General features: G+C 36.8%; 59 protein-coding genes and 2 tRNA genes (2 of these 61 running past the window's edge). 29 read left to right on the forward strand and 32 right to left on the reverse strand.

Features of this window, described 5'->3' with window-relative positions:
• On the reverse strand, positions 1-2,011 hold the 5' portion of the coding sequence (locus AC2S94_RS00685) for a methylmalonyl-CoA mutase family protein (protein WP_484629598.1). The gene continues 1,445 nt to the left of window position 1, outside the view; 2,011 of the gene's 3,456 nt are visible here — the first part of the coding sequence; it begins with the start codon at positions 2,009-2,011; its stop codon lies beyond the left edge, outside the window.
• A 200-nt stretch (positions 2,012-2,211) separates the two neighbouring features.
• On the opposite strand from AC2S94_RS00685, the gene AC2S94_RS00690 reads away from it, so the two are divergent.
• Together AC2S94_RS00690 and AC2S94_RS00695 are read left to right on the forward strand one after the other, a co-directional pair.
• Positions 2,212-2,916: a DUF4197 domain-containing protein gene (locus AC2S94_RS00690; protein WP_484629599.1), complete on the forward strand. Its 705-nt coding sequence runs from the start codon at positions 2,212-2,214 to the stop codon at positions 2,914-2,916.
• Between the two features lie 158 nt (positions 2,917-3,074).
• Complete coding sequence (locus AC2S94_RS00695) at positions 3,075-3,272, forward strand: Lacal_2735 family protein (RefSeq protein WP_484629600.1); 198 nt, start codon at positions 3,075-3,077, stop codon at positions 3,270-3,272.
• Here AC2S94_RS00695 and AC2S94_RS00700 read toward each other — a convergent pair.
• The 7 genes from AC2S94_RS00700 to AC2S94_RS00730 all read right to left on the reverse strand — a co-directional run bounded on the left by AC2S94_RS00700 (position 3,253) and on the right by AC2S94_RS00730 (position 11,057).
• Positions 3,253-4,026: an ABC transporter substrate-binding protein gene (locus AC2S94_RS00700; RefSeq protein WP_484629601.1), complete on the reverse strand. Its 774-nt coding sequence runs from the start codon at positions 4,024-4,026 to the stop codon at positions 3,253-3,255. The genes AC2S94_RS00695 and AC2S94_RS00700 overlap by 20 nt on opposite strands.
• Before the next feature lie 9 nt (positions 4,027-4,035).
• Positions 4,036-4,854, reverse strand: a complete 819-nt coding sequence (gene pyrF / locus AC2S94_RS00705) for an orotidine-5'-phosphate decarboxylase (protein WP_484629602.1) — start codon at positions 4,852-4,854, stop codon at positions 4,036-4,038.
• A gap of 21 nt (positions 4,855-4,875) precedes the next feature.
• Positions 4,876-5,952, reverse strand: a complete 1,077-nt coding sequence (gene prfA / locus AC2S94_RS00710) for a peptide chain release factor 1 (RefSeq protein WP_484629603.1) — start codon at positions 5,950-5,952, stop codon at positions 4,876-4,878.
• Between the two features lie 63 nt (positions 5,953-6,015).
• Complete coding sequence (locus AC2S94_RS00715) at positions 6,016-6,714, reverse strand: lysoplasmalogenase family protein (RefSeq protein ID WP_484629604.1); 699 nt, start codon at positions 6,712-6,714, stop codon at positions 6,016-6,018.
• Positions 6,715-6,793: 79 nt separating this feature from the next.
• Positions 6,794-7,480: a hypothetical protein gene (locus AC2S94_RS00720; protein WP_484629605.1), complete on the reverse strand. Its 687-nt coding sequence runs from the start codon at positions 7,478-7,480 to the stop codon at positions 6,794-6,796.
• A gap of 88 nt (positions 7,481-7,568) precedes the next feature.
• On the reverse strand, positions 7,569-8,750 hold the full coding sequence (locus tag AC2S94_RS00725; RefSeq protein ID WP_484629606.1) for an AIR synthase related protein: 1,182 nt from the start codon (positions 8,748-8,750) through the stop codon (positions 7,569-7,571).
• Between the two features lie 120 nt (positions 8,751-8,870).
• On the reverse strand, positions 8,871-11,057 hold the full coding sequence (locus AC2S94_RS00730; protein WP_484629607.1) for a glutamine synthetase III family protein: 2,187 nt from the start codon (positions 11,055-11,057) through the stop codon (positions 8,871-8,873).
• A gap of 285 nt (positions 11,058-11,342) precedes the next feature.
• On the opposite strand from AC2S94_RS00730, the gene AC2S94_RS00735 reads away from it, so the two are divergent.
• Entirely contained in the window at positions 11,343-12,368 is a 1,026-nt protein-coding gene (locus AC2S94_RS00735) for a glutamine synthetase beta-grasp domain-containing protein (protein WP_484629608.1), read from the forward strand.
• 51 nt (positions 12,369-12,419) lie between these two features.
• On the opposite strand, the gene AC2S94_RS00740 is transcribed toward AC2S94_RS00735, so the two are convergent.
• Positions 12,420-13,364 (reverse strand): calcium/sodium antiporter, encoded by a 945-nt coding sequence (locus AC2S94_RS00740; RefSeq protein WP_484629609.1) that lies wholly within the window; start codon positions 13,362-13,364, stop codon positions 12,420-12,422.
• A gap of 130 nt (positions 13,365-13,494) precedes the next feature.
• On the opposite strand from AC2S94_RS00740, the gene AC2S94_RS00745 reads away from it, so the two are divergent.
• Together AC2S94_RS00745 and AC2S94_RS00750 are read left to right on the forward strand one after the other, a co-directional pair.
• On the forward strand, positions 13,495-13,857 hold the full coding sequence (locus AC2S94_RS00745; protein WP_484629610.1) for a BlaI/MecI/CopY family transcriptional regulator: 363 nt from the start codon (positions 13,495-13,497) through the stop codon (positions 13,855-13,857).
• Complete coding sequence (locus AC2S94_RS00750; RefSeq protein ID WP_484629611.1) at positions 13,857-16,076, forward strand: M56 family metallopeptidase; 2,220 nt, start codon at positions 13,857-13,859, stop codon at positions 16,074-16,076. Before AC2S94_RS00745 ends, AC2S94_RS00750 begins: the two co-directional genes overlap by 1 nt.
• A gap of 253 nt (positions 16,077-16,329) precedes the next feature.
• On the opposite strand, the gene AC2S94_RS00755 is transcribed toward AC2S94_RS00750, so the two are convergent.
• Complete coding sequence (locus tag AC2S94_RS00755) at positions 16,330-16,845, reverse strand: adenine phosphoribosyltransferase (protein WP_484629612.1); 516 nt, start codon at positions 16,843-16,845, stop codon at positions 16,330-16,332.
• A 9-nt stretch (positions 16,846-16,854) separates the two neighbouring features.
• Positions 16,855-17,508, reverse strand: a complete 654-nt coding sequence (locus AC2S94_RS00760) for a DUF2461 domain-containing protein (protein ID WP_484629613.1) — start codon at positions 17,506-17,508, stop codon at positions 16,855-16,857.
• A 178-nt stretch (positions 17,509-17,686) separates the two neighbouring features.
• Here AC2S94_RS00760 and AC2S94_RS00765 point away from each other — a divergent pair, with 178 nt between their 5' ends.
• From AC2S94_RS00765 to AC2S94_RS00790, 6 genes are all read left to right on the forward strand, one after another.
• Positions 17,687-18,034 (forward strand): hypothetical protein, encoded by a 348-nt coding sequence (locus tag AC2S94_RS00765; RefSeq protein WP_484629614.1) that lies wholly within the window; start codon positions 17,687-17,689, stop codon positions 18,032-18,034.
• A 405-nt stretch (positions 18,035-18,439) separates the two neighbouring features.
• A complete protein-coding gene (locus AC2S94_RS00770; protein WP_484629615.1) occupies positions 18,440-18,997 on the forward strand; it encodes a DinB family protein in 558 nt (185 codons plus the stop codon).
• 298 nt (positions 18,998-19,295) lie between these two features.
• Positions 19,296-20,558: a sensor histidine kinase gene (locus tag AC2S94_RS00775; RefSeq protein ID WP_484629616.1), complete on the forward strand. Its 1,263-nt coding sequence runs from the start codon at positions 19,296-19,298 to the stop codon at positions 20,556-20,558.
• Entirely contained in the window at positions 20,548-21,252 is a 705-nt protein-coding gene (locus AC2S94_RS00780; protein WP_484629617.1) for a response regulator transcription factor, read from the forward strand. Before AC2S94_RS00775 ends, AC2S94_RS00780 begins: the two co-directional genes overlap by 11 nt.
• A 68-nt stretch (positions 21,253-21,320) precedes the next feature.
• Positions 21,321-22,253, forward strand: coding sequence for a glycosyltransferase family 2 protein (locus tag AC2S94_RS00785; protein ID WP_484629618.1), 933 nt, complete (start codon positions 21,321-21,323; stop codon positions 22,251-22,253).
• Positions 22,254-22,413: 160 nt separating this feature from the next.
• Entirely contained in the window at positions 22,414-22,629 is a 216-nt protein-coding gene (locus tag AC2S94_RS00790; protein ID WP_484630880.1) for a helix-turn-helix domain-containing protein, read from the forward strand.
• 843 nt (positions 22,630-23,472) lie between these two features.
• Here AC2S94_RS00790 and AC2S94_RS00795 read toward each other — a convergent pair.
• The 6 genes from AC2S94_RS00795 to AC2S94_RS00820 form a co-directional block, all read right to left on the reverse strand.
• Positions 23,473-23,546 (reverse strand) — tRNA-Arg (locus tag AC2S94_RS00795).
• Positions 23,547-23,632: 86 nt separating this feature from the next.
• Complete coding sequence (locus AC2S94_RS00800; protein WP_484630881.1) at positions 23,633-23,908, reverse strand: ATP-dependent Clp protease adaptor ClpS; 276 nt, start codon at positions 23,906-23,908, stop codon at positions 23,633-23,635.
• A 59-nt stretch (positions 23,909-23,967) separates the two neighbouring features.
• The gene (prmA, locus tag AC2S94_RS00805) at positions 23,968-24,801 is read right to left on the reverse strand and encodes a 50S ribosomal protein L11 methyltransferase (RefSeq protein WP_484629619.1); all 834 of its coding nucleotides are present in this window, start codon (positions 24,799-24,801) and stop codon (positions 23,968-23,970) included.
• Positions 24,802-24,803: 2 nt separating this feature from the next.
• Positions 24,804-25,556, reverse strand: a complete 753-nt coding sequence (gene tpiA / locus AC2S94_RS00810; protein ID WP_484629620.1) for a triose-phosphate isomerase — start codon at positions 25,554-25,556, stop codon at positions 24,804-24,806.
• A 151-nt stretch (positions 25,557-25,707) separates the two neighbouring features.
• The gene (locus tag AC2S94_RS00815; protein ID WP_484629621.1) at positions 25,708-26,802 is read right to left on the reverse strand and encodes a BT_3928 family protein; all 1,095 of its coding nucleotides are present in this window, start codon (positions 26,800-26,802) and stop codon (positions 25,708-25,710) included.
• A gap of 4 nt (positions 26,803-26,806) precedes the next feature.
• Positions 26,807-27,367: a DUF1599 domain-containing protein gene (locus AC2S94_RS00820; protein WP_484630882.1), complete on the reverse strand. Its 561-nt coding sequence runs from the start codon at positions 27,365-27,367 to the stop codon at positions 26,807-26,809.
• Between the two features lie 85 nt (positions 27,368-27,452).
• Here AC2S94_RS00820 and folP point away from each other — a divergent pair, with 85 nt between their 5' ends.
• From folP to AC2S94_RS00835, 3 genes are read left to right on the forward strand one after another with little or no spacing between them, the layout of a single operon-like run.
• On the forward strand, positions 27,453-28,277 hold the full coding sequence (folP, locus tag AC2S94_RS00825) for a dihydropteroate synthase (protein WP_484629622.1): 825 nt from the start codon (positions 27,453-27,455) through the stop codon (positions 28,275-28,277).
• Between the two features lie 37 nt (positions 28,278-28,314).
• The gene (cdaA, locus tag AC2S94_RS00830) at positions 28,315-29,088 is read left to right on the forward strand and encodes a diadenylate cyclase CdaA (RefSeq protein ID WP_484629623.1); all 774 of its coding nucleotides are present in this window, start codon (positions 28,315-28,317) and stop codon (positions 29,086-29,088) included.
• A gap of 11 nt (positions 29,089-29,099) precedes the next feature.
• Complete coding sequence (locus AC2S94_RS00835) at positions 29,100-29,870, forward strand: DUF3667 domain-containing protein (protein ID WP_484629624.1); 771 nt, start codon at positions 29,100-29,102, stop codon at positions 29,868-29,870.
• Here the strand turns inward: AC2S94_RS00835 and AC2S94_RS00840 are convergent.
• Both AC2S94_RS00840 and truA read right to left on the reverse strand, forming a co-directional pair.
• Positions 29,867-31,633 (reverse strand): ABC transporter ATP-binding protein, encoded by a 1,767-nt coding sequence (locus AC2S94_RS00840; RefSeq protein WP_484629625.1) that lies wholly within the window; start codon positions 31,631-31,633, stop codon positions 29,867-29,869. The two genes, AC2S94_RS00835 and AC2S94_RS00840, sit on opposite strands and share 4 nt — an antisense overlap.
• Complete coding sequence (gene truA / locus AC2S94_RS00845) at positions 31,634-32,380, reverse strand: tRNA pseudouridine(38-40) synthase TruA (RefSeq protein ID WP_484629626.1); 747 nt, start codon at positions 32,378-32,380, stop codon at positions 31,634-31,636.
• A gap of 106 nt (positions 32,381-32,486) precedes the next feature.
• Between truA and AC2S94_RS00850 the strand changes: the two genes are divergently transcribed.
• The gene (locus AC2S94_RS00850) at positions 32,487-32,975 is read left to right on the forward strand and encodes a metallophosphoesterase family protein (RefSeq protein ID WP_484629627.1); all 489 of its coding nucleotides are present in this window, start codon (positions 32,487-32,489) and stop codon (positions 32,973-32,975) included.
• Positions 32,976-33,037: 62 nt separating this feature from the next.
• On the opposite strand, the gene AC2S94_RS00855 is transcribed toward AC2S94_RS00850, so the two are convergent.
• Positions 33,038-33,448, reverse strand: a complete 411-nt coding sequence (locus AC2S94_RS00855) for a DUF4293 domain-containing protein (RefSeq protein ID WP_484629628.1) — start codon at positions 33,446-33,448, stop codon at positions 33,038-33,040.
• Positions 33,449-33,640: 192 nt separating this feature from the next.
• On the opposite strand from AC2S94_RS00855, the gene rho reads away from it, so the two are divergent.
• Positions 33,641-35,272: a transcription termination factor Rho gene (gene rho / locus AC2S94_RS00860; RefSeq protein WP_484629629.1), complete on the forward strand. Its 1,632-nt coding sequence runs from the start codon at positions 33,641-33,643 to the stop codon at positions 35,270-35,272.
• A 120-nt stretch (positions 35,273-35,392) separates the two neighbouring features.
• Here the strand turns inward: rho and AC2S94_RS00865 are convergent.
• Positions 35,393-35,465: transfer RNA gene (locus AC2S94_RS00865), tRNA-Gly, on the reverse strand.
• A gap of 47 nt (positions 35,466-35,512) precedes the next feature.
• Positions 35,513-35,965, reverse strand: coding sequence for a GNAT family N-acetyltransferase (locus tag AC2S94_RS00870; RefSeq protein ID WP_484629630.1), 453 nt, complete (start codon positions 35,963-35,965; stop codon positions 35,513-35,515).
• Positions 35,966-36,012: 47 nt separating this feature from the next.
• On the opposite strand from AC2S94_RS00870, the gene AC2S94_RS00875 reads away from it, so the two are divergent.
• From AC2S94_RS00875 to AC2S94_RS00885, 3 genes are read left to right on the forward strand one after another with little or no spacing between them, the layout of a single operon-like run.
• Complete coding sequence (locus AC2S94_RS00875) at positions 36,013-36,564, forward strand: ClpP family protease (protein ID WP_484629631.1); 552 nt, start codon at positions 36,013-36,015, stop codon at positions 36,562-36,564.
• A gap of 3 nt (positions 36,565-36,567) precedes the next feature.
• A complete protein-coding gene (locus tag AC2S94_RS00880; protein WP_484629632.1) occupies positions 36,568-36,849 on the forward strand; it encodes a GNAT family N-acetyltransferase in 282 nt (93 codons plus the stop codon).
• A 30-nt stretch (positions 36,850-36,879) separates the two neighbouring features.
• A complete protein-coding gene (locus AC2S94_RS00885) occupies positions 36,880-38,511 on the forward strand; it encodes a L,D-transpeptidase family protein (RefSeq protein WP_484629633.1) in 1,632 nt (543 codons plus the stop codon).
• Between the two features lies 1 nt (position 38,512).
• On the opposite strand, the gene AC2S94_RS00890 is transcribed toward AC2S94_RS00885, so the two are convergent.
• Positions 38,513-39,250: a murein L,D-transpeptidase catalytic domain family protein gene (locus AC2S94_RS00890; protein WP_484629634.1), complete on the reverse strand. Its 738-nt coding sequence runs from the start codon at positions 39,248-39,250 to the stop codon at positions 38,513-38,515.
• 431 nt (positions 39,251-39,681) lie between these two features.
• Between AC2S94_RS00890 and gpmI the strand changes: the two genes are divergently transcribed.
• Genes gpmI through AC2S94_RS00920 form a run of 6 tightly spaced genes read left to right on the forward strand, consistent with a single transcriptional unit; the run spans position 39,682 to position 44,367 of the window.
• A complete protein-coding gene (gpmI, locus tag AC2S94_RS00895) occupies positions 39,682-41,199 on the forward strand; it encodes a 2,3-bisphosphoglycerate-independent phosphoglycerate mutase (RefSeq protein WP_484629635.1) in 1,518 nt (505 codons plus the stop codon).
• A gap of 5 nt (positions 41,200-41,204) precedes the next feature.
• Positions 41,205-41,762, forward strand: coding sequence for a thioredoxin family protein (locus tag AC2S94_RS00900; protein WP_484629636.1), 558 nt, complete (start codon positions 41,205-41,207; stop codon positions 41,760-41,762).
• Between the two features lie 52 nt (positions 41,763-41,814).
• Positions 41,815-42,219: a BT0820 family HAD-type phosphatase gene (locus AC2S94_RS00905; RefSeq protein WP_484629637.1), complete on the forward strand. Its 405-nt coding sequence runs from the start codon at positions 41,815-41,817 to the stop codon at positions 42,217-42,219.
• An 8-nt stretch (positions 42,220-42,227) separates the two neighbouring features.
• A complete protein-coding gene (map, locus tag AC2S94_RS00910; protein ID WP_484629638.1) occupies positions 42,228-43,043 on the forward strand; it encodes a type I methionyl aminopeptidase in 816 nt (271 codons plus the stop codon).
• On the forward strand, positions 43,036-43,599 hold the full coding sequence (locus AC2S94_RS00915; protein ID WP_484629639.1) for an HNH endonuclease: 564 nt from the start codon (positions 43,036-43,038) through the stop codon (positions 43,597-43,599). The genes map and AC2S94_RS00915 overlap by 8 nt, the downstream gene beginning before the upstream one ends.
• A 3-nt stretch (positions 43,600-43,602) precedes the next feature.
• On the forward strand, positions 43,603-44,367 hold the full coding sequence (locus AC2S94_RS00920) for a class I SAM-dependent methyltransferase (RefSeq protein WP_484629640.1): 765 nt from the start codon (positions 43,603-43,605) through the stop codon (positions 44,365-44,367).
• On the opposite strand, the gene AC2S94_RS00925 is transcribed toward AC2S94_RS00920, so the two are convergent.
• The 8 genes from AC2S94_RS00925 to AC2S94_RS00960 form a co-directional block, all read right to left on the reverse strand.
• Positions 44,368-45,384: an FAD:protein FMN transferase gene (locus AC2S94_RS00925; protein WP_484629641.1), complete on the reverse strand. Its 1,017-nt coding sequence runs from the start codon at positions 45,382-45,384 to the stop codon at positions 44,368-44,370.
• A gap of 3 nt (positions 45,385-45,387) precedes the next feature.
• A complete protein-coding gene (locus AC2S94_RS00930) occupies positions 45,388-45,744 on the reverse strand; it encodes a Na(+)-translocating NADH-quinone reductase subunit F (RefSeq protein WP_484629642.1) in 357 nt (118 codons plus the stop codon).
• 174 nt (positions 45,745-45,918) lie between these two features.
• Positions 45,919-47,205 (reverse strand): NADH:ubiquinone reductase (Na(+)-transporting) subunit F, encoded by a 1,287-nt coding sequence (gene nqrF / locus AC2S94_RS00935; RefSeq protein ID WP_484629643.1) that lies wholly within the window; start codon positions 47,203-47,205, stop codon positions 45,919-45,921.
• Between the two features lie 15 nt (positions 47,206-47,220).
• Positions 47,221-47,835, reverse strand: coding sequence for an NADH:ubiquinone reductase (Na(+)-transporting) subunit E (gene nqrE / locus AC2S94_RS00940; RefSeq protein ID WP_026914367.1), 615 nt, complete (start codon positions 47,833-47,835; stop codon positions 47,221-47,223).
• Positions 47,836-47,862: 27 nt separating this feature from the next.
• On the reverse strand, positions 47,863-48,609 hold the full coding sequence (locus tag AC2S94_RS00945; protein ID WP_484629644.1) for an NADH:ubiquinone reductase (Na(+)-transporting) subunit D: 747 nt from the start codon (positions 48,607-48,609) through the stop codon (positions 47,863-47,865).
• Positions 48,610-48,611: 2 nt separating this feature from the next.
• Complete coding sequence (locus AC2S94_RS00950; protein ID WP_484629645.1) at positions 48,612-49,355, reverse strand: Na(+)-translocating NADH-quinone reductase subunit C; 744 nt, start codon at positions 49,353-49,355, stop codon at positions 48,612-48,614.
• A gap of 2 nt (positions 49,356-49,357) precedes the next feature.
• The gene (locus AC2S94_RS00955; RefSeq protein ID WP_484629646.1) at positions 49,358-50,545 is read right to left on the reverse strand and encodes an NADH:ubiquinone reductase (Na(+)-transporting) subunit B; all 1,188 of its coding nucleotides are present in this window, start codon (positions 50,543-50,545) and stop codon (positions 49,358-49,360) included.
• 14 nt (positions 50,546-50,559) lie between these two features.
• A complete protein-coding gene (locus tag AC2S94_RS00960; RefSeq protein ID WP_484629647.1) occupies positions 50,560-51,903 on the reverse strand; it encodes a Na(+)-translocating NADH-quinone reductase subunit A in 1,344 nt (447 codons plus the stop codon).
• 161 nt (positions 51,904-52,064) lie between these two features.
• Between AC2S94_RS00960 and AC2S94_RS00965 the strand changes: the two genes are divergently transcribed.
• The 3 genes from AC2S94_RS00965 to apaG are packed head-to-tail and all read left to right on the forward strand — an operon-like array spanning position 52,065 to position 54,837.
• Entirely contained in the window at positions 52,065-53,318 is a 1,254-nt protein-coding gene (locus AC2S94_RS00965) for a type IX secretion system plug protein (RefSeq protein ID WP_484629648.1), read from the forward strand.
• A gap of 12 nt (positions 53,319-53,330) precedes the next feature.
• Positions 53,331-54,449 (forward strand): DUF3667 domain-containing protein, encoded by a 1,119-nt coding sequence (locus AC2S94_RS00970; protein WP_484629649.1) that lies wholly within the window; start codon positions 53,331-53,333, stop codon positions 54,447-54,449.
• 1 nt (position 54,450) lies between these two features.
• A complete protein-coding gene (apaG, locus tag AC2S94_RS00975; RefSeq protein ID WP_484629650.1) occupies positions 54,451-54,837 on the forward strand; it encodes a Co2+/Mg2+ efflux protein ApaG in 387 nt (128 codons plus the stop codon).
• Here the strand turns inward: apaG and AC2S94_RS00980 are convergent.
• Positions 54,822-55,541, reverse strand: a complete 720-nt coding sequence (locus AC2S94_RS00980) for an NRDE family protein (protein WP_484629651.1) — start codon at positions 55,539-55,541, stop codon at positions 54,822-54,824. The genes apaG and AC2S94_RS00980 overlap by 16 nt on opposite strands.
• A 139-nt stretch (positions 55,542-55,680) precedes the next feature.
• Between AC2S94_RS00980 and pruA the strand changes: the two genes are divergently transcribed.
• A protein-coding gene (gene pruA / locus AC2S94_RS00985) for an L-glutamate gamma-semialdehyde dehydrogenase (protein ID WP_484629652.1) crosses the window boundary here: on the forward strand, positions 55,681-57,315 show its 5' portion. 9 nt of this gene lie beyond the right edge of the window; only the first 1,635 of its 1,644 coding nucleotides appear in the window; its start codon is at positions 55,681-55,683; its stop codon lies beyond the right edge, outside the window.

Consider the following 57,315-nt stretch of genomic DNA (forward strand, 5'->3'; position numbering starts at 1 on the left):
GACAACAAATAGAAACCCCGGAATTACCAATTTTACCGTAAATATCTGGTCTGTGATCAGGATCATTTCCGTAAAGGGTTACAGAATCAAAAGCCGTAGATAAACGTTTGGCAGGAAGCCCCTGACTTACATAATGAAAACGTCTGTTGGTTCTTTCAGGTCCACCTTCACCCGCAAACATTCGTGTAGGATCTTCACCCGTTCTTTTAAATGGGTAAAGCCCCGCAGTGTAAGGAAATTCTCCCGGAACATTCTCCTGAAGACACCAGCCCAGAATATCGCCCCAAGCTTTATATTTTGGCAACGCTACTTTAGGAATCTGCGTGTGAGAAAGAGATTCTGTATGTGTCTCTATTTTTATTTCCTTATCTCTCACCTTAAAGCTATAAATAGGCTCTCTGTATTTCGTAACCTTTTCATTCCATGCAAGAATCATTTCCCAATTATATGGATCAAGATCCATTTTGGTTTTATCGAATTCAGCAAAAAGTAATTTCAGAAAATCGTTTTGAGAATCTTCAGCCACTTCAAAGATCTCTTCCTGATCTATTCCATTTTTATCCAAGTATTTAGTCTGGTCTTCTCCGAATTCAGTTTTGATTCCTGCAACGGATTCGATTGTTTTATATATCCCATATAATTTTTGTGCCACCTCAACCTGAGATTTCGCTTTTTCATCATAGCCTCTATTATTTTCGGCAATTTCAGAAAGATAACGTGTACGCTTTGGCGGAATTACGAAAATCTTCTCGCTCATTTGGTCAGAGATCTCGAAAGTTGAAGAAAGCCCGGCTTTGGTCTTTTCCTCTACAGCATCCATAATACTTTTATAGAGCGTATTCATTCCCGGATCATTGAATTGGGAAGCGATCGTTCCAAAAACTGGCAGGGTTTCAGCATCTGCATGCCATAATTGGTGATTGCGCTGGTATTGTTTTTTTACATCTCTTAAAGCATCCTGGGCACCTCTTTTATCGAATTTGTTGATCGCTACCAAATCGGCAAAATCAAGCATATCGATCTTTTCCAGCTGGGTTGCCGCACCAAATTCCGGCGTCATCACATATAATGAAACATCTGAATGATCTAAAATTTCAGTATCACTCTGCCCGATTCCTGAAGTTTCCAGAATGATAAGGTCATATTCGGAAGCTTTTAAAACATCTACAGCTTCTGCGACATATTTAGACAACGCCAAATTCGCCTGTCTAGTTGCCAGGGAACGCATGTACACGCGTTCATGATTTATGGAATTCATGCGAATTCTATCTCCTAGCAAAGCTCCACCCGTTTTTTTCTTGGAAGGATCTACGGAAATAATTCCGATATGCTTATCTGGAAAATCCATTAAAAACCTGCGAACAAGTTCATCTACTAGACTAGATTTACCTGAACCTCCAGTTCCGGTGATCCCTAAAACCGGAGTTTTATTATCTTTTATGAGATCTGAATCAAAATATTTTTTGAATTCATCATGCCTGTTTTCGGCAAGAGAAATCAATCTTGAAATCGTATTTACATCCTTAGCCTTTAGGTTTTTATCAACGTTATCTGAATTCTTCAGATCTGGAACTTCATTATCCACTCTTTTGATCATATCATTGATCATCCCTTGCAATCCCATTTCTCTACCATCATCTGGAGAGTAGATCCTGTCTATGCCGTAATCCATCAATTCCTTGATCTCATCCGGTAGGATCACTCCTCCTCCGCCTCCGAAGATCTTAATATGTCCTGCCTCTTTTTCATTCAAAAGATCATACATATACTTAAAATATTCAGTATGACCTCCCTGGTAAGAAGTCATCGCAATAGCCTGCGCATCTTCCTGAATAGCACAATTCACTACTTCTTCCACACTTCGATCGTGTCCTAAATGGATCACCTCAACACCAGTAGCCTGGATGATACGGCGCATAATATTAATTGCTGCATCATGCCCGTCAAAAAGTGAAGCGGCAGTTACAATTCTTATTTTATTTTTAGGTTTATAGGGAGTTTGTTGTTCCATTTTTAATAGAGTCTGAAATTTGGACCTGCAATTTACGAAAATCGCAATGAAAAAGAGATTTTAATATCTTAGAGAAAACAAAAAATATCATGGGCTTTATCTGAGTAAAATAAACACCATTTTCTATACAATTCTATTTTATGACTTGCGGCAATGGCTCTTTAAAAATTAAGGGTTTATATTTGATTCAAAATCACACTATGAAAAAGTTAATCGCTCTATCTCTAATTTTAATTTTTTCCTCATGCGCAGAATTGCAGCAAATCGCGTCTCAATTGCCACAGGAATATGGCGTGACTGATTCTGAAATAAATTCAGGTTTGAAACAGGCTTTACAATTTGGTATCGATAAGGAAGTGACCAGCCTGGCAAAAGAAGATGGCTTTTTTCGAAATGAACTGGTTAGAATTGGATTACCTCCTGAGTTACAAAAAGTTGATAAAACTCTAAGAGATGTAGGGCTTGACGCTCTCGCTGATGAAGGTTTGAAAGTATTAAATCGCGCCGCTGAAGATGCTGTGAGTGAAGCCATTCCTGTTTTTGCCAATGCAGTGACTCAAATTACTTTTGCCGATGCTAGAAACATCCTGCTAGGTCCCGATGATGCTGCCACCATTTATTTGAATGGGAAAACAGAACAAGAATTATATAATCGATTCAATCCTATAATCAGTAATTCTCTGGATAAGGTTGGAGCTACACAAGTTTGGGCAAATATTATTCAGAAATATAATTCATTACCTATTACTTCGAACGTGAATCCAGATCTTCCGGATTATGTAACCAATGAAGCTCTTAATGGAGTATTTTTAATGATCGCCAAGGAAGAAAAAGACATTAGAAATTCACTTGCCGCCAGAACTACCGACCTTTTACGAAAGGTATTTGCGTTGCAGGATAGATAGGCTTTTTCTTACATTCCATAATATTTTAACAGTTTTTATCTGATTCTTATTCGAATTTAGAACAAACTTAACTACACGTTATCATTATATACGCACCTTCCTGTGTAGTTTTGTTGAGAGGTAATTTGATAAATGAAGTGAGATTAGAATTAGATTATATGTTTAGAATATTTGAAAATAAAAGCAGGGAAGAGCGATTATGCGAAAAGTACTCGAGACTAATGCAAAGAGCTTATAAAACTGCTTTGATAGATAAAGAGAAAAGCGATCAGATTAATTTAAGGGCAAGAAAGATTCTTGCTGAATTAAGAAGAATGAATTGCAGTCTTGTAGAATCTAGGAATGAAACTGCTTAAAATAATCCATTGCTTTAAGTAAACGGCTGCCGTACCAGCTGAAAAATTCTCCATCTACTATTTTTACATCCTTTACCCATTGCATAAATTCAGGTTTATGTTTTTCTTCAAATGGAAAAGGCTCCGAAGACAACATACAAAGATCAACATCCAAATCATTTAATTCCTTCAGACTGATTTCTGGATATCTACTGGTCTTAACTACATTCTCAAAATTATTCAATTCTAGTATATAGTTGATAAAGGTATTCTGTCCTGCCACCATTAATGGTTTGTTCCATATAAAATAAGCTACCCTTCTTCGTTTCGAATTCTGTACAATTTCAGTCAGACTTTCAGTCTTTTTTTGGATTGATGCGATCATCGTTTGCGCTAATTCCACTTTGTCAAAGATCTCACCATATTGTTGCATCATTTCATATACATCTTCCAGGTTTGAAATATCGGTTAAATGAACAGGAGCGATCTTTTCCATTTCTTCCACCATTTCCCTGATATTTTCTTCTTTATTGCATAAAATAATATCAGGATTAAGGTCTTTCACCTTACGGATATTAACCTTTTTAGTTCCACCAAGGGTTGTTTTAATGCTTTTCAAATGTTCTGGATGTACACAGAAATGGGTGATCCCCACAATAGATTCTTCAAGTCCAAGATCAACAAGAAGTTCGGTTTGACTCGGCACCAGCGATATTATTCTCTTCGGAATCTTATCAAGTTTAATTTTTCTACCTAATTGATCCCTGATTTCCATAAAGCTCTTTTACAATCGTTCTAATTCAGAAGCCATCTGGTTCTGAATAGCTTCAGCTTTAGCGGCGGCAATTTCAGCAAAATTTGAGGAATCTGAAGCGTAAATGATCTTTCTGGATGAGTTTACCAGCAGACCAACATTTTTGGTCATTCCATATTTACAAACTTCTTCCAGACTTCCTCCCTGAGCTCCAACACCGGGAACGAGCAGAAAATTTTCCGGAATGATCTTCCTGATATCGGCAAGATATTCGGCTTTTGTAGCACCAACTACATACATTAGGTTTTCTGAATTATTCCAATCTTTGGAAGTTTTGATCACGTTTTTGTAAAGATCTTCATCTCCCGTTTTCAATGTCTGAAAATCGAAAGCGCCTTCATTTGAAGTTAGTGCAAGTAAAATTGTATGCTTATTTGTAAACTCTAAAAAAGGTTCCACAGAATCCTTCCCCATATAAGGAGCTACGGTTACCGAATCAAAGCCAAGGTCATCAAAAAAGGCCTTTGCATACATCCTTGAAGTATTTCCAATATCACCTCTTTTAGCATCTGCGATGGTGTAAAGATCTGGATATTCAGAATGAAGGTATTCTATGGTCTTTTTGAGCGACTTCCATCCGGAAACACCTAACGCCTCATAGAAAGCGATATTTGGCTTATAGGCCACACAATATTCATGCGTGGCGTCTATGATTGCCTTATTGAAACTGAACACAGGATCTTTTTCGGATAGTAAATAAGTCGGGATCCTTTCAAGATCGGTATCCAAACCTACACATAAAAATGATTTCTTTTTAAAGATCTGCTCCGTCAGTTCCTGTGAAGTCATAAAATATTTCCGTTTTCGAGTTTATAGAATATCAGAGTTCTCTTTCAACTTTTCAGTATTTTCAGCCAATTGCAGCTCATCTATGATCTTCTGAATATCACCATTGATAATATTTGAAAGATCGTATAAAGTAAGGTTGATTCGGTGATCTGTTACCCTACTCTGAGCATAATTGTAAGTCCTGATCTTCGCACTACGGTCACCACTGGAAACCATCGAATTTCTTTTAGCAGCATCTGCCTCCATTTTCTTGGCAAGCTCCATTTCGTAAAGTCTGGATCTAAGTACACGGAATGCTTTTTCCTTGTTTTTATGCTGAGATTTCTGATCCTGACATTGAGCCACCAAACCTGTTGGTTCGTGAGTTAAACGCACGGCTGAATAGGTTGTATTTACTGACTGACCTCCTGGTCCTGAAGAACAGAAATAATCAATTCTTACATCTTTCGGATCAATTTCCACATCAAATTCTTCTGCTTCCGGTAAAACCATAACGGTTGCCGCTGAAGTATGCACGCGACCCTGCGTTTCAGTTTGAGGAACTCTTTGCACACGGTGAACACCGGCTTCAAATTTCATAGTTCCGTAAACGTCTTCTCCGGAAACTTCAAAGATCATTTCCTTGAATCCACCACTAGTCCCTTCACTAAAGTCAACAATATTATGGCTCCAGCCACGGCTTTCCACATATTTCGTATACATACGATAAAGGTCACCCGCAAAAATACTGGCTTCATCACCACCGGTTCCCGCACGAATTTCCATCACCACGTTTTTACCGTCTTCAGGATCTTTAGGAATAAGCATCATCCTGATCTTTTCTTCCAGTTCAGGAAGCTGACCTTTAGCCTCATCTAACTGAAGTTTTGCCATTTCAGTCATTTCAGGATCGCTTCCGTCTGAAATTATTTCTTCGGCTTCTTGGATATTATCGGTAAGGCTGATGTATTTCTCACGTTCATCCATCAAAGCCCTAAGATCTTTGTACTCTTTATTTAATTCAATATACCGCTTCTGGTCTGAAATCACATCCGGCTGGATAATCAAATCGTTCACCTCATCAAACCGCTGCTTTACGATATTAAGTCTATCAATCATATATTACTACTGAATTTAGGAAAGCAAATTTACGATAATTTGCCTGAAATTTCAGAGAAAGCTTTAAAGGCTTTCCATTTCTGCCACGGCCTCATGACTTCGGGCAAAAGAAGTAAATTTCACAAGTCCTGCAATTCCGAGAATATAGAAAAATCTATCGGGAAAATAAAACTCATAAAACTGAAGATAATAGCCTATAAAAGAAGTAATATCTGAAAATACTAGGCAAAGGGTTGCCGCAGTAAAATAAAATGAAGTTCTGTCTGAATATCGATTACTGTAGGAAATAGCTGCGATCACCATAGCGATCATAGAAATTCCATAAATATAGAACAGTATATCGAGTCCCGGGTAAACGTATTGTCCCGGAACCATTCCAACCAACATATAGAGCATTCCAAGGTTCAGAAAAAATACCACCACAAAGAGTAATTTCTGAAAGAGGTTCGTCTTAAGATTTTTAAGTTCAGGAACCACAACGAGCACCAGTAAGGTATATGCTGAAATCCGCATTAAGAAAGTAGCGGTATTTGCAATCGGGTTCTCGTAATAAAATAATAAAAGATCAGAAATTAACAGACAGAAAAATGCGCTCAACATTCTCTTACCGTATGTTTTGCGCCAAAGCAAAATGAGCAGGAAAATTCCTGTGCTAATCAAACGCGCCCACCTGCTTAATTCCTGATCATATTCATATATAATATAAAGGTTGGCAATAAGAAGTATCAGCACAATGGCTGAAATAATAGATTTTGGTAACATGTCGATTTGGTTGATCAACGAGACTTACGTAAAAATGACAGCATCGGTTTTCAAAAAATCCGAAAAAATTTAAACTTTTTTACTTTAATTCTGAAGCTTCCTCAGATCTCTTTGATCTAATAGCGAACGCAAGCAAAAATGCGACCCCAAGAATATTTACCAATCGGTCTAAATAGAAGAATTCTTTAAAACCCAAATAATAGGCGTTATAATAGAATATATCAGAAAGCACGAAGGCAAGGGAAACGATAACCAGGTAAAGGCCTTTCCTATTGGCATACCGGTTGAAATAAGAAAGGGAAACTGCAGCGATAGCCAGAGAAAGTATTCCTAAAAGATAGAAGAGAGTCGTAAATATCACATTTTGGTCCTTACCTGGAAGTGATTCTGCCATCTCATGAAGAACGTATAGGTCTATAGCTAGAATAAATCCCCCAATAAGAATAGTAACCGGGCTGAATTTCAGTTTTGAAAGCTTTGGAATTACCAATAAAATTAAATTTATATAAGCCAGAATTCGAACCGCATAGACGATATTTTTAACGAGCGGTATCTCGTAATAAACCAATAAGCCATCACAGAGCACCAGCAATATAAAAATCGCCAGTAGTTTATAGTTTTTAAAGAATTTGAAAATATAAAATAGAAAGAAAATTGTAGTCGCGCCAAATCTGAACCACCTTTCTGTAACGGGATCTAAAAAATAGATAGCCAGGAAATTGGCAGCGATAAGAATTCCCGTGATTAGGGCTAGCCAGATTTTCATTGATGAATTAGTATAATCTACTGATTAGATGATATTTTCCAAAAAAACTTAAAATCCATGAATAAAGAAAGCAAATTAAAAATTATGATTAACGGTATTCAAAACTTCCATGTTCACTTTTGATGGTAAGCTTTTTAGATTCTGAAGCTTCCACCCTGCCAATAATTTTAGCATCCACATTAAAGGATTTTGAAATTTCAATAATTTGATCTGCGACAGCTTCGTCTACATAAAGCTCCATACGATGTCCCATATTAAAAACCTGGTACATTTCTTTCCAGTCGGTTTTACTTTCCTGCTGGATCAGTTTGAAAAGTGGCGGAGTGTCGAAAAGATCGTTTTTAATAATGTGATTTTCATCTATGAAATGAAGAATTTTGGTCTGCGCACCTCCACTGCAGTGAACCATCCCATCAATTTTATCATTTCCGATATCTTTCAAAATCTTTTTTATAATTGGGGCATAAGTTCTGGTTGGCGATAGTACCAGTTTCCCGGCGTCAATCGGACTATTTTCTACCTCATCGGTTAATTCTTTAGTTCCGGAGTAAACGAGTTCATCTGGGATTGAGCTATCAAAACTTTCCGGGAACTTTTCAACAAGAACTTTGGAGAAAACATCGTGTCTCGCGGAAGTAAGTCCGTTACTACCCATTCCACCATTATATTCCTTTTCATAAGTTGCCTGTCCAAAAGAGGCCAGCCCTACGATCACATTTCCAGGTTTGATATTTGCATTATCAATCACCTCAGATTTTTTCATCCTTGCAGTAACCGTAGAATCAACAATGATGGTTCTTACCAAATCCCCGACATCTGCAGTTTCACCACCAGTCGAATGAATTTTAACGCCAAATTCCTTTAATTCTGAAATCAATTCCTCGGTTCCATTAATGATCGCTGAGATCACTTCTCCGGGTATCAAATTCTTATTCCTTCCAATCGTAGAAGAAAGTAAAATGTTATTTGTGGCTCCAACACAAAGAAGATCGTCGATATTCATAATTAGCGCATCCTGAGCGATCCCTTTCCAGACCGAAATATCTCCGGTTTCTTTCCAGTACATGTAAGCGAGCGACGATTTGGTTCCGGCGCCATCAGCATGCATGATCAAACAATGATCTTCACTTCCGGTAAGGTAATCTGGAACGATCTTGCAGAAAGCCTTTGGAAACAGACCTTTATCTACGTTTTTGATAGCATTATGCACATCCTCTTTTCCGGCGCTAACACCTCTTCCTGAATATCGCTTACTTACTTCTTTACTCATGACATTTGCTTAGAGATTTCAAAGATAATTAGTTTAGACAGTTCTGGTAAATAATCCTCAGATTTTAAATAAAAAAGCCACGCTTGCAGGCGTGGCTTTAGATAATTCAGTTTAACAGAATTATTTTGTAAATAACATTTCTCTGTACTTGGTAAGTGGCCAAAGTTCGTCATCAACCAGTAACTCAAGTTTATCACAATGATATCTTATCTCTTCAAAGAAAGGTTTTACATCGTCACAATAAGCGAATGCTCTTTTCTCTGCATCCTCGATCTTATTTGCAACTTTTCTGGCTTCGATCATTGCATTTACATTAGAATTAATGCTGGCAATGTGAGCAGAAATACTTTCAATGATCTCTAATTGCTCTTTTGCATGTCTAGTATACTCATCTCCATAAATAGACTTAAGACCAGTTACATTCTTAATTAGAATATTCTGGTAACGTATGGACGTTGGAATCACATGATTTCTGGCAATATCTCCAAGGATACGACCTTCGATCTGGATTCTCATCGCATACTCTTCCAATTCAATTTCGTGACGAGCTTCAATCTCAGTCTCGTTCATCACCTCTAGTTCCTTGTAAAGAGCGATGGTTTTTTTGCTTACCTGAGCTTTAAGGGCCTGTGGAGTAGTTCTGTTATTACTTAAACCACGTTTTTTAGCTTCTTTTTCCCATGCTTCACCATATCCGTCTCCTTCAAAACGAATTTTCTTGGACTTCTTGATGTATTCTCTCAAAATATTGAAAATAGCATCGTCCTTCTTCATTTTCTTATCCTTGATCAACTTATCAACTTCAACTTTAAAGTCTTTAAGCTGCTTGGCAACGATACTGTTCAATACAGTCATTGCTCCTGCACAGTTGGCAAGTGAACCTACTGCACGGAATTCGAATTTGTTTCCTGTAAATGCGAATGGAGAAGTTCTGTTTCTATCTGTGTTGTCAAGTAAAATTTCAGGAATTTTACCAACTACATTTAATTTGAGGTCAGTTTTCTCTTGAGGAGAAAGTTTCCCGTCAGTTACTTTTTCAAGTTCGTCAAGAACTTTGGTTAGCTGTGAACCAATAAAAACTGAAAGTATTGCTGGTGGAGCTTCGTTCGCACCTAAACGGTGGTCGTTGGAAGCGCTGGCAATAGCAGCTCTTAATAATTCTTCATTGTCATATACAGCTTTGATGGTATTCACGAAGAAAGTCAAGAACTGAAGGTTCTTCATAGGCGTAGAACCTGGAGACAATAAGTTCGTTCCGGTATCTGTAGCCAGTGACCAGTTGTTATGTTTACCACTACCATTTATTCCGGCGAATGGTTTTTCGTGCATTAACACAGCAAGATTATGTCTTTCACCAACTTTCTTCATCACATCCATGATCAATGAGTTGTGATCTACAGCAAGGTTAGCCTCTTCAAAAATTGGGGCAAGCTCAAACTGGTTAGGCGCAACCTCGTTGTGACGAGTTTTAACCGGAATACCTAATTTCATACATTCGATCTCCAGATCCATCATAAAAGCAATTGCTCTTGAAGGGATAGATCCAAAATAGTGATCATCTAACTGCTGCCCTTTTGCTGGAGAATGTCCCAGTAAAGTTCTACCGGTTAACGTAATATCAGGTCTTGAAGCAACAAGAGCTGAATCTATTAGAAAGTATTCCTGCTCCCATCCAAGAGTTGCATTTACTTTCTTTACATTTTTATCAAAATATTTAGCAACATTTGTAGCGGCATTATCCACTGCCTGAAGAGCTCTTAGTAATGGTGTTTTATTATCAAGTGCTTCCCCTGTGTAAGCAACAAATACGGTTGGAATACATAGAGTAGTTCCCCAAATAAATGCTGGAGAAGTTGGATCCCATGCAGTATAACCACGAGCTTCAAAAGTATTTCTAATACCTCCATTCGGAAAACTTGATGCATCAGGTTCCTGCTGAACTAGCTGACCTCCACCAAATTTTTCAATGGCAAGACCTTCTCCAAGAGGTTCGAAGAATGAATCGTGCTTTTCTGCAGTTGCCCCGGTTAACGGCTGAAACCAGTGAGTGTAGTGCGTTACTCCTTTAGAGATCGCCCATTCTTTCATTCCTGTAGAAATATGATCTGCAACGTTACGGTCAATTTTCTTTCCCGTACGCATTGCTTCCGTCACATTTTCGAATGCTTCCTTAGTAAGAAACTGTCTCATCACAGTTTCATTAAAAACGTTACTAGAGAAAATTTCGGATCTTCTGGCAGGTTCTTCGACCTTAACAGCCTTGCGGTTTAAAGTTTCTTTTAAAGCTTGAAATCGTAAAGTTGACATATTAAATATTTGAGTTGTGTTTTTCTTTTAAAAATACATTTTTAAATGTAAAAAGCCGAAAATCATATAATTAACCGACTTGAAGTTGCGAATATAAGATTTATGCATTGAAAATTTGAAGATTTAAACCTTAAAAAATGCTAAAATTGAATTTTTACCCCTAAAAAAATAGGGTGTACGTAAAAATTAACTTCATTTTAATTTTTGACACCCCGCTATAAAAGGGGTTTAAGATTTAATTAATATTTTTGATGCTTTATTATCCAATTAAAATATTCTTTTATTATGAGCAACAAGGCAAAACTTGAGTACATCTGGTTGGATGGATATTATCCTACCCAAAATATGCGTAGTAAGACTAAAATTGAGGAAGACTTTAGCGGAAAGCTTAAGGATTGTCCAATCTGGTCTTTTGATGGTTCCTCTACAAAACAAGCTGAAGGCGGATCTTCAGATTGTCTTTTAAAACCGGTGGCAATTTATCCAGATCCGGCTCGCAAGAACGGATACCTGGTAATGTCTGAGGTTTTAAATCCAGACGGAAGTCCGCATGAAACCAATTCCAGAGCAACCATCGATGATGAAGATGAGGATTTCTGGTTCGGTTTTGAACAGGAATACTTTATTATGGATACTAAAACTCAACTTCCTTTAGGCTTCCCAATGGGAGGTTACCCAGGACCACAGGGAATGTATTACTGCTCTGTTGGTGGTAGAAATACGCACGGAAGAGATCTTGTGGAAGAGCATGCAGATCTTTGCCTAGAAGCAGGAATCAATTTTGAAGGGATTAACCAGGAAGTTGCTAGCGGACAATGGGAATTCCAGGTTTTTGCCAAGGGAGGAAAGAAAGCAGGAGATGAAGTATGGGTTGCACGATACTTATTAGACAGACTTACTGAAAAATACGGTTGCTATATCGAATACCACCCTAAACCTGTAAAAGGAGACTGGAATGGTTCCGGTATGCATTGTAACTTTTCTAATACGCTATTAAGAACTGCCGGTTCAAAAGAAGTTTATGACCAGGTTTGTGAAGCTTTCAGACCTGTAACTAGAGAACACATAGAAGTTTACGGTGAGTACAATGATCAGCGTCTTACCGGTAAACATGAAACCGCTTCTATAGACGATTTCAGCTACGGAGTATCAGATCGTGGAGCTTCAATCAGAATTCCGATCATCACCGTAGAGAAAGGATATAAAGGATGGCTGGAAGACAGAAGACCTGCTTCTAACGCAGATCCGTACAAGGTAGCCGCCAGAATCATTAAAACAGTGGAATCTGTTGATGCAGCGGTCAGCGCTTAAAAATAAATTGAAAAAGAAAAATCAAGCCATCTTTTACGGATGGCTTTTTTGTTATATAATGGTTAGTAAAATAAATACCGAATAACCAGCAATTAAGGCAAAACCTTCTTTCCTGCCCATTTCAGACATTTTAGGGATCATCAATAATGGTAACAAAATAAAAGCTATTCCCAGCATCCAAACCATATCATTGGTAAGAACTTCCGAAGATTGAACTACAACGGGTTTTATTAATGCTGTCAACCCGAGTACGGATGCAATATTAAAGATATTGGAGCCAATAAGATTCCCCAGTGACATTGCCTTTTCTTTTTTCATCGCTGCGATTAAAGAGGCTGCAAGTTCAGGAACGCTTGTCCCTACTGCTATAACGGTTACCGAAACAATGCGTTCACTCACTCCCAATTGGGTCGCCAGATCCACGGCTCCTTTTACCAGTAGTTCAGATCCGCCCCAAAGTGCAAACATCCCAATTAGCAACCAAATTGTCATTTTGAACCCGCGAACATCACGCAGAGATTCATCAACCTCTTCTACAACTACTTTATCTTTTCTTCTAGAACGCTTTATGAGAAGTATCAAATAACCTACAAGTCCCAATAGTAAAATTCCGCCTTCAATCCTGGATAATTCGTTATTGCTCATCAGGAAAAAATAAAGAGCAATGGAAAAAATCATCATTACCGGCCAGTTGATTCTATAAAAATCCCGGTCTACCAGCAAAGGTGAAACCATCGCGGTCAAGCCAAGTACAAGACCGATATTGGCTATATTAGATCCGATCACATTTCCCAGGGAAATATCCGAAAATCCATCAATCGCGGCCTGTAAACTTACGAGCAATTCCGGAGCAGAAGTGGCAAAAGATACTACCGTAAGACCAATTACCATTCTTGAAATATTTAATTTCAAAGAAAGCGCTACTGAAGAACGAACCAGGAACTCCCCTCCTATTATCAGTAAAACAAAGCCTATTAGTAAATATACAATGCTCATAAAACGTTTTTTGCGAAGATAGCGGAAATGCTTTTAAAAAGACATAATTGAAAAAACAACTACTTTTTTAGTTTTGAAACTATTTTTTTCGTTACATTTGAAAACAGAATCAACATTTTTTTAAAATCTGATGGAGAAATTAACTAACAAGGAAGAAGAGATCATGAGAGTTCTCTGGGACCTGGAAAAAGCTTTCGTAAAAGAAGTATTGCCCGAGCTTCAGGATCAGAAATTGCATTACAATACCGTTTCTACCATAATTAGAAATCTGGAGGAGAAAGGTTATGTTTCTCATAAAGCGTTTGGGAAAACCCATCAGTATTTCCCGATTGTGAGCAAAGAAAAATACAGGAAGCAGTTCATGAACATGGCGACTAAAAGATTTTTTGATAATTCTTTCAAGAACGTAGTTTCCTATTTCGCGAAAGAAGAAAAAATTAGTGCCGAAGAACTTAGAGAAATTCTGGACATCATCGAAAAAGAAAAGAAATAATGGAAAATTTTTTAATATATCTTCTCAAAGCTTCTGGTCTACTCTCCATCTTTTACCTAAGCTACCTTTTGTTGCTAAAAAAAGAAACTTCTTTTCAGCTGAATAGAAAATTCTTGCTTGGCGGACTGATAATTTCGGGTATTCTTCCGGCGATTTATTTCACTAAAAAAGTATATATACAGGCAAGTTCAAAGCCATTTGAATTTATAATGGATTCTTCTGAAGTTTCTCTTGCTCCTGTCGAAAATACTATTGATTGGTGGCAAATAGCTGCTATTTCATACCTTATCATAACCGGTTTTTTCCTTTTACGACTTTCGATACAGCTATTTTCAGTTTTCAATATTCTAGTTTCAAATAGTTTCAGAAATATTTCTGGATTGAAATATCTAGAAACCTCAGAAAATCAGTTACCATTCTCATTTTTCAATTTTATCATATTTAATCCGGAAAAACATTCTCACAAAGATCTTGAGCTGATTCTTGATCATGAACGAGTTCATGCGCGACAAGTGCATTCCTTTGATATTCTTTTAGCCAACTTGGTGAGCTGCGTTCTTTGGTTCAATCCTTTTACCTGGCTTTACAAAAAAACTATAGAGGAAAACCTGGAATTTATCGCAGACCGTGAGACGGTAAGAAATAGTTCTGAAATCAAGGAATACCAGAAAGCACTGGTTAAAGTTTCCATTGCCGATCTAAAACCAGCTCTTACTAATCATTTTTATCAATCATTTATCAAAAAACGAATTCTTATGTTAAACAGAAAGTCATCAACAAGCAATCCAACATGGAAGTTAAGCCTGGTAATGCCTTTACTTCTTGCTTTCATGCTACTTTTTAATGTAAAGACAGAAGCCAGTATTCTTGATGTTGAAATTTCATCCCCAGTAGATGTAAGTCGCTCTCAGGAAGTTGGAAAATCAATTAAAATAGGACCTAGAACTACGGAAGAAAGCTTAGATAAATTAGGAAGCTTTTTTGAGGATGAGGGAATTGTACTCAAGTTCACTAACGTCAAGTATAATGATGGAAACATTACAAGTATCAATTCTTCACTCACAAATCCGGTTAAAGGAATTACCAGAAACTATAATCAGGCAAGCAGTTCTGGAATCAAACCTTTTGAAGTTTTTCTAAATAAGGACGGTAGTATGGGTTATAGAACTCTTGAGGAAGCTGTAGTTGATAAGACAGTGACCTCAACGATGGATATTCAGCAACAATTTAGAGAAATTGGAGAGAATCCATTGTACATCATCGATGGAAAACCGGTGCAAACCTCAGCTCTTAAAGGAAAGTATATTAAATTAAACGGACCTATAACTGTTCTAACCGGAGTTAAATCTACCGCGCTTTATGGTTCCCGCGGAAAAGACGGTTCTATCCTAATTACCGATGGCGAAATTCTAAATTCTCTATTCGACGATCCTTCTTTTAAGAAAAGTAAAAGTTTTAGTCAGAATTACATTTCTATTAATGAAAATGGAAAACCATCGTCTGTGAGTGCCAATACCAGCATTAATTCAGAAGAAGAAAATAATAATTGGAAGACCAGCCCTAAAGTTGAAGTTACCCGTATTGAATTTTCTACAGATGAAACCGACGAAATCAAGGAAACTCTGTCCTCAAAAAGTAGTATAGGAACAATTGGCTATCAAAATATTTCCAAGCCTTCAGAGAAAAAGCACGGTTTAACCGATAAGGACGATATTTTTATAAATCTAGATAAAAGTAGTCCTCAGCAAGAAAAGCCATTGATAGTATTGAATGGAAATGTGCAGGATGCAGATTATGACGTAGACATTATCGAACCTGAAAATATTGCTAGAGTCAACGTTTTAAAAGGAACCGGTGCTATCAAGAAATATGGCAAAAAAGGTGGACCTGGCGTTATAGAAATTATCACCAAGGACCACGCAGGAAACTATACAAAAAGCGGAGATATAAAGATGCACGTATTGCACAAAAATCAGGATGACGAAAGTCTTAAAAGACTTCAAAAAATGATTAAAAAAGATGCAAACATAGATGCAAAATTTTCAAACGTGAAGAGAAATTCTGATGGTATTATTACAGTAATCATGGTCAAAGCGGAAACCAAATCTGGCAAAAAATCCAGCGCTACCTTCAGTAATTCTGAAGGAATCCCGATGATTGCCATAGGACTAGACAGTAAAGAACGTTTAATTATTACAAGTCAATACGATGACAAATAGACTGAGAAAATCTTAATTTAAGTTTAAAAAGCCGCTCTACCGCGGCTTTTTAAGTATCTGGATATTAATTATTTGATATATTTGATGGTAAACCAACCTAAATGAAAAAACAAATCTTTAAAAGTCTAGCAAAACTCAATAAAAAAATACTTCCCAAATATTCCACAGATGAAGATTTTGATCTTAGAAAAGCAAGCAAGTTTCAAATGGCTATTATAGGATGGAAATTATGGGTCACAAAGAACTCCCTAGATTAGGAATATTTGATCAATGACGAGATTGAGCGATCTCCAAGTTTTTCAATTCCCTTTAAAAATTCCAGCTCGACAAGAAAATTACATTGCACGATCTCGCCACCACAATTTTCGATTAGTTTACAAGTCGCCGCAGCTGTTCCGCCTGTTGCCAGGACATCATCATGTAGCAAAACTTTTTCTCCTTTTTTAATGGCATCTTCATGAATTTCTAAGGTATCACTACCATATTCAAGATCATAAGTTTCGGCATAGGTTTTATAAGGCAGCTTTCCGGGTTTGCGTACAGGTATGAAACCAGCTTTTAATTTTTCCGCTAGTAGCGTGGCAAAGAAAAATCCACGTGATTCGATTCCTACTACCTTATCAATTCTTCCGTGGGGAAGATTATTCATAAATAGTTTTACTGCTAAATTCATTGCCTCCGGATCCAGCAAAAGAGGAGTGATATCCTTATAACTAATTCCTTTTTTTGGAAAATCTGGAATTTCCCTTATATAAGATTTTAATTCCATGTATCTATTTTAAACAGTTATCGCCTTATTTAAGTAATTTCTGAAAGGTAGCATTTCCTTATAGATATCAATCAGCTTCTCCTGAAAATCATCCTGCATGATTTCCTTCTGGGTAAGCGAATGGGTAACGGCAAAACTTTTATGGCGAAGTAATTCAATATATTCATGATCCTGAGAATAACCTTTTGGAGCAGTCTTTAGCTTTTCTTCATCCATTAAGCCACCAAAATAGTTTTTGAATGATTTTTTACCGATGATCTTTCTGAATTCAGCTCCATTATAATCTATGGCAGCGCGAATGCTATCCAGTTTTTCCTTTTTGGGTTTGTAGATTCCTCCTGCTACAAAACTCTCATTAATTCCAATATGTATATAAAAATCACCTTTCCCCTTCTCTTTATCCAGTCCGGCACCAAAATGATCTTTATAGACCGGTTTGTTTGGATGATATAATAGATTATTATTAATGCGATTAATTGCCTGCTTCCCTGTAGTTGGAGAATACCCAGAATCTACCCTCGCGAGTTTTAGATCCATTTCATTTAACCAGTCAATATAAAAATCTCTCACTTCAAAATACTCATCCCTGTGAGCATCCATCCATTCTTTATGATTGTTCTTATTTAATTCCCTCAGGAAATTGAAAAGTTTGTAAAAGCTCATTTTTTATTTAAAGATATTAAACTCTTCTTAGAAACTGTAATTACAGGGTTTTCACGATTTACGCTAATCAAAAATTAATCAAACAAATTGATTTTCAACTGATTGAATCCATTTAATAAGCTTTAGCGTTAATTCTTATTAGTGAATTCAATTATATTTAATTCTAAATCCAACCGCCATGAAATATCAAAAGCTCGGAGATGATTGCTATACTCCGGAAAAATCAGGATTACCTTTAAAGAATAAGAATAACATTAAATTCAATTATTATCTATCGAGCAGGATAAATGGCAATCTCATAGATCTTGATATCACTTCTAAATTATTCCATGAGGATGAAATGTATATCAGGAAATCCTGTTATCGTGTTAAACTCAGATCTATAGAAAATTGTGTGAAAAACAATACCGTAGATCATATGATAAGCCTTGGAATGGATAGCGATAATATTCCTGCTTCATTAATAAGCAATGATTTTAAATATCAAAGGCAAAAGTTGTCTAAGAAAGATGCTTTTAGTGATTAGCTTTTACCCTTCGGTGAAGAAACCCTTCCAATACTGGCGGGGTTTTCTTTTTTTAAAAGTATTTTAATTTTTTACTGAATTCGATTCAGATTTAAATAATTGAATATTGTTCTTTAAAGCCAATTTTAATAAAACAATTTTAATCAAAATTAATAAACATATTTAAGGCCGACGCTCTGATAACTAATGCTGAGATAAACGGAGCTATCATCCACGAAAACAAAATCCAGGTTTATACTTTCGAAAGTTAGCCCAGATTTTCTATCATTGATTTTAGTCTTCAGGCAAGAAAAAAACCACAGTTTGGATTGAAATATATCCTCTCCATAAAACAATTTTTACACTTAAAAAAGCTCCTCTTATAAAGGGGCTTTTTTTATCTTTAATATTATCAAAATTCAGACTATGAAAGACTGGGCAATTGAAGTTGACAGGCTTACAGGAAAATTTCTCAACTCGTTTAGTCCGCTGAGTGAGGAAGATTTAAACTGGAAACCCTCACCAACCACCTGGAGCATTGCTGAGAATATGGAACATTTAATAATTCTGAACGAGTCTTATTTTCCCATTTTTGATAGGTTGCATAAAGGAAACTATAAACTTCCCTTTGTGGCGAAATTCGGATTCGTGGTGAAATTCTTTGGAAATCTTATCCTGAAATCTGTAAATCCTGACAGAAATAAGAAAATGAAAACATTTCCCATCTGGGAGCCGAAAAAAAGCATTTTTCCGAAAGAAATTTTGAACCGCTTTGAAGCGCATCAGCATAAACTAAAAGAAGAAATCCTAAAAGTCCAGGAACATACTAAAGAGAATGCGGTCATTTCATCTCCGGCAAATAAGAATATCGTTTACAAACTGGAAATGGCTTTTGAGATCTTAACCACTCATGAAGAGCGACATTATAATCAGGCAAATGAAGTATATGAACTTTTGAGAGTGAATAAGACAAGTCTTGCTTAAGGTCTATAAAAAATAAAGCTCCGGATGTACCAGAGCTTCACTTCGTTTTGATTCCAACTAAAACTTTATATTAATATTTCCCCTATTTGTAACAGGCGCTTTCTATTTTCTTCGAGCTAACTGAAAGTTCCACCTGTTCTTAATGATATGAGCAACTATTATTTATACTGCAATTTAAGACGAAACCACGTGCATTAATGGTAACAGGAAGTGAAAAAAGATTAATAAAAGGTTAATCAGATTAATAAAAACCAAACTAAGAGCTGAAAGCAAAAATTTTAGTAATATAGGATCGATTTTGAAAGCAAGGATCTTCTATATAGGCATATTTATAGTTTCAGTAGTTGGGCTATTCGTAGTGCAGTACCAGTATTTGAGAGTCGGACTCAATCTTGCCAGGATCCAGTTCGAGCAGAAACTGGAAAATATATCAGAAGAATTGAAGGAAGATTTCGGCAGTGAGAATGAACTAAGCTTCCTTGTAGCCAGTTCTTACAATAATCAAGGCTATTTCAGTTTGAGTGAAGATAGCCTTCAGGATGCTTCCCGACATTATATTTATGATTTTATTAAAAATAGGCTAAATAAAAACAAGGTTGAGACGGAGTTTTCATATCGATTATTTTCAAGGGATAGCCTAGTTAATTTAGCTTCTCCGGTAGACTTTAAGGAAACGGAAAACCTGATAAAGTTTCCGATCATTTTGGAAGGCTATCTTCCAGATATCCTGCAAAAAGATTTAATATTAGAACTACAATTCAGGGATCTTAATGCATATTTTTTATCTCAGCTAAAAGGATTACTTATTCCCGGTTTCATCTTTCTGGCAATTATAGTTTTTGTCATGATTTGGATGCTAAGATTATTTTTCTGGCAACGCGATCTTATCACTATTACCAACGACTTTATAAACAACCTTACACACGAATTAAAAACTCCTGTCTTTTCCATAGGAGTGGCAACTAAGATCCTTGAAAAGAATAGTAGCGAAGTACAACGCCCCATCATTGCCGAAATACGCAAACAGATTTCCCGTCTTAATGATCATATTGAACAGGTTCTGGGCTTGGCCAGTCTTGAGTCTAAAAATTTAATTAAGCTCGAAAAAATCGACCTTAAACCACAGCTTACAGAATGGTGCGAAGATTTTAAACGCCTTTCCGAGATCGAGAATTTAAATTTTGAATATGACATAAAGCCCGGAAATTATAACACTAAGGCAGCTCCATTTTATTTTGAGAATGCAATCTCCAACCTGCTGGACAATGCGAGAAAGTATTCTGAAGATCCTCAGATCAAACTAATTTCAGATTCAAACGAGAAAAATATCTCTATTAAAATAACAGATAATGGAAAGGGGATTTCTTTAAAAGATCAGAAACAAATATTTAAAAAATTCTATCGTGTTTCTGAGGGAGACCTGCATAAAACCAAAGGTTACGGACTTGGTTTAAGCTATGTTCAGCAAATAATTAAAAAGCATAGAGGAAAAATCAGCGTGTCCAGCGAATTAAATAAAGGCACTAAAATCACTATATTACTTCCTGTAGATGGAAAATAAGAATAAAATATTGCTGGTTGAAGATGATGATTCTCTGGGCTACTTGCTTTCGGAATATCTGAAGATAAAGAACTTTGAAGTTTCCTGGGCAAAGACGGGAAAGGAAGCTTTAAAAATGCTGAATGATCATAATTACCATTTGATCGTTCTGGATGTGAACCTGCCCGACATTGATGGATTTAGCCTGGCAAAAAAGATAAAATTAGAAAATTCACAAGCACCTTTTATTTTCCTAAGCGCCAGATCCCTAAAGGTGGATGTATTAAAAGGTTTTTCACTGGGTGCGATGGATTACCTAAAAAAACCTATTGATGAAGAAGAGCTAGTAACCAGAATTGAAGTACTTATCTCAAGGATGCACCCCGGAAATGAAGAAGGTAAGAAACCTGAATCAAATATGCATCAAATAGGTAATTATGTTTTTGATTCCAAAAATCAGAAATTAAAATTTCAGCATGAGTCTACCACTCTCACTGCCAGAGAAAATGAACTTTTATTATTTCTATTGAATAATCGAAATCAACTCTGCGCCCATAAAGATATTCTGGACCTGTTGTGGGGTAAAAATGATTATTTTAACCGGAAAAGCCTCAATGTTTTTATCTCCAGATTACGAAAGTATTTGAGTTCAGATCCCAAGATTGAAATCAAAAACCTGCATAAGAAAGGATTTATATTGCAGATAAATAATTAAAAAATTAGTTTACCTTATTTATACGTTATTCACAATTTCATCATGAAAATCTCAAATAGTTTATTAAAATGAATGGTTCGAGTATATTGATTTCAATAATCTTACCTACATATAATAGAGCAGATAAAATTCTTTCAGCAATAGATAGTGTAATTAATCAATCATATACAAATTGGGAATTGATTATTGTAGATGACGGTTCTACAGATGGTACTTATAAAACCATTGAGCCAAGAATAAAGGAAGATCCGAGAATAAGTTTTCATTATTTTAATACAAATCAAGGTGTATGTAAAGCACGAAACTACGGAATGGATTTATCCTCAGGCAGCTACATTACTTTTTTGGATTCGGATGATGAATTTTATCCCAATAAATTGAAAGCACAGCTAAATCATTTTAATAATACTCAAAATAAAAATTTAGGAATCGTTTCTTGCGGTGCCATTGATTTTATTAATGATAAAAAGTATAATCAAAGAATTCCTATAAAAAGGAAAAATTATTATACCAGTTTACTTGCAAAGAGAAAAAATATTGGAGCTGGAACTCCGTTTCTTATGGTCAAAAAAGATATAATCCGTAAAAGAAGGATACGATTTGATGAAAACCTCAAAGCCATGGAGGATTGGGATTTTGTTTTGCAAATTGTAAAATTTGCCGATTTTGAATACGTAAACGATTGCTTAGTAAAAGTAAACCATCATCATCAGGATAGGCTTTATAATTCGTACAACGCAAACCAGGCATTAGATTACCAATATTTGAAATACAAAAATTTACTTATAAGCATGCCAAAAGAACATAAAAGTTTTGTAAAAAATGCAGCCGCAATCAAATCATATCACATTTCAGTTGATGAAGCTATTCGGTTCACAGATTTAGGTATAGAGAACTGTTTGCGGATAAGGGATAAAATTGAACTATTATTCTTCAAATATTTAATTTTCAGTTTTCACTTTAAAATGTTAAAATTGTTTTATCTGAAATATTTTAAATAATCAAAAATAATTGAATTTGAGAAAAATTATAGAATATGGTAGATCAATTTTATTTTCCAATCATTTTTATTATCTGATTTTTTATTTTAGCATATTTTACTTTAACGAATTATCTAAATAATTATAATTCCAGCCTACTTATGGTTGAAGCCAATGATTAATTAAACTTTTATTATTTCTATTGAATAATCGAAATCAACTCTGCGCCCATAAAGATATTCTGGACCTATTGTGGGGTAAAAATGATTATTTCAACCGGAAAAGTCTCAATGTTTTTATCTCCAGATTACGAAAGTATTTGAGTTCAGATCCCAAGATTGAAATCAAAAACCTGCATAAGAAAGGATTTATATTGCAGATCGATGAACAAAAATGAATCTGACTTTTTCTACTTAAGAAAATATTTGATTTCAATTTCAATTTTCTGCTTAGTCACCCTATTTATCGATTAAAAGCATTTATTTACGACAAAAGACACTTTTTATTTGGCGATTATCAAATATTTAACAATATTTGAATACCCAAATCTTCTGACTATGAAAACTTTATCTCAAAAGGACGAGGAATTTAATAAGTTCTACACCTCGATGGAAAAAAAGGTTAGGATTATAAGGGGGGCAATTATATGTATAGGTCTTTTTACCATACTTATGGTTGCAATCTTTCGTTAAAGCTAACTTTTGAAAAATCCCTCATCGTCCAGGTGGGGGATTATTTTTCTTCTAAGTAGCAAATTATACCATAAAAGAGGTATTCCAATTTCCCTGATAATCTTCTAGATTTATAGAATTGATTTACACCTAAGTTTATGAAAAAATTAATTCAGCAGGATAGCGAGTTTAAAAAAGAATATGAAGAAGTTCAAAAAAGTATAAGAATATTGAGTGGATTGATTATCCTTGCTGCATTATCCCTTCTACTTTCCTCTATTTTTTTACTTTAAAACCTGTTTTATTTCTTCTCTTATCAACTTCAAATATCCCTTTAGTAATAATTTTTCGCTTTCAGATCTAATAATATTTCCAAAGCAAGGGAAAGCAAATCAATGATTTTCAATAAGGAAATTGGATTGATCCGGTGGAAAGCAGACCTCAAACCCTTTTAGGCACTTACTTATTGCAATTTTTAAAAATTGAATTGCAAGTGAAAAAATCTACTTGTAGATCAAATAAATGGAAATAAAAAATCCGCAACTTTCATTGCGGATTTTTACTTTTAGTGACCTCGGCAGGATTCAAACCTGCAACCTTCTGAGCCGTAATCAGATGCGCTATTCAGTTGCGCCACGAGGCCTTTAATTGCTGCTTTACTGTTCTGCAAAGCGGGTGCAAATATATTGTTTATTTTAAAATCTGAAAAGTTTAAATAGATTTTTTGCCCTAAATTATTTCTGCACTTAAACCAGCCTCAAGTAACTTGGAACATCTTGGCTTTAAGTCATCATAAGGCCCTGTTTTTACAGTGCACTTACCTTTATAATGAACGAGTATAGAACATTGTTCAGCTTGTTCCGGAGTGTGTTCACAAGCGTAGATTAGGGTTTCTATAACGTGATCAAAGGTATTGTAATCATCATTATACAATACGATCTCATTCTCTTTCTTTTCCTTGGTCTTTACTTCAACCTCTTCTAATAATTCTTCTTTTGTACTCATCATCTAAAATTTCTCTTGCTACATGACTTGGGTCAAAGATACAAATTATGCTAAAAACCTCAGCGCGAAAACTTTGCAGCTACCCAATCGTTTCTCTCGTAATTTTCCACAAAATCTAAACCAACCTCTTCGCAGGCTTTTTTAATTGCAGGAAGGTCACCTTCATAAAATCCGCTTAAAAATAAACTGCCATCGTTTTTCAGGCATTTCTCGTATACAGGCAAATCCCTCAGTAAAATATTACGGTTGATATTGGCTAGAATTGAATCGTATTCCCTACCTTCTAATAATTCTGCTCCGCCTTCTTCTACATTAATATGATCGCAATCATTCCTGTCAATATTTTCAAGTGTATTTAAATAGCACCAATTATCTATATCTATTGCATCAATAGTTTTAGCACCCTTTAATGCGGTTAGAATTGCCAGTACTCCTGTCCCGCATCCCATATCCAGCACACTTTTTCCTTCCCAATCGTTTTTGAGAATATGCTGGATCATCATATGAGTAGTTGCGTGATGACCGGTTCCAAAAGACATTTTAGGCTCGATCACAATATCGAATTCCACATCTGGTTTTTCATGAAATGGGGCTCTAACACTGCATTTTTCATCTACCATAATTGGCGTGAAATTCTTCTCCCACTCTTCATTCCAGTTAACCCTTTCAATTTCTTTCTGATCATAACTGATTTTGAAATCATCTGACTGAAGTATATGAACGTTTGCCAGAAGATCATCCTCATATTCCTCTTCCGGAATATAAGCTGTTATGCCATCGTCATTTTCTACAAAACTTTCAAATCCAAGGTAACCTAGTTCAGCAATCAGAATTTCAGAAGCCGGCTGAACCGGATCGATCTTAAACTGAAATTCAAAATAATTACCAGTCATTATTAAAATGAATTTACGATCTCAACAAAATCAACTGCATTAAGACTAGCTCCGCCAATAAGTCCGCCATCAACATCCTCTTTCGCAAAGATCTCCTTGGCATTATTAGGTTTTACGCTTCCACCGTAAAGAATAGAAGTATTTTCAGCAACTTCTTTTCCAACATTCTTATTTAAAAGCTCTCTTACGTGTTTATGCATTTCCTGAGCCTGTTCCGGGCTTGCAGTTTCTCCGGTTCCAATGGCCCAAACCGGTTCGTAAGCCAGGATGATATTTTTCCAGGCACTTTGCGGCAACTGAAAAAGACTTTCTTTTAATTGAGTTTCTACAAGTTCAAAATGTTTGTCATTCTTTCTGTCTTCCAGTTCTTCACCAAAACAAAAGATCACAGTCATTTCATTGTCTATAGCGGTTTGAACTTTTTTCGATAAAACCTCATTGGTTTCATTGAAATAAGCTCTCCTTTCACTGTGACCAATAATTACCGTATTAATCCCAATACTCTTCAGCATGCTCGCAGAAACTTCTCCGGTGTAGGCACCTTTCTCACTTTCATGCATATTCTGAGCGGCAACAATAATCGGCGTGTCTTTTAAAGCTTGAAAAGTTGGGTATAGATTCGTGAAAGACGGAGCAACCATCACTGTAGCCTCCGGTTCCTTTACCATTTGAAGTTTCAACTTGGTTAAAAGTTCTTCAGTTTGGGCAAGGTCGTTATTCATTTTCCAGTTTCCGGCAACTATATTATCTCTCATGATTTTATATTTTGGTTTGATAGTTCAATTTTAACCGATACCACAGGACATCAGCATAAAAGCAAATATAAGTAAAGGTTGATTGATTGAATCTTAAACCAAAGCTAAACCTTGAATTTTTAGCAAGTTTTCAACGACTTCCGGAAAAAATTTACAAATCAATATCTGAAGCGTCGAACCAGTGTTTTTTCTGAGTAATGGTTCCTTCATTTAAAGTAAGAAATCCTGGATTTGAACGCACGATAGTTTTTAAGGCTGTTTCATCTGTCTGATAAAATTCAAAGTTCAGATCATATTCCTCGATAAGTTCTTTCTGAAATTCTGAACCGGATGCCGTAAGCCCAACCACCATATAGCCTTTCTGAAGAGCATTTTCACTCAACGCTTTTACAGCTTCATAGCCGTCTCTTTCCGTAGAACGCAGATTATAAGCGACAATCATTAATACCTTCTCAGCCGATAAGACCTCATCTGTGATATCGCCATCTTCCCCTTCAATTACAAAATCATGGATTGGTGCAATTGCATTTTCGCCGGTTTGTGTGGTTTCAACACCTATGAATTCTCCTTCAACCTGAGGATATGCTCCATTATTCTGAATTATCTTTTCCTCACCATTCACCTCAAATTTCCAGTTATAAGTAACCTCGGCCATTTCAGCATCTTCGGGAAGCTGCATTTTTTCAGGAATATTATTCCCGACCTTATATGGTCTGAAATCAAATACGGGTAAATGCATCAACACATGGTAGCAAAATCCAAAACAAGCCATATAGCTGGCAAAAATGACCCATTTATGATACTTGGCGGGAAATATAGGATTAAGGTATTTTTGATTGAAGAAAATAATCAGAATAAGCACCAGCAAAATAATGTCTTTGTAAAAAGATTCCCAGGGAGTTAGCGGGATCGCATCTCCAAAGCATCCGCAATCTGTCACTTTGTTGAAATAAGCCGAATAAAAGGTTAGAAAAGTGAAGAATACGATCATTACCAGTAAACTCCAGCTGGTAAATTTTGGAGCGTAGCCAATTAATAACATAATTCCCAGGACTAGTTCAAATACCACAATTAGTATGGCTATCACCAATGCAAAGGGAATTAGAAACGGAATATCTAAAACCGGTTCACTAAAATATTCCTGCAATTTGTAAGAGAATCCTACCGGATCGTTCAGTTTTATAAAACCTGAAAAGATAAATAAAACTCCCACCAGGATCCTGGCGATACTTTCAATTGCTCTCATAATTTTATTTTTTTGCGGAAGCTTCTTCGGCCTCGCTAAAGTGAATCATCGCAAAAACAGAATAGTTGATCATATCCTGATAATTAGCGTCTATCCCTTCACTCACTAAAGTCTTCCCCTTATTATCTTCGATCTGTTTCACCCGAAGTAATTTCTGAATAATCAGGTCTGTTAGCGAACTGATCCTCATATCACGCCAGGCTTCTCCATAATCGTGATTTTTATTCATCATCAACTCCTTCGTTTCAGCCACTTTTTCATCATATAATTTGATCGCCTCTTCAGGATTAAGATCTGGTTGTACAGCGATACCTTTCTCTAACTGTATTAGCGCCATCACCGAATAGTTGATGATCCCGATAAATTCAGATTTTTCATCCTCATCCACCTTCCTTACATCACTTTCCTGAAGTTGTCTAATACGTTGTGCCTTGATAAAGATCTGGTCGGTAAGAGACGGCAGTCTTAAAATTCTCCAGGCACAGCCGTAATCTTTCATTTTATTTAGAAACAAACTGCGGCAGCCTTCAATCACCGCGTCGTATTGTTTTGAGGTATCCTGCATGAAGTAGTTGTAATTTCCGTAAATTTCGGGCAAATATTTCAGATAGTCAAAGTTATTTCCAGGCTATAAAAATCCGAAGCAGACTATGTTCATCAATTGCAAAGGCAGTTTAATAGATCTTTCCGAACCCAAAGTGATGGGGATCATCAATATTACACCCGATTCATTTTACAGCGGTAGCCGTGCAGCTTCGGAAAAAGAAATCCTGTCTAATGCAGAAAAAATGCTAACGGAAGGGGCTACTTTTCTGGATCTGGGAGCTTATAGTTCACGCCCGGGAGCCACAGACATTTCATTAAAAGAAGAATCAAAGCGAATGCTTCCAGCTATTGAAATAATCCTGAAAGAATTTCCAGAAGTATTTTTATCCATAGATACTTTCAGGGCTGATGTGGCCGAAAAAAGTCTTCAGGCTGGTGCCGCAATGATCAATGATATTTCAGCAGGAAAACTGGATGAAAAGATGTTACCGCTAATTGCAAAATACCAGGTTCCCTATATCATGATGCATATGAAGGGAACACCCCAAACCATGAAAGATCTCAATCAATATGAAGACCTGGTAGCCGATGTTCTTTTTTATTTTTCTGAAAGGATAAAAGCGGCTAGAGATCTTGGCATAAATGATATTATTGTAGATCCTGGTTTTGGATTTGCAAAAAACATCAAGCAGAATTATGAGCTTTTTTCGAAACTTGAACTTTTTAAAAACCTGGAGCTTCCCCTTTTGATCGGAATTTCCAGAAAAAGCATGATCTGGAAAAAATTAGGACAAACTGCTGAAGAAGCTTTAAACGGCACCAGCATTCTGAATACTGCGGCTCTAATGAAAGGAGCAAATATTTTGAGGGTTCATGATGTTAAGGAAGCAATGGAATGCGTCAAATTAACACGTGAATTGATAAACTAATTTTAGATTTTCTATTTTTACATAAAACCCCCGCAATTTGGACATCATAGATCTTCGAATTCTCGATATTCTGGATATTGTTTTTGTAGCACTCCTACTCTACTATGTTTATAAGCTGGTTAGAGGAACCGCGGCCGTAAACATTTTTATTGGTATCGTGGTAATTTATCTCGTCTGGCTGCTAACCCAGTTACTTCAGATGGAATTGCTGAGCAGCGTGCTGGGAGAATTTGTTGGAGTTGGAGTTTTTGCTTTGATCGTTGTTTTCCAGCAGGAGATCAGGAAATTTCTTTTAATGATAGGCTCTACCAATTTCACCCAGAAAGGAAGATTTTTCAGAAGTTTTAAATTTAGCAGAGACGACTTTGAATCTAAAATCAATGTAGAAGCGATCATAGATGCCTGTGAAACCATGGGTAAAACCTATACAGGAGCCTTGATGGTGATTCAGAAAAGCAATAAACTGGATTTTGTGAAGAATACAGGTGATAAAATGAAAATAGAATTGAATCAACCCATTATAGAATCGATTTTTTTTAAAAATAGCCCGTTACATGATGGCGCCATGGTAATAGAAGAAAATAAAATTACGGCAACCAGGGTGATCTTGCCAGTTTCTAACGATCGCTCCATACCGCTAAGATTTGGATTGAGACATCGCGCTGCTGTTGGAATTACTGAAAAAACCGATGCGCTGGCATTGGTGGTTAGTGAAGAAACAGGTCAGACTTCATATATCAAAGATGGTCAATTTGTGATGTTTGAAACAATGGAAGAATTAAAAGACCGGATCAAGGAAGATATCAGCTAATCTTTTTAAATATGTTCTGTAAGAATTGTGGAAACCAATTAAGCAATGACCAGAGCTACTGCCCAAAATGCGGTGCAAAGATTATTGAGAGGCGTTTAACCATCAATCATCTTTCTAATGAATTTTTTGAATCTTTCTGGAGTATAGATTCCAACAAACCGCTTCTTACTTTTCTAGACCTTTTTCGAAAACCTGTCCATGTTATTGATGGCTACATCAATGGCTTGCGCAAAAAGTATATCAATCCCTACGGTTATTTTACCATTGCCCTGACGCTTACCGGTATTCATACTTTTATAAACCTGAACTATTTTCCGGAATATCTGGGAAGTGGAGCTTTCCAGGCAAATGTAGGTGAACAGGATATTTCGAGGGAGGTTACCACGAAGATCCTGGAACACATGAATCTTCTTTTCTTTCTTTTCGTTCCAATGATTACAGTGTTTTCGAGGCTAATATTCCTGAAGAATAAGAAATACAATCTCGCAGAACACCTTATCATTCATTTATATGCTTACGCTCACATACACATTATCACTACGATCCTGATTATGTTTTCATTTTTCAGCGAAACAAGTTTCAGACTGATGAATTTTGTAAGTATCCCGATCTACGTGATCTATTACAGTTATGTCTTTAAAGGATTATATGAAATGAGCTGGTGGAAAACGTTTTTAAAAACCTTACTGTTCCTGTTTATTTTCGGAATATTCTTCCTCGGAATCGCTTCAGCAATGCTTATAGTTTACCTGAAGTATTTTTCTGATTTAAGGCTAACTTAGATCGCCTCTTCTTCCTTAAACTGAACTTCATAAAGTTTCCTGTAATATCCGTCAGTTTTTTGAAGTAATTGCTTGTGATTCCCAATTTCAACGATCTCACCCTGGTCCATTACAATGATCTTATCTGCCTTTTTAATAGTTGCCAGTCGGTGAGCGATCACGATAGAAGTTCTGCCTTCAGTAATCTTATCTGTAGCATCCTGGATCAATTGCTCGCTATAAGAATCTACGGAAGATGTAGCTTCATCGAGAACTAAAATACTAGGATTACTAACATAAGCCCTCAGGAAAGAAATCAACTGACGCTGTCCTGAAGATAACATCGCTCCTCTTTCCTTTACATTATAATAATATCCATTTGGAAGCGAACTGATAAAATCATGAATACCTATCTGCTTGGCAGCATTGATCACATCTTCATCAGAAATATCAGGATTGTCCAGATTTATATTGTTCATGATCGTATCGGCGAAAAGGAAAACATTTTGCAGAACCACCGCGATCTCAGCTCTTAAAGATCTTAACTGAATATCTTTAATGTTAGTGTTGTCCACTAAAATAGAACCACTGTCTATTTCGTAGAATCGGCTTAACAAATTGATGATCGTAGATTTCCCGGCACCAGTTGCTCCAACGATCGCTACCGTTTCACCGGGATTCACCTTAAACGAAATCCCTTTCAGCACTTCCTCATCTTCCACATAGCTAAAACGCACATTTTTAAATTCGATCTCTCCTTCCAAATTTCCTATTTCCAGCGTTCCGATATCTTCAATATTCGCATCGGTATCCAGAATATCAAAAACACGGTTTGCCGCCACCATCCCCATTTGGAGGGTATTGAATTTATCAGCGATCTGTCGTAATGGTCTGAATAACATCTGAGATAATTCAATAAAGGCCACTATAATACCCAGCGACATCTCATCTCCGGCCACCACGCGCAATCCACCAAACCACACGATCAAACCGATAGTGATGGAAGTGGACATTTCAGCAATAGGGAAGAAGATAGAGTTATACCATACGGTTTTCACCCATGCTTTTCTGTGTTTATCATTAATCTCTTTGAAATTGGCATATTCAGTTTTTTCTCTGGTAAAAAGCTGAACGATCTTCATTCCGGTTATTCGTTCCTGAACAAATGTATTGAGATTCGCCACCTGAGTCCTGACTTCTTCAAAAGCCAGTTTCATTTTTTTCTGAAATACCCTGGTCGCATAGATAATAAATGGCAAAACAGTAAGCACCAGCAAAGTGAGTTCCCAGCTTTTATAAAACATTACTCCAATCACCACAAGCATTTTTAAAAGGTCACTTATGATCATAAAAAGCCCCTGACTAAAGATACTGGCAATGGTTTCAATATCACTGACCGCACGGGTTACCAGCCTACCAACCGCAGACTTATCGTAATATTTCATACGGAAGCCCAGCATATGCCTAAAAAGCTTCACACGGATATCACGCACCACTTCCTGACCAAGCCAGTTTGCATAGTAGATAAAACAGAACTGGAAAAGGACTTCCAATACCAGCACGCCTAACATTAGGCTCACATAATAGATAAGACTGTCAAAATCTGCAGGAATCAGAGCCTGATCTACCGTTTCCTGTAGAAGGATAGGTCTTAGAACCGCAAATAATGAAACCAGGATGGCAGCGATTCCAACGAAATAAAATATTCGCTTATAAGGATTTGTGTATTTAAGCAAACGCTTAAACAGATCCATATCGAACGCATTTCCAGTATTTGATGCCATTTAATTAATTCTGATATTTTCAGGATAGGTGATCCTGGTTAAATATAATCCCTTTGCTGGAACCGAAGTCCCGGCTTCCCCCCTGTCTTCGCTCTTTATCACTTCATGCATATGAGAAACAGGATACTTGTTTTGTCCAATTTCGATCAGGGTTCCAACCACAGCCCGAACCATATTTCTCAAAAATCTATCTGCCGTAATATGAAAAACCAATTTATTTCCATCCTGCTTCCATATCGCTTCATCAATCCTACAATTGTAAGTTCTAACGTCTGTCCTGCTCTTTGAGAAGCATTTAAAATTGGTATACTCTTTCAAAATTTCAACCGCTTGGTTCATCTTATCTACATCCAGTTTATGTTTCAAAAACCAGGCAGAATCTTTACTGAAAGGATCCTTTTCCTGTACTATATGATACTCATAACTTCTGGCGGTAGCATCAAAACGTGCATGAGCCTCCTCATTTACCCGGAAAAACTCATGAACAGCAATATCTCTTGGAAGCATTGAATTCAGTTTGTACTTCATAAGTTCTGGATACAGAACTTCTTTTAAATCAAAATGAGCGAACATCTGCCTGGCATGAACACCAGAATCTGTTCTACCCGCTCCAACAATTTCTATAGATGAACGTAAAACTTTGCTTAAGTTCTTTTCCAGAACTTCCTGCACACTAATTGAATCTGGCTGATTTTGCCAGCCGTGATAGGCTTTTCCAAAATATGAGAGTTCTATAAAATACCTCAAGCTCCGCTTTATTTTTATATTAGCGAAATGCAAAGATAAGGCAATTATAGCAAGGAGAAAGCCTTTCCCAACCATCCTTTGTTAAACGAAAATTAAAAAATAAGATTTGAAGAAGATACTTTTACTTAGTGACACTCACTCACATATGGACGATCGGATTCTGCATTACGCAGAACAGGCAGATGAAATCTGGCATGCAGGAGATATTGGAAACCTTGAGGTGACAGACCAGCTACAAAAAATCAAGCCTCTGAAAGCAGTTTATGGCAATATTGACAACGCTGAGATCAGGAAAGAATTCCCACTGAATAACAGGTTTATGTGCGAGGAAGTTGATGTGTGGATCACTCACATTGGCGGTTACCCCGGCAAATACTCTCCCGCGATTAAAGAAGAAATTAAAAACGATCCTCCGAAAATATTTATTTCAGGACATTCACATATTCTAAAAGTGATGAACGATAAATCTTTAAAATTACTTCATATGAATCCAGGTGCGGCAGGCAAGCATGGATTTCATAAGAAAAGAACGATGTTAAGATTTAAAATAAATGGTAAGGATATTAGCGACCTGGAAGTTATAGAACTGGAATAATTAAAAAACCCGAAGCTTTCACTTCGGGTTTTTCACGCACTAATACTACTAAGATGATAGGCTTATCGTAATCGGTCCACAGATTTTACGAGATCTTCGTCCTTCTTGATGGCCTTATTGGCCAAAACAATAAAAACGATAGAAATAATAGGAAGAAACATCCCAATACCCTTCTCTGAAATATCCATTTCTCCAGGTAAAGTTAGAGACCAATAAACAAACACTCCTAGTAAAAAAAGGTTCAATATTATATTTAGTCGCCCCAGCACAAACTGGAGTTTTCTATTTTTAAACATAAAAATACTCACCAACGAAATAGCTGCTGAGCCAAGGAACATCCCTAACGCAATCAGCTGGTCCTGAGCATAAACTTCTTCGCCTGCTGAATTTGTCCAGAGCGAAAATACGAATATAAGACCTGCTGCCGTTATAGCTGCTAAAAGTAGGTAAATAGTTTGAATTCTTTGAAGCATATTTATTGCTGTTGCGGCACAAAAATAAAAGATTCTTTTTAGAATTACTGTGTAAAAGTTTAAAATAAAGTTGTATTATTGCAGGAACATTTCGTAACCCATTCAACGTTGGTTACTTAAGTCTCCAAAACTTTTTATTCTTCCTCGAGAAGTTTTTAAAATCAATCCAAAAAAAATTATTTAAACGTATTCATGTTTGAAATTTCAGAATTAAAAGCTAAAAAGCTTCCTGAACTTAAGGAAATTGCTCAAACGCTTAATGTTCCTAAGTACAAGACTTTGAAAAAATTAGATTTGGTGTATCAGATTCTGGATTACCAGGCATCAAATCCTAACAAAGTGAAAGAGGTTCTTACCGACGATAAAGAAGACCAGGCCACAGAAAAACCAAAAAAATCTGCAAAGATTGGTAGTGATAAAAAACCAGCCAAAGCTTCATCTAATCAAAAAACTTCTCACTCTAACAAGCCTTCAGGAAAAGATTCCTCTCATCCTTCTCAAAAAGATGACAAAAGGAATAACCCTGCTTCTAAAAACGATAGAGACAGAAGCCAGAACAATAAAAAAGACAATCGCGGTAGAAATGACAACCGCAATGATAATCGTAACGATAACAGGAATAACAATCGTAACGATAATCGAAATGATAATAAAAAGAATAACGGTAACCGTGATAACAGGAACCGTTATAAAGAACCAGATTACGAATTTGATGCTATCATTGAAAGCGAAGGTGTTCTTGACATCATGCAGGACAACTATGGTTTTCTAAGATCATCAGATTACAACTACCTAACCTCTCCTGATGATATTTATGTATCTCAGTCACAAATCAGACTTTTCGGACTTAAAACCGGAGATACCGTTCAGGGACAGATAAGACCACCGAAAGAAGGTGAAAAGTATTTCCCTCTTATCAAGATCAATAAGATCAATGGACTTGATCCGCAAGTGGTGAGAGACAGGGTTTCTTTTGAACATCTAACTCCACTTTTCCCAAAGGATAAATTCAATCTTGCTGAAAAGCAAAGTTCTATTTCTACGAGGGTAATGGATCTTTTTGCTCCTATTGGAAAAGGTCAGCGTGGTATGATCGTATCTCAACCGAAAACGGGTAAAACGATGCTTTTAAAGGATATCGCCAATGCAATTGCCGCGAATCATCCTGAAGTTTACCAAATTGTATTGCTTATTGATGAAAGACCTGAAGAGGTTACAGATATGCAACGTAATGTAAAAGGTGAAGTTGTTGCTTCTACTTTTGACAAAGAAGCTCATGAGCACGTTAGAGTTGCAAATATAGTACTGGAAAAAGCCAAGAGACTGGTAGAATGTGGTCATGATGTGGTAATTTTACTTGATTCAATTACCAGGCTTGCCAGAGCTTACAACACTGTTCAACCTGCAAGTGGTAAAGTATTAAGTGGTGGTGTAGATGCAAACGCGTTACATAAACCAAAAAGATTCTTTGGTGCTGCCCGTAATATTGAAAATGGCGGATCTTTATCTATTATAGCTACGGCTCTTACGGAGACCGGTTCTAAAATGGATGAAGTGATTTTCGAAGAATTTAAAGGAACTGGTAACATGGAACTTCAGTTAGACAGAAGAATTTCTAACAGAAGAATTTTCCCTGCTATCGACCTTGTTTCTTCAAGTACACGTAGAGATGATCTTCTACTAGATGACAATACAATTCAGCGTATGTGGGTACTTAGAAAGTATCTGGCTGACATGAATCCAGTTGAAGCGATGGAATTCATCAATGATAAAATTAAAAATACAAGGAATAATGAAGAGTTTTTAATCTCCATGAACGGTTAAAAAGCTTTTTTAAAACCCTACTTATAATGCGGCCGGAAGTTTTTACTTCCGGCCTTTTTATTTGCCTGAACCTGAGCTTAGGGCATAAAAAAAGCTCCATCTTTCGATGAAGCTTTCTAGAGCGGGAGACCGGGTTCGAACCGGCGACATTCAGCTTGGAAGGCTGACGCTCTACCAACTGAGCTACTCCCGCCTAACGCTGCAAATATAATCTGATTCAGTTTCAAAAACCAAAAAATTTTACAGCTTTTTTAAAAAATGATATCCTCGTATCACATAGCCCAGATTCATATAGAATTTGTGAGAACCGAAATTTTCCACATAAGAATTCAATTCCATCGTTTCACATCCCTTTGATTCAGCATATTGATGAATAAACTCAAATAATGACTTCCCTACTCCTCTTCCCTGGTAATCTTCATTTATAAATATATGATCAGCTTCACAAGCCTTACCTGCATAATGCCTCGTCATAAACCATAATCCAAAAACACCAATCAAATTCTGCTGGTCATAGATGCCAAAACATTCATAATTCTGATCGAACATTTCGAGTAGTCTTTCCTTTAATAATTCATCTTCAGGAGGCTGCTGGTGAAGTTTTTTCAGGAAGGGCAAAACCACCTGAAAATCTTCTTTTAAAATCTTGTTAAATGCCAGTTCCATGATTCTGTTTTCTGCTAAAATAGTCATATTTTTAGCTACATATACAACTAGTTAAATAAGCATAAATGGATTTCATGAAAAATAAAACTGGCAAGATTCAAGACTTAATCGACATTAAATTATTAGATAAAAGAAAGATCTACATGTGGGGCGAAGTAAATGACAAAACTGCCAAATATGTAATCGACAGGTTGGAATATCTGGATCTTGAAGGAAATGATGAAATTCAGCTTTTCATCAATAGCCCGGGTGGTTATGTTACAGATGGTTTCGCCATATATGATACAATTATGAGCCTGGAATCACCAGTATCAACAATTTGTACAGGATTAGCAGCTTCTATGGGTTCTATTTTACTTTCAGCAGGAAAAAAAGGAAGAAGATTTATTCAGCCTCACGCTAAAGTTATGATACACCAGCCAAGCGGCGGAGCAAGAGGCCAGGCTTCAAATATTGAAATTGCCGCCAATGAAATTTTAAAAACGAAACATCTTAGCGCTGAGATACTGGCTGAAAATTGTGGCCAGACGGTAGAGAAAGTATTGAAAGATTTCAATAGAGATTACTGGATGGACGCTAATGAATCAATGGAGTATGGTATCGTAGACGGTATCTTTAAGAAATAATCTATGGAAATTAAACATAAGGAAAACAACAGCCGCGGTATGTTCTATATCGAAAATGAAAAAGGACTTATCGCAGAGCTGACTTATCATAAAAACGAAAATAATGTTCTTACAATAGATCATACCGAAGTTAAAAGAGAAATGGAGAACCAGGGAATTGGTTCGAGTCTTATTAAAGAGAGTGTAGAATACGCAAGAAAGCATAATCTCAAAATTGATCCTCTCTGTCCATTTGCAGAGGTTCAGTTTGATATGCATAAATCTTATGAAGATGTTCGCGCCTAATGGAGGCCGAACATCTTCAATCTAAAAATCATGCGTAGCCCCAGCCTCAAATTCATTTTTATCCTGCTTCTTATTTTTACGTCATGTAAGGAGGAAAAAGAAACTCCCGGCGTTGAAGAACGTAACGATGTAGAGGAGATCACTTTTCTTACTGAAGACGATCTTATTGAAGATTTTTTTGAAGATGCTGAGCCTGGAATGGAAGAGCTTTTTAATGCTACACAAGTTTCCAAATTTTATGAGGCTAATGAGTTTGAGCCCATCTGGTCTGAAAGAAAATTACGGGAAGATCTTTTTAGAAATATTGAGAACATTGAAGAAGAAGGCCTCTTTTTTGAAGATTATCACGGAGAGAGGCTTCAGAAATTATTCAAATCCTTAGATACTAATTCTGAAGAAGAAAATAATCTGCTGGAAATCCTGCTAACCGATGCTTACCTTCGGCTTTCTGAAGATCTGGCAACTGGAAAACTGGATCCTACTGAAATTCATGAAATCTGGGGAACTCCTTTAAACACTATCGATGCGCCTGAATTATTGAGGAAAGCAATTTCACAAGGCGATATTCAGAAAAGCCTGGATACTTTAAGACCGAAAAGCAAGGTATATCAGCAATTAAAATCTGCGCTAAATGAATTCAAAAAGACTGGAATAGATGAAAAATCATCTACGAAAATTCCGGAAGGTCGACTGGTGAAACCAGGAGAAGACAGCGAGAGAATATTTGAAGTTACCAAAAGACTCACCGAACTTGGTTATTATAAAAGTCCGATTGATAGCACCAATACTAGTTACAATAAGGAAATTCAGGAAGCGGTTGAAAATTTTCAGCTGGATCACGATCTGCAGGTGGATGGATTATTGGGAAATACAACGATCACCAATTTAAATCTTACCAGAAGAGATCGCTATCATCAAATTCTTGTAAATCTTGAAAGGTGGCGATGGTATCCCCGTGATCTGGGTGATCATTACATCATCGTAAATATTCCGGATTATGAACTTAGCGTGGTTAAAAATAATGATACCGTTAGAACTCATAAGATCATGGTTGGAACCGAAGTTCGCAAAACACCAATTTTTTCAGATGAAATTGGGTATATCATTTATAATCCAACCTGGACCATCCCTCCAACGATCAAAAAAAATGATGTAATTCCTGGAGCTAAACGTGATATCGGGTATTTCAAGAGAAAGAATATTAAGATTTATGACAGCGGTGGGAATACGGTAGATCCCTCTAGTGTAGATTGGAACTCTTCAAAAGCGCTTTCATATACCTACAGGCAGCCAGCCGGAGCGACCAATCCGCTCGGAGTTGTAAAGATCATTTATCCTAATGAATATATGATCTATCTTCATGACACTCCTTCGCGTAATTTATTTGAAAAGAATGCCCGAGCGCAAAGCTCCGGATGTGTTAGAGTTCAGGATGCTCTAGGCCTGGCAAAATATCTTTTGGAAGACCAGGAGCGATATGATGACGAAAAAATCAAAGAAATTTTAAAATCGGGAAAAACGACAGAGATCCCAGTAAAACAGAAGGTTAATGTGCATCATTTTTATTGGACCGTCTACCAAAAAGAAGACACCATTAAATTTATTAATGATGTCTATAATCTTGATCAAAAAACCTGGGAGCTTCTAAAGCCCGTAGGCTAAATTATACGTTTAAATAATCAGAGTTTTTAAGGTAGTTCTTATCACTTTTATGAATATAAACTACAGACTTTCCTTTTATTTTATGGATTAAATCTTTTGCTATTTTATTTGGTACTGCTGGACAACCATAGCTTCTTCCCAATCTACCATATCTATTGATAAACTCAGGTTCAGCATAATCTGCACCATGAATTACCACGTAACGCTCACGTGCTTTTGAATTAAATCCTTTTTCCATACCATCTATAAATAAAGACAATCCGTTTTTGCCATAGTATGTTTCACCAGTTACGTAAAAACCAAGAGAACTCTGGTGAGAATTCACCTTATTGGAAAAATTGTTCGCAAACTCAACACCCGTATTTTTACCATGAGCAACGTATGTATTGAAAACAACCTCCTTAGTATTCATATTAAGGATCCACATTCTTTTCTTTTTTGAAGATAGGTTGAAATCGATAACGGTTAAAAGCGGATTTGAAACTTTTCCAGCTTCATCAAGTTTAGTATAACCACTAATGGCTTTTTCAAAAACTGAAATATTAGGCATTGTAGAATTATTCATCGAAAAAGCATCGTAAAGATCCGCAACTTTTTCTTCGAATGATTTCTTAACTTTTACTTCAACAGGTAATTCCGGGGCTATTTCGGACTCTTTCAAATTGTTGATTTCGGCTGTGCTACTAAAAGCAAATGAGAAAATTAATACTCCAACAACACTAAGAATTCGGTACTTCATATATCTTTTTTCTAATTTTTGTTAATAAAAACCAAAAGTCCTGCCAACATACGAAAAATTAAAAAGAATTATAAAAAAACTCCAACTTTAACAATTCACCCCCCCTATTCACTTATTATTAAGCACAATAAGGCAAATGCAGCGGGTTTATAAAGAACGAGATCTCTATTGAATTAGTATCTAATTATAATTTTAAAGTGTTAAATTTTTAAATAAGAATGAGTATCAAAATTGCGAATTTTGTGTTAACTTACTTCTTAGGTCCGTTGAATTTGAAGATTTCTAAATTTTAGTGATGAAGTCTCAATTTTTAAATCGACTACCAATAAATTTTAAAATTTGAAAAACGAGTTTTAATAAAACATTATAGAAGCTCGTTCGGGCATTACATTGAATTGTTTTTATCTTTATCCCCCAAACTATTGACGTAAATGAATAAGAAAGTTCTTTTAATGATATTAGATGGTTGGGGCATTACTCAGAACGAGGAAGTTTCAGCAGTCGCAAAGGCGAATACTCCATTTATGGATTCCCTGCCGGAAAAATTTCCACACGCAACTTTAAGAACAGATGGTATGAACGTTGGTCTGCCAGAAGGGCAAATGGGTAACAGTGAAGTTGGCCATATGAACCTTGGCGCCGGCCGTATCGTTTATCAAGATCTAGTAAAGATCAATATGGCTGTAGAAAAAGGTACGTTGAAAGATGAGCCTGTTCTGGAAGAAGCCTTTAGTTACGCGATCAAAAACGACAAACCCATTCACTTTATGGGTCTTTTGAGTGATGGTGGTGTTCATTCACATATCAATCACTTAAAGGGATTGCTTACTGCAGCAGATGAGCTGGGGGTCAAAAAGAAATATGTGCACGCTTTTACCGATGGTCGTGATGTAGATCCACATTCAGGAAAAGGTTTTATAGAAGAACTTCAATCACATCTTAAAGAAACAAACTCTGAACTTGCCTCGGTTATTGGACGTTATTATGCGATGGACAGGGATAAGCGTTGGGAGCGTGTAAAAAAAGCATACGATCTTATTGTAAAAGGTGTTGGTAAGAAAACTAGAGATGCGGCTTCTGCGATTCAGGAAAGCTATGACAATGATGTAAGCGATGAATTTATCGAACCAATCGTACTAACAAATGAAAATGGTGAACCAGTTGCCAGATTGAACGAAAAAGATGTGGTTATCTACTTCAATTTCAGAACAGACAGGGGAAGACAGCTTACACAAGCCTTATCTCAGGATGATTTTCCTGAGTATGACATGAAGAAACTACCATTATATTATGTCACGATGACAAAATACGATGATAGATTTAAGAATGTGAATGTGATCTTCAAAAAGTCCAACATTAAAGCAACTCTTGGTGAAGTCCTTGAATATGAAGGTAAGAAGCAGATCAGAATTGCTGAAACTGAGAAGTATCCACACGTTACATTTTTCTTTTCCGGAGGAAGAGAGGAGCCTTTTGCCGGTGAAAAACGCATTATGTGTAATTCTCCCAAAGTTGCTACCTACGATCTTCAACCAGAAATGAGTGCTTTTGAGATCAAAGACAAAATAGTTCCTGAAATTGAGAAAGAATCAGCTGATTTTATATGTCTGAATTTCGCTAATCCAGATATGGTTGGTCATACTGGAGACTTTGATGCGGCGGTTAAGGCATGTGAAACTGTAGACACCTGCGCTAAAGAAGTTGCTGAAGCAGCATTCGATAAAGATTATTCAATCATCATTATCGCAGACCATGGAAACAGTGAAGTGATGAAAAATCCTGATGGGAGTCCGAATACTGCTCATACCACCAATCCTGTTCCACTAATTTTAATGGATAAGGATGTGAAAAATATAAAAGATGGTAAGTTGGGTAATATCGCACCGACTATCCTTAAATTGATGGGTATAACCCAACCAGACTTAATGACCGAAGATCCTTTAATTTAGATTATATGAACAAATTTTTAATATTACTAGCAGCAATCACTTTGAGTTGTGGTAACACTGTTAGTAAATCTAACATTCAATCGGAAACATCAAATAATACTGAATTGGAAGACGAGCAAAAAGATATGCTTTTAGGTGAATTCAAGAAAGAAGAACTCCAACAAAAGCCTTTTTCCAGCTGGTTTACCCCTCGATATGAAGAATTCACGCCAGAAAGTAATTCTATGTCCACTATAAAGGAAAATATCGGTGATTACGAGATAAAACTTTTAATGGGTACATGGTGTGGTGACAGTAAACGTGAGCTTCCAAAATTGCTGAAAATTCTCGATGAAGCGAATTATGATTATGACAACCTGGAGATGGTTGCTGTAGATTATAACAAACAAACTCCTTCCAAGATCGAGGAGGAATTAAATGTGGAGAGAGTTCCTACAATTATATTTTACAAAGATGGTGAGGAAGTGAACAGATTTGTGGAGTATTCACAGGAAGAAAGTATCGAAGAGGATATAGCAAAAATAGTTAGCGGAGAAGAGTACAAAAATTCTTACAGTAACTAAGATAAGACCGCTGGTATCCTATAAATTAGAAAATATTAAGTAATTTCGCTTTATGCCCAATTCTCTTACCATAGCAGTTGACTTTGATGGTACTATAGTGGAGAATAGATTTCCTGAAATTGGAAAACCTATACTTTTTGCCTTCGAATCTTTAAAAAAGTTACAGGAAGAAGGGCACCGCCTTATTTTGTGGACCTACCGCAGTGGCGTTAAACTGGATGAAGCAGTTGAATTCTGCGAAAAAAATGGTCTTAAATTTTACGCAATTAATAAAAGTTATCCTGAAGAGGAATATGATAACACTATTAGCCGAAAGATCCTCGCAGATATTTTTATTGATGACCGTAACCTGGGCGGAATGAAAGGCTGGGGCGAAATATTTCAGATGCTAAGTTTGGAACAGCCCGGCAAGATCAAAAAGAAAAAGAAAAGAACCGGTTTATTCGGAAGATTGTAAGAAAGAATATGATAATACAGAAATCCAGAGAAGAAATTGAATTGATGCGTGAAAGTGCACTCATAGTGTCTAAAACGCTTGGAATGCTTGCTCCTAAGATCAAACCCGGAGTAACAACTCTCGAACTGGATAAATTGGCTGAAGAATTTATTAGAGACCATGATGCAATACCTGGTTTCTTAGGATTGTACGATTTCCCCAATTCTTTATGTATGAGCCCCAATGCTCAGGTAGTTCATGGAATTCCTAACGATACACCATTGAAAGAGGGAGATATCATTTCTATTGATTGTGGTGCTATCAAAAATGGCTATTACGGAGATCACGCCTATACTTTTGCAGTTGGCGAGGTGGCTCCGGAAGTAAAAGAATTATTGAAAGTGACTAAAGAGTCGCTTTACGAAGGAATAAGAGAATTTAAGGTCGGAAATCGCGTGGGCGATGTAGGCTATGCAATTCAAAAATATACTGAAGACCGTGGTTATGGAGTTGTTAGAGAACTTGTAGGCCACGGAATTGGTCAAACCATGCATGAGGATCCTGAAATGCCTAATTATGGCAGAAGAGGCCGTGGAAAGAAGTTTGTAGAAGGCATGGTAGTCGCTATTGAGCCTATGATAAACATGGGAACTAAAAGAATAAAACAATTACCTGATGGCTGGACGATATTAACAGCCGACAATAAGCCAAGCGCTCATTTTGAACATAACGTGGCGCTAGTAGACGGGAAACCCGAGCTACTATCAACTTTTAAATACATCTATGAATCCTTAAATATTAATACTAAAGAAGAAGACGAATTTAGAGCAAAAGTTTATGATTAAAAGTTACAGACAGGAAATCTGGAAAACCCTACATAAAGATTCCTGGGAAGACCGCTTTATCTATAAAGTCTCAAATTTCGGAAGAATGATCAGTTATCTGAAAAATCCCGAAGGAGACTTAATGAAAGGCGGAAAAGTAGGTGGATATTTAAACTTCGCGGTAAAATTGAAGAATGGTAAGCATAAAACTTATTACATTCATCGCATTATTGCAGAATTGTTTTTAGAGAAGAAAGAAGGCGATCAATATGTGATTCACAAAAATTTTGTGAAGAACGACAATCGCGTTTCTAACTTGGCCTGGGCCACCAAAGACGAATGGGTCCAACATCAATACAACAGTCCTAAAGTAAAGGAGAATAAGAAAAAAAGAAAGCTTAGAAAGGTAACTTCTTATTCAAAACTAACCTACGCACAGGCTGTAATCCTAAAGAAAAAACTTTTAGATCCCGAAAGGAAAACCCGTATCAGAGTTCTTGCCAAGCAATTTGGAGTTTCTGAGATGCAATTGTATCGTATCAAATCGGGTGAAAACTGGGGAGATATCGAAGTATAGAGAATGAGTAATCTTTTTAAACTGGCCTTAAATAAAATTCCCAGGCCTGTTCTTATTAGAGCCAGTTACCTGGTAAGGCCATTTTTAAAGATTTACTTGAAAGGCTCTCGATATACCGATCCAATAGATGGGAGCGGTTTCCGGAAGTTTTTACCTTACGGCTATGAAAATCAGCGGGAAAATGTCCTTTCCCCTTCTACCCTCTCTTTGGAGAGGCATAGACTCTTGTGGCTTTATCTGAAAAATGAAACTGAATTTTTCAGCAAGGATCTTAAGGTCTTACACTTTGCTCCGGAACAGGCATTTTATAAACGATTCAGGAAATTATCGAATCTGGATTATACCACTACCGATCTTAATTCACCTCTGGCAGATGTGAAGGCAGATATTTGTGACTTGCCATTTGATGATGAAAGTTTTGACTTTATTTTATGCAACCACGTGCTGGAGCATATTCCTGATGACCGGAAAGCGATGCAGGAATTATTCAGAATATTAAAACCTGGCGGAACAGCAATTTTGCAGATCCCACAGGAATTAGATAGAGCTGAGACTTTTCAGGATGATACTATAACAGATCCTAAAGAGCGTGCAAAGATCTTTGGTCAATATGATCATGTTCGGGTTTACGGAAGAGATTATTTTGATAAACTAAGAGCTGTTGGTTTTAAGGTAGAAGAAGCAGATTATACCTCAGAATTATCTGAAACGGAAATAGACAAATACCGTTTGGCAAAAGGTGAAATTATCCCCGTGTGCCATAAATAATTACTCCACTATATTTTTCTGAAAACCTGGAGTCTGAAAAACCTCCATTCCGCCGTTCTCAGTTGAATATAGAATATAAACTTCTACATCTTCTAATTTCTCCAGTGTGGATCTGGTTCTTTCAAGACCAAGCGCCATAAATGCGGTGGCATAGCCATCAGCCAGCATACAATTCTCAGCAAGAACAGAAGCACTTAAAATATTGCTTTTTTCAGCTTTTCCTGTTTTTGCATTTATGGTATGCACATATTTCTGACCTGTTATGGAATCCATGCGATATTTTCGGTAATTACCGGAAGTGGCCATCGATGAATTTACCAATTTGAGCTTAGCGTATAACTTTCTATTTTGTCCCTGTTCCTGGTTAGGATCGTCAATACCCACGATCCATTCATTTTCACTATCGAGATTCCTTCCTTTAGCACGCAACTCTCCTCCTAGTTCTACCAAATAATTTTCTACTTGATGAGATTCTAGATATTCAGCAATCACATCAATCGTGTAACCTTTGGCAATAGCATTAAAATCAACATAGATAGCTGGATCTTCTTTGTTAATGGTATTATCTTTCTGGATGCTGATCTTATCAAACCCGACAAGATTTCTTAAAGAATCAAGCTTTGCACTGTCAATTTCATTTAAAGGCTTTCCAGGACCAAATCCGTATGCATTCACCAATACACCTACAGTTGGATCAAAAAAACCGTTACTCTCTCTATAAATCTTTTCTGAAGCATAAAATACCTTGACGAAATGATCATCTACCTTTACCGTGGTATCACCTCGATTGATTCTTGAAATATCAGATTTGGTGATATAAGTACTCATAGAAGAATTGATTTCATCCAGAATACTATCCAGCGATCTTTCAAATTGCAGATCTTTATCGGAAAAATATTGAACCGAATAGGTGGTTCCCAAAGCTTCTCCGTAATATTCGTGTTTATTTACATCAGATTTCTTATTACATGAAATGAATAAAGAAACAGCAGTGAACAATATAAATATCTTTCTCATCCTCTAAAACTCTTTCCAACCAGAATAGTTCACAACGTAATCATCATCACTGGAAATTGGCTTATCATAATCTAAAGAATTGGCCAATCCTACACCGGCGTAAAATGTCCGGGCATTAAATTTTTCTGCATGCTCCTTTATATCTTTCATAAAGGCCGGATCAAAAGCATTTGGATCATCGGGATAAGTAATCGCGCGTACGATCACAAAGTGAAGTTTCGTATCCTTAAGAGCGACGAATTGTGGGTTTCGCTTCAACTTACTATTTACTCCTAAAAACTCGTAACCATTGTCTTCAAGATCTTTTCCCACGATATTCATCGCGAGATTATGAAGTTCCTGTTCATTTAATTTTGGCATGAAGTAAAGATAAAAATTAGCAGATTAAAAATTGAAAATCACCTGGCGAACTTACTTTTAGTTATAAAATCTGAAAACTATAAGATCCTGAAAAAAATTCAGGTTGACCTATTTAGTAATTTCCTAAGTTCAGATAATAGCAAAAAAAATCCCGCCGAAGCGGGATTGAATTTATTATCCTCCAAAGTCATCAAATCTGATGTTCTCCGGCGGAATTCCGAAGTCTTCACCCATTTTCTGAACAGCTTTGTTCATCAACGGTGGTCCACAGAAATATAGTTCAATTTCTTCCGGCTCTTCATGATGTGAAAGATAGTTGTCAATCACTACCTGGTGAATAAATCCTACGAATCCATCACCTTCATCATCAAGACTTGATTTAACTTTCCAGTTATCTTCTTCCATCGGCTCAGAAAGCGCCAGGTAGAATTTAAAGTTAGGGAAATCTCTTTCTAATGCTCTAAAGTGTTCAGTATAGAATAATTCTCTCTTAGAACGTCCACCATACCAGTAAGTCACTTTTCTACCAGTTTTCAAAGTTCTGAATAGGTGGTATAAGTGAGATCTCATCGGTGCCATTCCAGCTCCACCACCAACATAAAGCATTTCAGCATCAGATTCGTTGATGAAGAATTCTCCGTAAGGTCCTGAAATAACCACTTTATCACCCTTCTTAAGACTAAAGATATATGATGAAGCAACTCCAGGGTTTACATCCATCCAACCGTCTTTTGCTCTATCCCATGGCGGAGTCGCAATACGTACATTTAACATGATCTCACGTCCTTCAGCTGGGTAAGAGGCCATAGAGTAAGCTCTTTCAACCGTCTCAGGGTTTTTCATTACTAAAGGCCAAAGTTTGAATTTATCCCATTCTGCCTGGAATTTATCTGGAGTCTCATGTTCCTCTGGGTGAGCCGTGATATCCATATCTTCAAATTTCACTTCGGTTTTAGGAACCTCAATTTGAATATATCCTCCAGCTTTGTAATCCATATCTTCAGGAATCTCAACAACGAATTCCTTGATAAAAGATGCCACGTTATAGTTTCTTACTACAGTAGCGTCCCATTTCTTAATTCCGAATACTTCTTCAGGAATGGTAATTTTCATATCCTGCTTTACCTTCACCTGGCAACCAAGTCTCCAACCGTCAGCGATCTCTTTACGTGTAAAGTGAGGTTCTTCAGTTGGAAGAATTGCTCCTCCACCTTCTTCAACAATACATTTACACTGGATACAGGTTCCACCTCCACCACATGCAGATGGAAGGAAAAGTTTGTTATCACCTAAAGTTGAAAGTAAAGTTCCACCGGAACCAACTTCAATATCTTTCTCGTTGTTAACATTGATAGTTACTGGTCCTGATGGCGTTAATTTTGCCTTGGCACCCAAAAGAATGGATACCAATAACAGGATCAAAACTAAAAATACTACTACACTCGCTATAATTACTGTCATAATCTTTCTTTTCGATTATAATTTAATTCCCATGAAACTCATAAAACCTAATGCCATTAAACCGGTAATGATAAATGTAATACCAAGACCTTTTAATGGAGCAGGAACATTTGAGTATGCAATTTTTTCTCTAATGGCTGCAATTGCAAGAATTGCTAGAAACCATCCAATTCCACTTCCTAAACCGTAAGTGATAGCTTCAGAAATTCCTCCGAAGTCTTTTTGCTGCATAAATAATGAACCACCAAGGATCGCACAGTTTACCGCAATAAGTGGAAGGAAGATACCCAAAGCACCATAAAGTGCAGGAGCAAATTTTTCTACGATCATTTCAACAAGCTGTACCATAGAAGCGATTACCGCGATAAACATGATGAAACTTAAGAAACTAAGATCCACATCTGCGTATTCAGCGCCTAACCAGCTAAGAGCTCCAGGCTTCAATAGGTAATTGTCAAGTAAAAAGTTGATCGGAACCGTAATTGCCAGTACGAAAATCACGGCAGCACCTAAACCAACAGCTGTTTTTACAGTTTTTGATACCGCCAGATAGGAACACATTCCCAGGAAGTAGGCGAATATCATATTTTCAATGAAAATACTTCTTACAAATAGATTAACTAATTCCATTTTTTATACTTTTTTGCTGTTCAGCTATTAGTTTTCTTCAATTAGTTTACGGTTTCTTGCACGTTGTACCCAAATAATAACCCCTACTACAATAAGTGCCATTGGAGATAGCAACATCAAACCGTTATTCTCGTAACCTATCGCGTATAGACCGGTAGATTCAGCAAGTGTAGCTCCTTTATGACCAAGAACTTCAAATCCGAATAGTTTACCAGAACCTAAAAGCTCTCTGAAAAATGCCACGATGATCAGGATCAATCCGTATCCTGCTGCGTTACCAATCCCGTCAAGGAAAGATTTGTAAACTCCGTTACCTAAAGCGAAAGCTTCCAGACGTCCCATTACGATACAGTTGGTAATAATTAGTCCTACGAAAACTGATAACTGCTTACTCACATCAAAAGCGTAAGCCTTTAAGACCTCACTTACCAAAATTACAAGTGAAGCTACCACCACCAGCTGAACGATAATACGAATACGGCTAGGGATAAGGTTACGCAACATTGATATGATCATGTTACTAAATGCCATTACCACCATTACCGCGATCGCCATAACGATTGCCGGCTCTAACTGAACTGTAATCGCCAATGCTGAACAAATACCTAAAACCTGTACAGTAATCGGGTTGTTATCATCTAAAGGATCTGATAATAATTTTCTATTCCCTTTGGAAAGAAAATGCTCTTTTTCTTCAGAATCTGAAAGAAAAAGGATCATTTCCTGTTTCTTCTCTTCCTCTTTAGCAGAGTTGAATTTTTTCTCTTTAGCCATAATTATTTTATTGCTACTTTAATATCCTTTTGCTTCTCGAAATAAGGCAAATAACGCTTCAGTCTTTCAGAGATCATATCAGAAACACCATCACCGGTAATAGTCGCTCCGGAAATAGCATCTACTTTATTATCATCTTTGTCTGAAACATCAATATTTCCTTTTACCACAGATACACCAACCAGGTTCCCATTAGAATCAAAGATCTTTTCATCTTCAAATTTCTTTTTGAACCATTCTTTAGTGATCTCTGCTCCAAGACCAGGAGTTTCACCAAGGTGATCGAAAGTTGCACCCTTAATTGTGTTCACGTCATCTTTTAAAGAAATGTATCCGAAGATCGCGTTCCATAGTCCGTTACCTCTTAAAGGAACGATATAGTATCTTGATCCCTCAACTTCGGCAACATATAATGGAAATATCTGTTCTCCTACATCTTTCTTAAGCTCTTTCGCAAGATCAACCTTAAATGCGTCTACAGATTCGTCTACAGTTCCATCTTCTTTAATCGCAACCTCTTCAACAATATATTTATCGTAAAGTTCTTTAGCTCCATCTCTATCTGTAGTAATTCCTACTGTAGAAAGAATGTTCTGCATTTTCTCCTTACGGATATTTTCCTGCTGAGTTGGCTGAAGTGAAGTTGCAGCAAAAGCAAGCACCGCAGCTACTACAACCACCATGATAATGGCGAACATAAAAGTATAGCCATTACTATTTGTTTTATTTACTGATTTCTCTTCCATAATTATGCTGTTTCTACTTGAGGATTCGCATTCTTAAGTCTTTTCTTTCTTCTGTTCACATTTGCCTGCACCACATAATGATCTATAGTTGGAGCAAAAACGTTCATCAATAGAATTCCAAGCATTACCCCTTCAGGATAGGCCGGGTTGAAAACACGTATCATTACTGAAAGAAATCCAACAAGGAATCCATAGATCCATTTTCCTTTCATCGTTTGAGCAGCCGATACTGGATCTGTTGCCATGAAAACGATACCAAAAGCAAGTCCACCAACTATAAGGTGTAAATACCAAGGGAAGTTTGTAAGTTCATTTCCTTCAAGTCCCATTGCCGGTAGCGCGTTAAAGATAAGACCCATAGCCGCTGCACCAATAAATGCACTTAAAATAATTCTCCAGCTTCCAACTTTAGTAAGTACAAGAATCAACGCTCCAGCAAGAATACAGATCGCTGATGTTTCTGCAATAGATCCCGGGATCACTCCTGAGAACATATCCATTGCTGAGTAAGGCACTTCATTTCCTGAAGCCAACTTACCTAATATTGTTTCTCCTGATACTGCATCTACTTCATACGCGTTGCTAACCCATACTGAGTTACCAGACATATAAGTTGGATACGCAAAGAAGGCAAATGCACGTGCAGTAAGCGCAGGATTCAAAATATTCATCCCTGTTCCTCCGAAAGCTTCTTTACCAATAAGTACAGCGAACACTACTGAAAGTGCCACCATCCAAAGTGGAATATCTATCGGCATGATCATAGGAATAAGTAAACCTGTAACCAGGTATCCTTCATTCACTTCGTGTCCTCTAAAGATCGCGAAAGCAAATTCAATTCCCAGACCCACTGCATAAGAAACAGCGATCATAGGAACGATCTTTAAGGCACCTTCTAAAAATGCATCCATAAAAGGTACTCCATTTGCATATTCCGGCAACTGGTGTAAATATTGGTAACCTCCGTTCCACATTCCGAAAATAAGCGCCGGAACAAGAGCAAGAACAACGGTGATCATTGTTCTTTTAAGGTCTACCGCATCGCGAATGTGAGCTCCTTTTTGTGTTGTATGATTGGGAGTAAAAAGGAAAGTATCCAAGGCGTTGATCGCCGGAGCATACTTTTCTAATTTCTGACCTTTGTTAAAAGGCTCCCTGATTTTATCTAATCTTTGTCTAATCCATTCCATAGTTCTTCAGCTTTTTAACCTACTTCGGTGATCATTAAATCCAGACCTAATCTAATTACTTCCTGAATTTCAATTTTAGAAGTATTCACATATTCCACTAAAGCAAAATCTTCAGGAGCCACCTCATAGATCCCCAGATTTTCCATTTTTTCAATATCACCTGCCATACAGGCTTTGATCAACTGCATTGGATAAATATCCATTGGCAGAACTTCTTCCATCTCTCCGGTTACAACCAAAGCACGCTCTTCCCCATTTAGATTGGTAGTAGGCGTATACTTTTTCTTCGGGAACAACCACGATAGGGAGGTATGTGAATTTGAGTGTATATTGTTATAGGTGAAAGGCAACCAACCAAACATTCTGTAATTATTACCTTCAGGAATAAGAGTTACTTCATTTTCAAAGAACCCGATGTATTGATTATTGGAAAGCTGAGTTCCAGTTAATACATCTCCAGAAATAATACGAACATCATCAGAAGCCTGACCAATTATATCTGCAACATTAGCTCCAATTTTGGTCTGGTAGTATTTTCGGTCCTTAGCCTCACTACCTGTTAAAGCTATAGTTCTATCAGCGTGATATTCTCCAGTTAGGAAAACATTACCAATAATCGCTACATCTTCAACTCCAACAGTCCATACTCTTTCTCCCCTGTTAATAGGGTCGATCTTATGGATTTGAACACCAACATTTCCTGCAGGATGCTCTCCTTTCACGTGATGTAATTCAACGCCTTCAATATTCTTTAAATATTCAGCTGAACTATCATCAACAGAAACATGAACTTTTCCCGGAGTTAATTTTCTTAAAGCATTGATACCTTCCTGGAAAGCAGCAATTTTATCTTTAATGATAAAACCTTTATCTGCCGCAAGAGGCGCAGTAGTAACCGCAGAGATGAAAATAGCTTTAGGAGTGTCTTTAGGATCAGCAACGATTTCGTAAGGTCGCTGATTGATAAATGCTCCACAACCACTTTCAAGAATTCTTTCTTTAATATCCTTGGCATCAGCTTTAGACGCGTCCATTTTACCAAAATCACGGTAAGCGTCTTCAGAATCGGCCTCGATTATAACCTCAAGAATTCTTCTTTTGTCACCTCTTTTAATTTCTTTAAGAACACCACTTACAGGCGTAGTAAAGCGAATTTCTTCTGTATATTTTGAATAGAAAATCTCATCACCGGCAAGAAGTTTTGCTCCTTCTTTAACAACCATTTTTGGTACAACAGTGTGAAAATCTGGCGGTTTGATCGCGTAAGTTTTGGATCTCGGAGCCTTAACGAGCTCTTTTTCCGCCTCCCCTTCTAATCGCAGAGATAATCCTCTTTTAATTCGAATGTCTTTTGACATAGGATGGAGTGTATGTTAAAATTTTTAGTTTAAAGTCGGGCAAATTTATGAATTTTCGCTCCATTTATCCCAACAATTAGAAGAATTTTACTTTGATCAACTGTTAAAATAAATTGATATAAAAACCGTAATTCCATTAACTTTGCTTAATATTAAAAACTATGAGAGTTTTTCTATTCTTCTTATTCTTAGCAGGAATTTCTTTTTCTGCGGCCTCTCAGGTTGTCCAGGAGACGCCTCCCCCATCTTTCATAAGAACGGTGATTTTCCAGGGAGATTCTACTGAAAATGTTGGGAACCCAATTATAAGATCTGGCAGCCGCATTAATCTTAAATTTGATGATATTATCGGGGATGAAGCCGATTATTATTATACCATTGAACATTATAATTTCGACTGGACGCCCAGCCAATTGAGTAAGAATGAATACCTGGAAGGTTTTGACAATGTAAGGATCATTCAGTATACCAATGCGCTAAACACACTGCAGCCTTTCACCCATTACAAACTTTCCATTCCGAATAAAAATGTAAAGCGATTAAAAGTTACCGGGAATTATATGCTGAAGGTTTTCAATTCTAACCGTGAACTGGTTTTTTCCCGAAAGTTCATGATCTATGATCCCATCGCCCAGGTAAGTGCCGAAATAAAACGATCTCGAGACCTCAACTTCATCGATGAAAAACAGGTTGTAAATTTCAGCGTGAATTCTCCAGATCTGCTTTTGAAAAATCCTGATCAAAATGTAAAAGTGAGTGTAATTCAGAATTATAATTTGAAACTTGCCATCAATGATCTCAAACCACAATATACCATTGCGAATGAATTGATCTACCGCTACGACGTAGAATCTTCCTTTTGGGGCGGTAATGAATTTCTACAGTTTGATAATAAAGAGATCAGGGTAACTACTTCGGATATTTCAAGTGTGGAACTTGGCGACCTTTATCATCATTTTCTTTTTTTAGATTTTACCAGGGCAGATCAGCCGTATACTTATAATCCCGACATCAATGGCGCTTTTGTGGTAAGAAATATTCAGGCAGGTGAATCAGATCGCGAGGCAGACTATGTCTGGATGCATTTCAGATTAAAAAATTATGATAACATTGAAAATGCTGAAATTCATATTTACGGCGGATTCAATAACTTTGAATTAGACAAAAGCACCCTGATGACTTATAACGATAAGACTGGCTATTATGAAAACGCCAGACTTTTTAAACAGGGTTTTTACAATTATAAATATGTGCTTTTAAACGAAGACGGGAGTATTGATGACGGGTTTATTAGCGGAAATTTTGATGAAACCGAGAATTCATACACCATTTTGGTCTATTATCACCCACCGGGCGCACGGTATGACCAGCTTATTGGTATTGGATATGCAAATTCTGAAAATATTCGAAACTAATTCTTATATCCAATGCTGGATAAATACGAAAAGAAGGATGCCCTTTATAAGTATCGCGGTGAAGTCTGCCTGAATTGCGATTTTCCACTTGAGAAAAGTGATCGTTTTTGTCCGAATTGCGGACAAAAGAACAGCACTAAAAAATTAAGTTTTGGAGATTTCTTTGTAGAATTCTTCTCCGGGCTATTTTCTTATGATTCCAGATTTCAGAGAACCATAAGAGTTCTGCTTTTTGAGCCAGGCAGGATCTCCAAAGACTATATTCAGGGTAAGCGAACTATGTATGCGAATCCGTTTAGATTTTACCTAAGCGCTTCCATTATATTTTTCCTGATCGCGGGAGTTTCAGATTCGCTTGAGGGCGTAAATCTTCAGGAGCAGGATGAGAATTTTCAGGAGGAACTTACCAAAGTTCAGCAGGACACTTTACTTCAGTCTGAGTTGAAGGAAATACCTGCATTGAAAGAAAATAATATTCAATTAGATTCCATTATTCAGAATATACCTGCGAAAAAGGAAAATATCGAAGAAACCTATGAAGATGTTTATTTGCCTGAAAAAGATCTTGATACCTTAAATTATATCAACAGGCATGCAAAAAAGCTTGATATATTTTATAAATATTTCCAAGAAACCGGTGAGACCGATTCGGAAGTGGTAATGACTGATCTTGAATATTCTCAGACAAATTGGAATTACTGGCTATATGAAAAGGCAAGAAAATTTAGCCTTATTTACGCGAATCCAAAGATCTTCGCCGATTACTTTGTGAGCAAACTGCCATTTATCATATTTTTCTTCCTGCCGGTTTTCGCTTTATTTATCTGGCTTTTATATTTAAGAAGGTCTTTTAATTACATGGAACATCTCGTATTTGCTTTCCACGTGCAGACCACTTTTTTCATCCTGTATATTATAGGCTATTCTATAGATTACGTTTTAAATTCAGAATGGGGGTTCACCGTGGCCAATACTATTTTTCTATTCTATTTGTATAAGGCCATGCGTAACTTTTACGGACAGCGTCGTGTTAAAACGATTTTAAAGTTCATATTACTGAATATAATATTCTTTACCTTAGCTATGATAGCTGCTATAATCGCTATCATTGTATCATTCTCAATTTTTTAAAATGATCCATCAGATCACCAGAGGAATAAAAATTTCCGTCGAAACACATTTCGAAGGGATGTTCTACAAAAACCGTAGGATACATCACGCCTTTGGATACCAGATCACCATAGAAAATCAAAGCACCGATTCAGTTCAATTGGAATCAAGATTCTGGGAGATCAAAGATTGTTTAAATGAAACTGAAACCGTTGCCGGAGATGGTGTTATTGGAAAGCAACCGGTACTGGAACCTGGGGAAAGACACACTTACAAAAGCGGATGTCTATTGCGTGGCCCCATTGGAACAATGTGCGGGCATTACAACATGATGAATTTCAGCACCTCTAAAAATTTCACCGTCAAAATCCCTTCATTTAAACTGAATGCCACTTACGCATTAAACTGAAAATAATTTTCAGTCACTTCTTTACTCATCAAGTTTTTATACCAGAATTTCAATTCTTCCGAAGAATTGTAAACTTGAGTAATACTTTGGGTTTTTAAAAATCCGCGATCTATAATTAGATCATATTGCTTACTTCCCTCCCCGGCATTATGGTGAAAATCAAGCAGGCTTTTTGGATTATATCCCTCAGATCCTTTCAACTTCTTAAACCAGTTGATTCTTTTCGCCTTCATTTCTTCGGAATATAAAGGAGAAGAAGACCAAATATGCTCTTTCATAGCCAGCTCCTTAATTTTTCTATCTTTTCCATTCCAGAGCAATTCGTAAAAGGCAAGTCCGTTATGCCAGTCTACCACGATCATGGTAAAAGGCTCGATATCTTGTAGATTATATTCCTTAAACAATTTCCTGAGCTTTGGGCCGGCTAAAAAATCTTTGACCACTATCCCTCTGCTCTTTCGGTATTCAGGTTTTCTCACATGGGGCTTTTCAGCTCCGTTCATGAGACATACGCAACGCAGTTTTTCACTAATTCCTATCCAGGTTCCTCCTGCCTGCTCATCTTTTGGATAATAAAGCTTCGTATCCTTGTAAACTTCTTTTTTTGGAGGCAAAGTATTCCTGCTTACTGCTTCATCCCTGTTAGAGGTTAAAATAAATCCATTCATAGAGCCCGGATGCGGAACCAAAGTAATCGTACACATGAGTAATTTCGAAATTTTAAGGAAAATAATGAAAAAAGTTAAGCTTTCGTGAAGTGAACCGAGTTCTTCCTTAAAACCGCTTTATTTTTTTACCTTTAGCAGAATTAAATTACAATCGAAAAAAGCAAAATAAATATTTATGGGAAAAGGATTTTTTCACGTTCCAGTTGCTGTTAATGAACCAGTTAAGAGTTACGCACCTGGAACCCCAGAAAGAGAAGAAGTTTTACTTACGTACAAGGATCTATGGAACGCAAATACAGAAGTTCCTCTATATATTGGGTCTGAACAGGTAAAAACTGGAGACACAAAAACTATCAATCCTCCACATGATCACAAGCATGTAGTGGGAACCTACCATTTAGCGAAGAAAAAGCATGTTGAAAAGGCTATTTCTGAAGCATTAGAAGCTAGAAAAAAATGGGCGAAATTGGAATGGGAACAGCGTGCTGCCATCTTTTTGAAAGCAGCAGATCTTATTGCAGGACCTTATAGACAAAAAATGAATGCTGCCACTATGATAGGGCAGTCAAAAAATATTTACCAGGCTGAAATTGATTCAGCATGTGAAATCTGTGATTTTCTAAGGTTCAATGTTGAATATATGGCTCAGCTGTATAATGAACAACCAGAATCTTCGGAAGGAAACTGGAACAGAGTTGAGTACAGACCATTAGAGGGATTCGTTTACGCTATTACGCCATTTAACTTTACGGCGATTGCAGGTAACTTGCCTTCAAGCGCAGCATTGATGGGTAACGTAGCAGTATGGAAACCTAGTGATAGTCAAATGCTTTCTGCACAGGTGATCATGGAAGTTTTCAAAGAAGCTGGTCTACCTGATGGTGTGATCAATATGGTGAACGGAGATCCAGCAATGGTAACCGACACTGTTCTTGCCAGCCCAGATTTTGCCGGTATCCACTTTACTGGTAGTACAGATGTATTTAAAGGTATTTGGGAGAAAATTGGTAAGAATATCAGAAAATACAAAACTTACCCAAGAATCGTAGGAGAAACTGGAGGTAAAGATTTTATTCTTGCTCACCCAACTGCAAATCCTAAACAGGTGGCTACCGCTATTTCAAGAGGTGCTTTTGAATACCAGGGTCAGAAATGTAGTGCTGCTTCACGTGTATATCTTCCAAAAAGTCTTTGGCCAGAAATCAAGGATTTTGTTATTGAAGATGTGGAGTCCTTCAAAATGGGAACACCTGAAGATATGACCAATTTCATCAATGCGGTGATTCACGAAGCTTCTTTTGATAAGCTTGCAAGTTACATTGATAAGGCTAAAAAAGATAAGAGCAGTGAGATAGTCGTAGGTGGAAACTATGATAAATCTAAAGGTTATTTCGTAGAACCTACGGTAATACTTACTACAGATCCTCATTACACCACTATGGAAACTGAACTTTTCGGTCCGGTCGTAACAATTTACGTGTATGATGACAAGAATTTCAATGAAAAGAAATGGGCTGAGATTTGCGAGACTGTAGACAATACTAGTATTTACGCACTTACCGGAGCAATTTTATCTGGAGACCGTTACGCAGCAGCTCAAGCTACAGATCTTCTTCAGAATGCCGCTGGTAATTTCTATATCAATGACAAACCAACCGGAGCGGTTGTTGGTCAGCAGCCATTTGGTGGAGCGAGATCAAGTGGTACTAATGATAAAGCTGGTTCTAAGATGAACTTAATGAGATGGATCTCAGTAAGACTGATTAAGGAGACCTTTGTCCCTGCAACAGATTATAGATATCCGTTTATG

This window comes from Christiangramia pacifica, assembly GCF_057221535.1.

Excerpts from the sequence above, each read along its gene's own strand:
- AC2S94_RS00690 (WP_484629599.1), top strand. The coding sequence starts at position 2,212 with ATGAAAAAGTTAATCGCTCTATCTCTAATTTTAATTTTTTCCTCATGC.
- AC2S94_RS00695 (WP_484629600.1), top strand. The coding sequence starts at position 3,075 with ATGTTTAGAATATTTGAAAATAAAAGCAGGGAAGAGCGATTATGCGAA.
- AC2S94_RS00700 (WP_484629601.1), bottom strand. The coding sequence starts at position 4,026 with ATGGAAATCAGGGATCAATTAGGTAGAAAAATTAAACTTGATAAGATT.
- pyrF (WP_484629602.1), bottom strand. The coding sequence starts at position 4,854 with ATGACTTCACAGGAACTGACGGAGCAGATCTTTAAAAAGAAATCATTT.
- prfA (WP_484629603.1), bottom strand. The coding sequence starts at position 5,952 with ATGATTGATAGACTTAATATCGTAAAGCAGCGGTTTGATGAGGTGAAC.
- AC2S94_RS00715 (WP_484629604.1), bottom strand. The coding sequence starts at position 6,714 with ATGTTACCAAAATCTATTATTTCAGCCATTGTGCTGATACTTCTTATT.
- AC2S94_RS00720 (WP_484629605.1), bottom strand. The coding sequence starts at position 7,480 with ATGAAAATCTGGCTAGCCCTAATCACGGGAATTCTTATCGCTGCCAAT.
- AC2S94_RS00725 (WP_484629606.1), bottom strand. The coding sequence starts at position 8,750 with ATGAGTAAAGAAGTAAGTAAGCGATATTCAGGAAGAGGTGTTAGCGCC.
- AC2S94_RS00730 (WP_484629607.1), bottom strand. The coding sequence starts at position 11,057 with ATGTCAACTTTACGATTTCAAGCTTTAAAAGAAACTTTAAACCGCAAG.
- AC2S94_RS00735 (WP_484629608.1), top strand. The coding sequence starts at position 11,343 with ATGAGCAACAAGGCAAAACTTGAGTACATCTGGTTGGATGGATATTAT.
- AC2S94_RS00740 (WP_484629609.1), bottom strand. The coding sequence starts at position 13,364 with ATGAGCATTGTATATTTACTAATAGGCTTTGTTTTACTGATAATAGGA.
- AC2S94_RS00745 (WP_484629610.1), top strand. The coding sequence starts at position 13,495 with ATGGAGAAATTAACTAACAAGGAAGAAGAGATCATGAGAGTTCTCTGG.
- AC2S94_RS00750 (WP_484629611.1), top strand. The coding sequence starts at position 13,857 with ATGGAAAATTTTTTAATATATCTTCTCAAAGCTTCTGGTCTACTCTCC.
- AC2S94_RS00755 (WP_484629612.1), bottom strand. The coding sequence starts at position 16,845 with ATGGAATTAAAATCTTATATAAGGGAAATTCCAGATTTTCCAAAAAAA.
- AC2S94_RS00760 (WP_484629613.1), bottom strand. The coding sequence starts at position 17,508 with ATGAGCTTTTACAAACTTTTCAATTTCCTGAGGGAATTAAATAAGAAC.
- AC2S94_RS00765 (WP_484629614.1), top strand. The coding sequence starts at position 17,687 with ATGAAATATCAAAAGCTCGGAGATGATTGCTATACTCCGGAAAAATCA.
- AC2S94_RS00770 (WP_484629615.1), top strand. The coding sequence starts at position 18,440 with ATGAAAGACTGGGCAATTGAAGTTGACAGGCTTACAGGAAAATTTCTC.
- AC2S94_RS00780 (WP_484629617.1), top strand. The coding sequence starts at position 20,548 with ATGGAAAATAAGAATAAAATATTGCTGGTTGAAGATGATGATTCTCTG.
- AC2S94_RS00785 (WP_484629618.1), top strand. The coding sequence starts at position 21,321 with ATGAATGGTTCGAGTATATTGATTTCAATAATCTTACCTACATATAAT.
- AC2S94_RS00800 (WP_484630881.1), bottom strand. The coding sequence starts at position 23,908 with ATGAGTACAAAAGAAGAATTATTAGAAGAGGTTGAAGTAAAGACCAAG.
- prmA (WP_484629619.1), bottom strand. The coding sequence starts at position 24,801 with ATGACTGGTAATTATTTTGAATTTCAGTTTAAGATCGATCCGGTTCAG.
- tpiA (WP_484629620.1), bottom strand. The coding sequence starts at position 25,556 with ATGAGAGATAATATAGTTGCCGGAAACTGGAAAATGAATAACGACCTT.
- AC2S94_RS00815 (WP_484629621.1), bottom strand. The coding sequence starts at position 26,802 with ATGAGAGCAATTGAAAGTATCGCCAGGATCCTGGTGGGAGTTTTATTT.
- AC2S94_RS00820 (WP_484630882.1), bottom strand. The coding sequence starts at position 27,367 with ATGCAGGATACCTCAAAACAATACGACGCGGTGATTGAAGGCTGCCGC.
- folP (WP_484629622.1), top strand. The coding sequence starts at position 27,453 with ATGTTCATCAATTGCAAAGGCAGTTTAATAGATCTTTCCGAACCCAAA.
- AC2S94_RS00835 (WP_484629624.1), top strand. The coding sequence starts at position 29,100 with ATGTTCTGTAAGAATTGTGGAAACCAATTAAGCAATGACCAGAGCTAC.
- AC2S94_RS00840 (WP_484629625.1), bottom strand. The coding sequence starts at position 31,633 with ATGGCATCAAATACTGGAAATGCGTTCGATATGGATCTGTTTAAGCGT.
- AC2S94_RS00855 (WP_484629628.1), bottom strand. The coding sequence starts at position 33,448 with ATGCTTCAAAGAATTCAAACTATTTACCTACTTTTAGCAGCTATAACG.
- rho (WP_484629629.1), top strand. The coding sequence starts at position 33,641 with ATGTTTGAAATTTCAGAATTAAAAGCTAAAAAGCTTCCTGAACTTAAG.
- AC2S94_RS00870 (WP_484629630.1), bottom strand. The coding sequence starts at position 35,965 with ATGACTATTTTAGCAGAAAACAGAATCATGGAACTGGCATTTAACAAG.
- AC2S94_RS00875 (WP_484629631.1), top strand. The coding sequence starts at position 36,013 with ATGAAAAATAAAACTGGCAAGATTCAAGACTTAATCGACATTAAATTA.
- AC2S94_RS00880 (WP_484629632.1), top strand. The coding sequence starts at position 36,568 with ATGGAAATTAAACATAAGGAAAACAACAGCCGCGGTATGTTCTATATC.
- AC2S94_RS00885 (WP_484629633.1), top strand. The coding sequence starts at position 36,880 with ATGCGTAGCCCCAGCCTCAAATTCATTTTTATCCTGCTTCTTATTTTT.
- AC2S94_RS00890 (WP_484629634.1), bottom strand. The coding sequence starts at position 39,250 with ATGAAGTACCGAATTCTTAGTGTTGTTGGAGTATTAATTTTCTCATTT.
- gpmI (WP_484629635.1), top strand. The coding sequence starts at position 39,682 with ATGAATAAGAAAGTTCTTTTAATGATATTAGATGGTTGGGGCATTACT.
- AC2S94_RS00900 (WP_484629636.1), top strand. The coding sequence starts at position 41,205 with ATGAACAAATTTTTAATATTACTAGCAGCAATCACTTTGAGTTGTGGT.
- AC2S94_RS00905 (WP_484629637.1), top strand. The coding sequence starts at position 41,815 with ATGCCCAATTCTCTTACCATAGCAGTTGACTTTGATGGTACTATAGTG.
- map (WP_484629638.1), top strand. The coding sequence starts at position 42,228 with ATGATAATACAGAAATCCAGAGAAGAAATTGAATTGATGCGTGAAAGT.
- AC2S94_RS00915 (WP_484629639.1), top strand. The coding sequence starts at position 43,036 with ATGATTAAAAGTTACAGACAGGAAATCTGGAAAACCCTACATAAAGAT.
- AC2S94_RS00920 (WP_484629640.1), top strand. The coding sequence starts at position 43,603 with ATGAGTAATCTTTTTAAACTGGCCTTAAATAAAATTCCCAGGCCTGTT.
- AC2S94_RS00925 (WP_484629641.1), bottom strand. The coding sequence starts at position 45,384 with ATGAGAAAGATATTTATATTGTTCACTGCTGTTTCTTTATTCATTTCA.
- AC2S94_RS00930 (WP_484629642.1), bottom strand. The coding sequence starts at position 45,744 with ATGCCAAAATTAAATGAACAGGAACTTCATAATCTCGCGATGAATATC.
- nqrF (WP_484629643.1), bottom strand. The coding sequence starts at position 47,205 with ATGACAGTAATTATAGCGAGTGTAGTAGTATTTTTAGTTTTGATCCTG.
- nqrE (WP_026914367.1), bottom strand. The coding sequence starts at position 47,835 with ATGGAATTAGTTAATCTATTTGTAAGAAGTATTTTCATTGAAAATATG.
- AC2S94_RS00945 (WP_484629644.1), bottom strand. The coding sequence starts at position 48,609 with ATGGCTAAAGAGAAAAAATTCAACTCTGCTAAAGAGGAAGAGAAGAAA.
- AC2S94_RS00950 (WP_484629645.1), bottom strand. The coding sequence starts at position 49,355 with ATGGAAGAGAAATCAGTAAATAAAACAAATAGTAATGGCTATACTTTT.
- AC2S94_RS00955 (WP_484629646.1), bottom strand. The coding sequence starts at position 50,545 with ATGGAATGGATTAGACAAAGATTAGATAAAATCAGGGAGCCTTTTAAC.
- AC2S94_RS00960 (WP_484629647.1), bottom strand. The coding sequence starts at position 51,903 with ATGTCAAAAGACATTCGAATTAAAAGAGGATTATCTCTGCGATTAGAA.
- AC2S94_RS00965 (WP_484629648.1), top strand. The coding sequence starts at position 52,065 with ATGAGAGTTTTTCTATTCTTCTTATTCTTAGCAGGAATTTCTTTTTCT.
- AC2S94_RS00970 (WP_484629649.1), top strand. The coding sequence starts at position 53,331 with ATGCTGGATAAATACGAAAAGAAGGATGCCCTTTATAAGTATCGCGGT.
- apaG (WP_484629650.1), top strand. The coding sequence starts at position 54,451 with ATGATCCATCAGATCACCAGAGGAATAAAAATTTCCGTCGAAACACAT.
- AC2S94_RS00980 (WP_484629651.1), bottom strand. The coding sequence starts at position 55,541 with ATGTGTACGATTACTTTGGTTCCGCATCCGGGCTCTATGAATGGATTT.